The organism is uncultured Shewanella sp. (assembly GCF_947495455.1).
In the GTDB taxonomy this organism is placed as follows: Bacteria; Pseudomonadota; Gammaproteobacteria; order Enterobacterales; family Shewanellaceae; genus Shewanella.
In genome coordinates, this window is the sequence record NZ_CANLZC010000045.1 from 1 (window position 1) to 41,819 (window position 41,819).

Here is a 41,819-nt window from a genome sequence, read left to right on the forward strand (position 1 = left end):
CGTGAGGATTTGTCTAGCTTAAGGCAATAATGTCTCAATTCCATAGGTCAAAACCGAGTAAAAGGTAATACTTCTACTTCCGAAACACTCAAAGGTGAGAGAATTTGTCCCAATACCGTGAGGATTTGTCTAGCTTAAGGCAATAATGTCTCAATTCCATAGGTCAAAACCGAGTAAAAGGTAATACTTCTACTTCCGAAACACTCAAAGGTGAGAGAATTTGTCCCAATACCGTGAGGATTTGTCTAGCTTAAGGCAATAATGTCTCAATCCCATAGGTCAAAACCGAGTAAAAGGTAATACTTCTACTTCCAAAACATTCAAAGGTGAGAGAATTTGTCCCAATACCGTGAGGATTTGTCCCGATTTCGCTTTAAAGGGGGAGAAATTGCCCCAATGAAAAGGAATAAAATCAGATATAATTTTTTGATAAATTGTTGATTTGACAAACTCGTGAAACGAATTATAATTTTTTCACGAGTTTTTATAGGATAAGGGAAATTTATGGATAGTACTAATAGTCAGCCTATGATTAAGCAATCAAATATATTAACCTCGGCGGCATATAACTTATCACGGAATGCTAAACGTATAATTTATTTAGCTTTACATAATATTTCTGAAAATGGATCTCTGCCTTTTGATAGTGATGAAGGAGGGTATAAATTTGTATTAAAACATGCAGACTTTAAAAAATATTTTACCTCTTCTTCAAAAAAAGCCAGTCGTGATATTCATCAAGCTGCTAGAGAATTGACGAAAAAAGATATTATTTTTTATCAACCAGATGAAGACGGCGAAGATGGTGAAAAAGCGACAAAAGAAAGAAACTGGGCTGTAGGCTTAGATCATTATCCTAAAAGTAGTTATACAGTGATTTATTTTAGTAAAAGTATCATCAATACAATTCCGTATAAAAAAGGTGATCCATTTACCCAATATTTATTGTTGAATACTAAAAAATTATCCAATCCTTATGCAATGCGTTTGTACGAAAGTTTGTGTCAGTGGCGTAATACTCGAACTAGTTGTAAACATTCTGTTGAGTGGATGATTACTCGTTTTGGGATGCCAAAATCCTATACCAGAATGTCAGATTTTAGAAGTAAGTTTTTAAAAGTAGCATTACAAGAAATTAATAATAATACAGATATTTTTATAGAAGAAGTTGAAGAGATATGTGAAGGTAATCGTAAAAACAGGATCACCCATTTGAATTTTAAATGGAGAAAGAAAAGTGCTAAACAAAAAATAGTTAGTGAAAGTGCCTTTACTTTAGAAGATGCTGTTAAAACTTATTGTGAAATAGATAATAAAGCCTGTTTACCGACTAAAAGCGAGATTGAGAATTTAGAGAAGTTTATGTCCGAGTTAGCTATTGAAGGTTTTGATTTTAGTAGCGAGTTTATCATGAAGCTAAAAGAAGCTAAAAGAAGCTAAAAAAGCAGTAAATGAGTAATATTTTCATTTTTTTGTGAAGTACAAAGGGACTATATTAGCCTAGTAAGCCCTTTGTTCCCCATGACTTAACTTTTATTAGACTCTTTTATTATGCCAATTAAATCAGATTGTTAGGTTCACTTGTTTGTACTGGTAAGTTTAAAACAACCCCCGTTGTTCTCCATTGAATTAAAGTGGCTACGGTTAATTTTCTTCTAGTATTATTTTGTGTTTTGGAACAATAAAGTTTGTACACTGTTGAAAAAGTTTGTACATAAAGGGGATTTTGGAATAATAAAGTTTGTACATTGAGTGGAAGATTAATAACAGCAGGCACATACAAACCTTACTAACTCACAGAATTGTATGCCATTTAGCTTCTACACGCGACACTAAGCCAAATTAGTGTACAAATTACATTGTACCTGCTGCTTTAAGCCATTGATTTCCCGTGGTCGTAATGTAAGAATTTTATTGTGCCGTCACAAGTATTCTTTGAATTTCGTTTTCTATTTGATCGATAACATCAACACTTAATCTTGAAAACTCCATTTTTACAAGGCGTCCGTCTTTATTCTTGCTCACCCTGGCATATTTATTTTTATCCTCAAAGGTAGTAAAGTTTTTCGTGTTCCACTGAGGCTCTTTTTTACTATTTGTTTCTTTTTCTAATGTTAATTTTATAACTTTCATTACATTTTGTTGCTTGTTACTTATAGTATCAGATGAATTAAGTTCTATTAACTGGGTAACTAAATGGCAAAAGGCATGAACGTCGGTGTTTGATTTAATCAGTGTTTTTTCAATTTTGGCTAGTTTTGTGTAAAAAGTATTGGGTATTCCTTCATAATCAGGAAATAATTCAAGAATAGCTTTATTGATTTTTGCTGCTTGAATGCGTTTTCTAATTGTTTCTACGCTTGTTTTTAATTTCTTAGCTAATTCTTCATTTGTTGTAAAACCATTATCTTCCATTTGTCTTAAATAATCTAATCCTACTTCTCTATAAGAAAAACGTTTAGATGTTTGAGATGCTTGGATTAACTCTTTAATATCTTCGTATGTTAATACATCAGGTAAAACCCAAGCTGGTAAATCAGTTTTCGATTTAATACAACAAAATCGCCTTCTACTGCCTTCTATTATTGATAACTTTTCATTTTTATCACGTATAGCTATTATTTCTGTCGTAACGCCATTTTTTGCAATTGACTCTAATATATCTTGTAAGGTTGTATCATTTAAAGCATCTTGATTTCGCGGATTAAGAGGGTGAATATGGGTTTTATTCGTAATTAAATTAGCGGGTACTAGTTCATATATGGCCTCTACTGTAGTGCCACTTGCTAATTTAAATTTTCTTATTAGCGGGGTATTTTTTTTATCAAGATTAACTCTTGATTCTTTTTCTAGGCGTTCTTTTTTTAGACGTTCTTTTTTTTCTAAAAGTGATTCACTCATTATTATAGCTCCTTCTGGTAATCGATAATTGAGTCAATGACTTCAGTTACCCAAGCTGTTGCATGTGTATGTGCTCTGGTAAATGCAGCTTGTGAGCCATCATAAAGGGATTTTTGAATTGTAAATATTGTTCCTCCCATTTCAGTGCACCTTTCGTAAGCCTCTTCTAATCTAAGAGTGTTGTTTAATACATTATGTCGACCAAAGACATTTTTAAGATCGTCTTTTACTGAATTAACTACCATATTGTTATGTCGTCTTTTGGAGTTAATGTGGGTAGGGTCTTTGGTGATAAATGTATTTATAAATTTTAAATTGTTAAGGTCATACCCTTGATTCAGCATTTCTTTTATTGTTTCAGGTAGTTTTTCTATAAAACGCATTGTTGAGTCATAGTTGTAATATGTGGGAGGAACGGGAATGAAAATACCATTTGCTGCTGCAATTGCATTTTTCATAACTATATCCATGTGTGGCCCAGCATCTAGTAGTATTATATCGAAGTCATATTTTAATTTGTCAGTGATTCTATTTTTTAATAAAGCGAATGGTTTTGTTTGGTTGTAAATTTCAGGAGTGTTTAGTTCTTCTGTGATAAAACCATCAAATGTTCCACAAGGAATAACAGAAAGATTAGATATAGAAGTTTTTTTTACGCAATATTTTAGTAGATCTTGACGGCTTAAATCTTCATCCGCCATCGCCTGTATACTTGTTAAGTCTCCATCATTGATCACTATATTAGGTATATTGCTTTCCGTTGTTGTTGCTTGGGGATCTAAATCTACAATTAAAACTCGTAGCTGTTTAAGTAAATAATTATTTAGCATTATTGCTGCTGTAGCAACTTTGTTGGTAGCTAAACTTTTACCAACTCCACCCTTTAGGTTTTGCATGATTGCAACAAATGCTGGTAATTTTTTATTTCTATGTTTTTTTATATCTAAATTTTCAGCAATATCGTATAGGTTTTCAAGAGTTAGATCATATGGGCTTGTTTTGCCGTTAGATCTCCTATTAAACGTATAACCCTCCGTTTCCATTGCTTTCATAATTCCATCAAGTTTTGTTTCAGACATGACTTTGTTTGCATGTCCTAAAATTTCTAAAAATGAATTTCTGGAGAATTTTTTTAACTGGTTTTCATCTCTAAACTCTTGTTGTATTTCACTTCGTAACATTCTGGTTTCATTTGCGATTTTTCCTATTTTTTCAATATCAGAAATTAACATTGTTCATAACCTTTTATGTAAAATTAAGATTAGTATAAGTAAAGAAGTTTTTTCATGCAAATTAAAAAACTTCTTTATTTCTATTTTTTTCTTTAGAGGTTTGACGTAGTGCGGAAATTTAAGATAGGTCGCGATAAGTCTAAATTCTTTTTGTTTATGCCAGTTGTTTACATTTGTGTTACATGGTGATAGAAGTATTGTTATATTTCACCTTTGGAGTAAGACTTTATGGATTATCCTTACATAATTGATTTTATCGACAATATACGAGGTTCTGTGGTTGTAGAAACAATGTACGTACAAGAAGAGGAAAATCCCTCGCTTATTGATATTCTTGGTCTTGGTATGGGAAGAGATCCTAATCCTAGTTTTAAGGAGGGTAATTATTACCAGAATACTTCAATTACATTTAGGTTGGGGTAAATGTAATGATTGCTTTCATTTCTAGCTTTCAAGGTGCCGCTTTGTACACCGTTTTATGTGGTGCTTTGTTTTTTTTTAACTATAAGAAATCTTTTCATAAACATCTATCTGGCTTGATATTTTTTGAAGCTTTTATTTCATTAATTTTATCTGAGATATTGCTTTTTTCAATAGAAAAAGGGTTGCTTCATTCTTATCTTTGGTATTTAGTAAATTCAATATATATATTTTGTTTTATATTGATTTTATCAAAATTTATAACTCTTAATTTTATAAGGTTATCAAAAAGAATAAAGTTAATTTTAATATCTAATATCCTATTGTTATCAATACAATTGTTGAAATTAGTCGATACTTCCTTAGGTGAAAAAATATTATCAGAAGTATACTTATATATATCATTGTTTAATGTTTTCTTGAATTTATGTGTTTTATCATTACCACTTTTTGGTTTCTTAATGGTAAAAGTTATAAGTAACTTTGATATAATTAGAAATAATACACTTCTTAAGAAGATGTCTATTATTGCAATGTTTGATCATTTTTCGTACAGGTGGAGGTGTGGGTTATGAATTCAATAATGACCTTTCTTCTTGCAGTTATTCTAATTGGGATCTTGATCAAGTCTATTCAAATAGTGATAGTGTTGTTTATTAACTATAAGAAGAATAAGGATATGATACTTAAAAGTTCTGAACTACTAGATAAGTATATTGCTATCATTTCTAATGAATCAGAACCTAAAAGGAGGACTAAAAAAATAAAGAGTTGGCAGAAAGAAGTAAATGAATGGAAAGATAAAAATATTCCAACCTAATGCTAGTCTCCGCGAGCTTTGTTAAAATAACCAAGCAATCTCGATGTTAAGGTTTTCTTTATAGGTTGTTTGGTTTCTTGTTCACTTTCTATATTAACTTTTATGGCGTTTGGTAAATTTTCCGCAATCAGGAAAGCCATATTTATTTCGTGTTCCTTTATTACGTCAGCTTCACAGAGTAGTTCTATCGCATTGGTTATATGTTTATTTAAAGTCTCATTCGTCATTTTCGACAAGTCATATCTTCCTAGATTAGGATCAAGTAATTCACTTGGACTGAGATCAAAACAAGAAGCTAGAACATCGATTTTTGTTAATTTAGGGTCAGTGAGATTCCCCTTTGTTTTTAAGTAGGTACTTATAGTACTTCGGTTTATACGACCATATGGTAATGATAGATTTTCTACATCTATTTGATTTAAGCGCTTTTCCTTCATCAGGGAATCTAAATTCTTAGCCAAAATCAATCGAATATCTAATCTCATTTATAAAATCCAATAAATATGTTTCAAAAAAGTTGACACGTTAACATTTGTTGCTACACTAACAAATGTTAACGTTTTGTGCTTTAGATAGTTTAGCAAATTTAACAAATTATTTTTAGGTTTACTTTTAACATTCGTAACAAAGGAGGTGGTGGTTTAACAAAATTTAACCGTTTTGCGCTTGATTTATAAGCATGACACGAATGAAACCAGTACATCATTAGGGAGAATGTTTTTGAATAAGGTTAACCGTTCTACTCATGTGAATACCGTTGGCAAATCAGAGGATTCTGGACTTGTTTTAAATAAATCGTTACAGAGTCATTACCGTGGAAGATACTCCTAGAATATTGATAAAACCATATCACTTAGTTATACCTGAATTATAGATATATCAATTAGATATGGAACTAGGTTTATTTTATGAAAAGATTATGACTTTAAAGTATATAAAGGAGTTTGTAAAAGTGTCAGTTCTTTATATCGTTGTCATATCACAATATCTGGTTTAGAAGGATTTTTTATGAGTGTTGTTTATGGAGTACATTGTACAATCTTTATATCTAGAGAGTTGAATGACTTACTCGAAGAATCGATGAAATATTCAAATAGAAGTAAAATCGATGAACTTGAATTAAGGGTTAGTGATCATATTCGAAAATACTCATCAATTTCTGCATCGGGTGAAACAAAGGAAAGGGGGGGGGATGGGGGCTAGTGACAAAGGATACCAGTTTAATTTTTCGATAGAAGCTCCAACTAAAGGTGAATAAACCGGTTTTCGTATATACCTATATTCATTTCACCTTAATTTAGTGCATATATTAAATCTTGATTAGATTTAGATTTATAAATTAAACGAGGACTGATATGAGTGAAGACAAAGATGTTCATTGTACTGTGATTATATCGAATAGTGATAATGAGCTGATTAAGCGTTCAATGAAAGAGTCAAAAAGATCTAAAACGGCAGAAGCTGAGTTAAGGCTGGCTGATCACATTAATCGGTATTCAAGCATAGAGAAGGTGGGGAAAGCGACGAAAAGAAACGAATAGGGTTATCCAAGGAGTAACTTAATTGAAAAGCAGTTAATTTAAATATCAATTAATTATGTTGGAAATAATTATTGATAAGGAGGTGTTCAAATTAAAGATAAAAATAACGTTTAAATATTAAATATCAAATCTAACTTTATAGGGAATTAAAATGATTAATATCAGTAAATACAAAAGACCCGTTTCGGTCATATTTTCTTGTGTCGCAATCGTATTAGTTTCAATGTTTATCATGGGGCCTGGTTACGCTGAGGATATTTTTTTAAATCAAAAAGATGAAATAAAGGATACAGTGGGAGCGGAGTCAACGGTTCAATTTGCACTATTGGGCGCAAGTATTTTTATAGCGGCATTAATGGGGTACAGGACTAAAGATTGGGGGACAGCAATAGGAACGTTCGTTGTCGGTATGTTGTTCTTGAATATTACAATGAAAGTCGTTGGGCTGGCATAACTAGGACTATAACTCATGGATAACCCAACACTATTTTTCAGTATTCCAAAGCATCTAAATAATCAAAAAACATTGTTAGGCTTTCCTATTGATGAGCTTGCACCCGCATTATGTATTTTTTTTATTTTGTTTAGTGCGCAGTATGCGGCGACTGGTTTTTTTTTAGCGGCAGCATGGTTCTTATCTATGAGAAAACTAAAAAGCCAGTACGGACACAATGCATTACGTCTGGCTTTATTTTGGTATGCACCTAACGAGTTTAGTAAGAGTTTTTTTAAAGTGACGCCATCAGCATCTAAACGATACTGGTTAAATTAGGGACTTTATATGCTCAATGAAAATAAATATAACCAGCTAACATTATCTCGATCTCTTAATACATTATTGATTTTAGGTTTTCTTATTTCAATGCTGCTTAATGTTATTCAAGGGGTCGGCATTTATACGAGTATTCAATATATAAAAAAGAAGCAACGAATTTTTACTCCGCCTCAAATAAGTCGTGAGTTTTCTCTCTCTGACACTACTGTTGATGCGAGTTATTTGCAAATGATGGCCGAGTATTTTACAGATTTAAAATTAAATGTGACACCTGCTTCAGTAGACAGAAAATATAAATTATTAGCTGGATACATTAAACCTTCTAATTGGGGAGCGTTACAACCCTTGCTGTCTAAAGACGCTGACATGGTGAAAAAGAAAAACATTAGCAGTCATTGGACTGCAAATGAAGTACTGGTTTCACTGGATGAGAACAAAGTAAAGCTGTCTGGAGTCATTGAGAAATCTGTTGGAGACAGAAAGCTCGCTCCAGAAGCAGTGACATACATCATAGATATGGATTTTTTAGATGGGGAAATATCCCTGGCATCAATCAAAAAATTAAAAAGGGAGGGTTAAATGATTTTTCGATTAAAAAAAGTGTGTTGGAACTCATTGATATCAGTCTTTTGTTTGTTGCTGTTCTCTCATGGGACTCAGGCTAAAAACAAGCCTTCTCTGACTTATACCTTTAACGATAATGATACTGTCCCCGTGGTGTTATCCAGTGTCGATATCAATCGTTTAATTGTAAGAGGGGATAAAATTACCTCAATTGATTGTCCTGCGGGGTTCTGTGTTGTCACAGGAACAACGTCAGACTTATCGGGTGCAGCAAGATTAAGTTTAAATCTCAGTATGCCCTTTACTGCCTACGTTACTACCGCACATGGTCGAAATTTTGGTTTATTCATCACCCCCAAAGCGAGACCTGCGGTGACGAGTGAGTTCATTGGCATTAATAGTCTTAAAGAAAAACCTTCTGTGTTTGATAAAGACACGCCTTATGCTTCCATGCTAACTCAATTCACAGAGCAGATGATAACCTGGCTGCATACAGGAAAAATGATGGATGGTTTTTCCTTGCATCCAGTAGACCCCCTTTCAACACTGAAACTTAAAAACGATAAACCTTTATCCATTGTGCCAGCTACGGTATTTGTCGGAAAACATTTCAACGGAATTATCTACCGAGTGACCAATAATTCGGCTAACGATATTTCATTAACCAATGCCCAGTTTTATTCTCGAACAACGCGTTCGGCTTCTGTTTCCACAACGCACCTTTCTCCTAACTCAGTCGCACATGTTTTTGTTGTGTCGGGTGGGGAGTCTACTCTATGAAAAATATCCTTAATTACTTCAAAAAAGACCCAGAAGGCCACTTTGAACAGGGCGCATCACTAAACGATGAAACAAAGAAACGCAATTGGTTGTTTGTGGGTGTCATTGCGGTGTTATTAATGGTGTTGGGCTTGGGGTATGAGTTTTTTACAAAGAAAAGTAAAAAGCCGACTGCGGTCACTCAACCCATCGATTTTGGCGCAGTGATTGATAGTGATTTTACTGAAAAGGACAACCAGTCCGCATTATCAGCACAGCAAGCGATCTTAAATGAACAGCAAAAAAAAATCGATAGCTTAACGAAAACAATAGAAAGTTTGAGGTTAAATAACACTTCAATTAAACAGGATTTAAAGCGTGATAGCGATAAAATGTTGGCTAAGATGAATGCGCTTATTGCTACCTTTCAGCAAACCTCTATCGCTACCATTGATAACACGACAACGTCAGCTCAAGCTGATAATAGTACGTCCTCTGAAGAGTTTGGTGCACCTAAACTTCCTCCGAGAGCCAGTGTCAGTACCCGCTATCAGAGTGATGGTTATTCAAATGATGAGTTGAATGTATCAATACCGGCGAGCAATGCTGGGATTGATACATTTGAACTCACTTGGACATCGACACAAGACAGCGAACCTTATAAGCGTACCGTTGATAATTATGTACCGGCGGGGTCTTTCGTGACAGCAGTCGTCACAGGGGGCGCGGATGCGAATGCGGGAGTGAATGGTCAAAGTGATACCGCTCCTATTGTTTTTCAAACCCTTAACGATGGAACCTTACCTAATGGTGCCGCTTCCCGTCTTAAAAACTGTACGATTATCGGCGCTGTATACGGTGAGATATCCTCTAGTCGAGGCATAGTGAGAACACAAAGGCTCAGTTGTATTTTTGATGATGAAATTATTGATCTTTCAGTGGAAGGGACAGTGTTTAATTATGGCCGTAATGGTATTCGTGGTACGACGATTTTAAAAAATGGCAAAATTGTTCAAATGGCTGGCGTCGCCGGTATTTTGACGGGGCTGGGTGAAACAGGGAAAGCGTTATCACAAACCACTTCAACTTCGGCATTGGGTACTACTTCAACGATTAATAGTTCCGATGCGTTGATGAACTTAGCGGGTTCGGCAACAGCCAGTGTAGGCAGTAAATTAGCCGATTATTACATTAATCTTGCTGAGCAATATCACCCTATCATCGAATTAAACCCTGGTAATGTCGTAAACATTGTTTTCTTAAAGGGATTCCCACTTGATGCCGTGGGCATTGAAGAATATGAAACCTCACAGTCTCAAGTGGCACCGGATAATGCGGGTGTGGCTCAAATACTGAATACCGTCACTAATCCACTGCTTAATCAATTACCCAGCAATATTAAACCCACCCAAGAAGACTTTAACAATACCTCTCAATCAGCGCCCCAATTATCTGCTTTTGGTGTGGCTCACTAACAAGGACAGTACTCATGTTTACAGCATATTCAAGATTATCGTTTATCACGCTTTGTATACTGCTCCAAGGCTGCGCTGCCGGACTTGGTGGCGACTTTGCTTGCAATAAAGTCGGTGGGATATCGGGTTGTACCGATATGAATGACATTAGAACACTGGCTGATAGAGGGGCGTTTTCAAATCCAACGTCAGTGAATACGCTACTTAGTGACTCGATCCCCAAGACAGATTTTATGCCTATACCTCGTAGAGACAGGGAGGGGTTCCCGTTACGCACATCTGAAACGGTCAAAAAAATTACTATTTTTCCTTACATCAATACTGAAGGACATTACGTAGATACTTCAGATATTTATATGGTCATTAATGAGAGTCAATGGACTGGTCGCGCCATTAAATCTATTCAAAAAGATTAAGGAATCATGATGAAAAGCAAAGAGATAAAGCAAGACCTATCAGCATTATTTGAGTTCACTAAAAAGCCAAATAATCATTTACATCATGAATTACCGTACCGTTATTATGATGAGGAACATCAATATTTTGAAAACGTAAAAAGTAGAGGTTTTGGGTTAAATCTAACTGTGATAGGCGGGGCGAATGATGAGTTAATTAAATCTTTAAATGCCATTGTGTGTAGCTTGCCTGAAGGGAAAAAGTGGCATTATCAGTTTGTCATGGTGGGGAACAATCAAGTCGGTCACTTAATTGAGCAAAATAAAAACTTGTTAACGGGTCGGGGCGGAGTATGCGATCAATTTGCTAAGAATGAGGCGATTTATGCCAATTACAGTGCAACTAATGGATTTGATACTTCATTGAGTGAAGCATATCACTATGATTTAAAAAATTATAATGCTTATTTATTTGTCTCAACATTTGAAAATAAAGACAGACTATTTGATATTCGATTGACGCTAGAATCTGAGTTGTCTCAATGTAATATCATGCACTCGCCGATGAACGCATCAGCGTTAATTGAGCATGTTAGAGAGCATCTTAATTTCAATCCTGAACAAACCAAACCCATTAAAGCGGAATATAACGAGTTCGAAACCCTGAATGTGCAAATGCTGTCACCAGATAGCGAGTTCATTATTAATCGGGACAGATTAGAGACTCAGCATACTCCCGTTGGGTGCCAGAAAAAAATCCAAATGACTCAAGTTAATATGGGGTTGCAGCGTTTAGCGTTTGATTGGCGGTTATATTGTATGCCGGATTGTTTAGCCTCTTTACGCCGAACCTCTAACAGCCTTCAATGTCCTCATCGTATCACCCTTTGTTTTCAAATTAATAAGACTGGCGAACAGGTTGCCATTAATGATGGCAAGATACGATCGTTAACTAAAACAGTGAACAGTCCTATGCGGCTGCTTATTCCTACTGCAAAGGATGAATTGGAAGAAAGAGAGCAAATTCAAAAAGGGTTGTTGAGTAGTGAATTTAAAATAGCCACCATGTCATTTAATTTAACGCTCTATACCTCTGAAGATATGCTAAAAAATCATACTACGGTTGCAGCATCAACATTCAGAGAAGCAGGGTTAGATGTCATCAATAATACTATGCTGCAAGGTCAAAGCACTCTGTCCTCCCTTCCTTTTATGATGTCTGAAGGCTTTTTTGAAGACAGCATAAAAGCAGGGCGGACGCACATGTTAAAAACGTCAAATTTAGTCAACTTTTTCCCCATCGTCGCCGATGTTAAAAATTTCTCAGGCGGCTTAATGCTACCCACAATGCGTAATCAAATCAGCTATTTCGATATTTTTGATTGTGGTAGTGATAATTACAATATTGCGTGTACTGGGGGGTCGGGTGCTGGTAAGTCTTTCTTTATTCAAAAACTTGTTACTTCTGTCTATGGTCGAGGCGGAAAGGTGTGGATTTTAGACAAGGGGCAAAGTTATAAAAAACTCACTCAAACTCTGGGCGGAGTGTACTTAACTCATGAAAGTATCTTTCTCAATCCTTTTACCCATTTAGGTAAAGTGAAGGACTTACGTAATACCAAGACTTTTGGCGATATGATCGATAGTGAGGGCAATAAAGTCGATCCTATCGCGGAAGTATTGGGCAATATTACAGGGTTGATTGCAACGATGGCATCACCAGAAGAGCCGCTTCAGGGATTTCAACGCGCGATGGTGGGTGATGCTATTCTCATTGCTTGGAACAAAAATGGTAATGACACCCTCATTGATCACATTCAGCAAGCCCTGATTGAACTGTCAAAAAGTAAGGACAATGACAGACGAATTAGTGATATTGCTGCACAACTGAATAAATATTGCAGTAATGGTATTTATGGTGATGTATTTAACAAACCTTCTCAATTAGATCCCACAATTGAAATTACCACACTAGAGCTTGATGGTTTTAAAGATGAGTTAAAAAGGCCTGTTATTTTTGCGCTCATGGTGGCGATTAATCAGCAAATGTATTTAGCCGGGCAACGCTCTATTCCAAAACTTTGTGTGATTGAAGAAGCTTGGTCACTCATGGGAGGGGAAAATGCACATGGTCGTGAATTTATTAACGAGGGGTACCGTACTGTACGGAAGTTCGGTGGCAGTTTTTGTACCGTCACTCAAGGCGTAGGCGATTTCTTTGCCAATGCTGAAGCTAAAGCCGCCTTTAACTCTAGCGATATCCACATCACATTACGTCAAGGGGACGGTTTTAATAACTTTATCAAAGAGAATCCTAATCAGTTTACGCCTTTTGAGCAAAAAATGATTAAGTCATTTCCTAGGGCTTCGGATGCGGGGCATTCATGCCTCATGTTAAAAGCAGGGTCTACAACGACTTTTCATCGTATTTTTGCCGACCCTTGGTCGCGTTCGATGCTCTCAACAGAGCCTAAAGAATACGAGTATTGTGAAACCCTAATGAGACAAGGCATTCCCTTAATGGAAGCGATAGAGCAGACCGCGCAACACTTCTACCCGAAAGAAATGCTGAAGTTTTCTCAGTTAATAAAGAATGAAAAAAGTGAACAGTATCCCTCCTATATTAAGGTGGCCTAAAAATGAAAAAGCAGATCCAATTAATCCATCAACAAAAGGTATTGTGGGGTTGCCTTTTTTTACTGAGTATACTCTCTCTTTATTTGCTGCTTAATCAACCTAAGACCTTGGTACAGTTTGATTTAAAGGGGACGATTTCAACCTTTGAAAGTGACATTGCCAAGCGTCAATTAACGATTGAGCAGCAAAATGTCATTATTAAACGTTTTACACAGCAGTTAGATATTACGCTGGATAGTTATAGTGATGAACATAATCTCGTTATTTTGGTGAGTCCTGCGGTTATCACTGGATTGGATGATGTTACCGCGTCTATTCAAGAGGCGCTATTCATTGCCTTATCCAATAAGGATGCCTAGCAATGAAATTAATCATCATCAGCCAAATCGCGTTACTTGCTACTTTTTCATCCTTTGTGAATGCCAAAAACATTGGTGTGGTTGGGCATGTTTTCCCTATTGCTGAAATTGACATGTTGCAATGGATTGATAAACGTTTAGCCACTTATCAGGCCACAGGTAAATTGGATGAGCTAAAAGAAAATTTTCAAAATCAGGTTAAGGAAACCGTTAAAAGACCCGCGCCGTTAGGTCTTGAGACGACCGTCACCCCTAGAACCTTTACCGTTGACCCGACATTAATCCTGGCTAAAGATATCATTGACCATAAAGGCACCGTTATTTACCCCAAAGGGACTCGTATTAACCCTTTTGATTTAGCAACTTGGCCTAAACTGCAACAATCATCGATTTCTCATTTTTCATTCAGCAAAACCCTGATTTTCTTCAATGGTGATGATAAACAGCAAGTAGAGTGGGCTAAGCGTTACCAAGAACAATACCCAAATAAATCAATTAAATGGATTTTAACAGAAGGTGAGCCGGCTAATACACAAAAGCAATTGCAAGCCCGTATTTATTTTGATCAGCAAGGCAATATCACCCGCAAGCTAGCCATTCAATATGTGCCCAGTGTCGTTGAGCAAAAAGACACACTATGGCAAGTGCAAGAAATTGATGTATCAGATATTGAGATTCAGGAACAAACATCACTCGCACTGGCTTTAGAGGGGGATGCCCAATGAAAATCCACCTCCTTATTGTCTTTTTTGTTGTGGCTATCCCTTCATTAACCGCTAAAGCCGATGTCACGGGAGCGGCATGTACGGGTCATTTTGTTAATCCGATGACGGATATTTGTTGGAGCTGTATTTTTCCTATGACCATTGGCAGTGTGCCGATTATCTCAAGTTATTTACCCGATACGCCTAATCCTATTTCGCCTATTTCCTTTTGCCCTAAACCGCCACCCATTTTTATGCAAATAGGACTTAATATTGGTTATTGGGAACCCGATACACTCGTTGATGTGACTAGAGCGCCATATTGTATGGTCAACATGGGTATGAATTTGGATGATGGGCTTTCACCAAATATTGGCGGTCGAGTATCAAGTCGGGAAGGGGATGCGTCTGATGCGGCTTTTTATCATGCACATTGGTATAAATATCCTGTTATTTATTGGCTTCAAATTATGGAAAGCGCCGCTTGTATGGCAACTGATAATTTTGATGTCGCTTATATCACAGAAATTGACCCGCTTTGGGATGATGATGAATTAGCGTTTGTACTTAACCCTGAAGCGATCTTGTTTGGTAATCCCATCGCGCAAATGGCGTGTATATTGGAAGCCATGACCACGTCAGCGAACACAGCGCTTGCTTTTGACCCGCTTTTTTGGTGTTTAGGCTCACAAGGCTCTGCATATCCACTCACAGGTACCACCAATTATCGTCACACCCCTATTCAAGCCGGCACTTTGATAATGGAAAGGCTTAATTTCAAATTACATCGACAAGGGTTGGTTTGGGAGTCTCGCGGCGCTGATTTTGCCATTTGCTATCAATGGCCGGAGCCTATTTTACCTAAGTCTCGTTATCGCTATCAAATGACCAATGTTATTCCCGATGCATTGTGGGCGCACCCGTACACCACAACAACAGTCATCTGGGAGAGTGGGCATGATAATACGGTGACTGGGGATAATTTCGGATATATCAATTTTAAGAAACGCAATTGCGTCTTTTTATAGGAGATAAACATGACGTTAACTCATCGATTGAGCACGATAATGACGCCGTGGATTTCATTGTTCTTATTATGGTCGTTGTGTTCCATTGTCAGTGCTAATGGTTACAGTAAAGCGGAATTAAAAGCCCTACAACAAAAGGAAAAAGAAACACTAAGGCCGGATTATTTGGATATGTCGGCTCTGAGAGAAAAAGCCCTTCAGTTTGAACAAATAACAAAAAGTATTAATCAAGAAAAGGTGAATACGCTGCTAAATAACAATCCTGTGGATCCTAAACGTGCAGCAAGTGGCGTGATTATCTTTGCGTCTTTATCCATGCCGACAACGTCATTGCGCCAATTATTGAGGCAAAGTGCAGCGTTTCAAGTACCGATAGTGATTAGGGGGGTATTACCGCAAGGTTTTGCGCCTACTATTAAAAAAATGCAATCGTTGATTACTCACAAAGATAAGGTGATTGAAAGTGGTTTTGCAATTAACCCTTTATGGTTTAAGCAATTTAATATCAAACAGGTTCCCTCATTCGTTGCTGTTAAGCCTGGCAAATGTTTAGATCATAAAGCTTGTAACAGCACAGATTTCGACGTTGTCGCCGGTAATATCTCACTTCAAGATGCATTACGGATTTTATCCGATAAGGGAGAGGTACCTGTTGTTGCTTCCACAACCTTAGCAAGGGGGAGCTAATGCGGTTATTCCTTATCACCATGCCTTTGTTTTTATGTATATCGGTGTGCTATGCCGTGGATACACAGGAAACAACGTATTATGACAATGTGGATTGGGCAAAATCCACTATCAATAGTACCCAGAAAAAATCAGGGTATAAGACATTTGACCAAAATACATTATGCCAGGATAGGGCTTGTCGCGATGGGGTCGCTAACCCAAGTGAAACTGCTTATTACTATGATGAGTCTAAAATTGAAACGGCGAAAGCCAGTCGCTATGCGTCAGACGAACAGGCGCAGTCGGTTAATACTTCATTCAACAATGGACGCCCAGCCATTGACCCGAACGAACAGGCATACCAAGACGCAATAGGCTATCAAATGGATGCCTACAATATTAGCCACGGCATTTCATCCAAATACCATGACTGTGAAACCGGTTCGATTTGTGAAATTAATAATGAGACACGTTATTGCACTAGGCCGACGAATAACCCCGTTCATTGTTACATCACGCCTTATATCAAGAATAGAGATGAAGTGGAATATGAAAAGAAATTTGGGCGGGGTACGATTTCTTTTCCTTTAGTTTTCTCCCCTGATGAAGCTAGTACCACCTTAAAGCGCGTGAAGTTTAACTATCAAGCTTGCCTTGGAACTATTTTCGCGGGGTTACTTTATCGCATTTATATTAATGATGCGCATATCACACCGTTGAGTGTATCGACTGCTGATACCTGTGGCGGAGGGTTAATTTTAATCACTTTTTCTGCTGATGTGGTGGTCGATCTCACCGCGTCTGTTTTTACGACCAGGATTAGTGTTGAAGCTTTTGGCATTGAGGAGAATTTCTTAGATGGTGAGTCTTTGGTTAATACGGAAGTCACTTTTTTCTTAGAAAAGGAAACCCTGGATATTGGCTATAAAAATTCTTGTACTGCCATGCTGCCAGAATGCAAGCAAGTAAGCAGTAACTGTATAGAAGGAAGGGAAACGCGAAAGCTTGAAGGAATATCGGTTACGCTAGATTGTTGGAAGCAAGATGTCGTTTATCGTTGTGATTATCCTAATACTTGCTCATCCCTTGTTGATTGCAGTTTTATATCAGAAACCTGTGACAGTACTTTTGAAGGTGTATGCGTTAGAAACAAGCAAAAAAAGCAATGTGAAACTCGCCAATGTCGTGATACGGGGTTGATTTGTGGTGAAGACTCCTTTGCCCTAGATGGTGATTTTTACGAATCTTCCCCTACAACAAGCACCGATTTTGAACAAGCGGCCTCAGGGTTAGCTGCGGCCTCCGAAGCGGGAATGGATGTTAAAAACGAAACCAGTGTTACAGAAGACTCTAAAATCATTTTCACTGGTAAGGCAATGAAGTGCACAGATAAGCCTATTGGCATAAGCAATTGCTGCCAAGACGGCGGGTGGGGGGATGATGTGGGCATTACTTCTTGCAGTCAAGAAGAGAAAGAATTAGGGGCGGCGAAAGAAGATAAGTTATCTATCTATGTGGGTCGATATTGCGCTGAAAAAATACTCGGAGTCTGTATTCGAGATAAAAAATCCTATTGTGTGTTCAACAGTAAATTAGCACGTATTATCCAAGAAGAAGGTAAGCCACAGCTCGGATTAAATTTTGGTAGTGCTGAAACCCCCGATTGTGAAGCACTCAGTCCAAATCAACTGCAACAGATAGATATGAGCGCAATGGATTTCACCGATTTTTATCCTGATTTACAGGATGACTTAGCCATACCCGATGCAGACCAAATCAAACAACGAATAGACACAACGGTGGCAAAATGATGCATAAATCAGCTTTGTTTATCATCCTGCTCTTTTCATTTATTACCTCGGCTTATGCACAAAATGCTGCTGGATGGCGTTGGTATAATGAACCCCGAGTTATTAAAAAGAGTGTTAAGAAATCCCCCCCTCCTTCGCCCACCGTCACCATTAAACGGACTCGTACACTGACGGCCACGGAACAAATGAAATGGTTTAAAAATTATTATGAAAACAGCATTAATGACGCAGTGATTAACCCGAAAGATCAAAAGAAAGTTGAAAAATCAATGCTATTAAATCAATACATTTCTGAGCAATCCAGTTTATACGGGATGACGTTTAAGAAAGTATTGCTCGATAACCCCAGTTTGTCTTATACAAAAGATCATCCTACGGAACAGGCATCAAGAAGTACGTATTTATCGTTAACACGCCAAAAGAAAGTGCGTGCGGTACGAGAGTTGGCCGAACAAGGCTGGGGCATGTTCTTTGTGTATAAAGGTGATGAACCGATTGATAAAAAACTCGCTCCCAGTATCCAGGCTTTTGCGGAGCAACATGGTATTGAAGTACTGGGCGTCTCCCTTGACGGCAAGGTATTACCGGCAATCGCCAACAACCAAGTTAACCAGGGCAATATCAATGTGCCCTTTAGTCCTGCCATTGTGTTAGTCAACCCCACTTCTGGAGAAATGAAGCCGCTTGCTTATGGCTTTATTGCTCAAGAAGATCTACTTGGCCGTTTTTTGAATGTGGCAACTGATTTTGCACCCGATTTTTAAGGAAGAAAAAATGAAAATGTCACGTCTTGTTTTAGCTATCTTACTTATATTAACCAGTTTAACCGCAAATTGTGAAACGCCTTCACAACAGTGGATGCACCCTAATGACAATTATGCCTTAGTGATCTTTTTTCGCTCAGATTGTCCGTATTGCCATCAATTCGCGCCTAAATTTAAACAGTTATCACAAGACACGGGGCTATTTACCTACGCTTTTTCACTCGATAACAAAGGCATCAAAGGTTATGAGGTGCCTATTCCTATTACCCCTGAAATAGGACAAGCCTTTTTTGCTGACCCTCATAATATCACGGTACCGGCCACCTTTTTAATTAACGTCAATACGCGAAAAACGGTACGTATTTCAGTGGGAGATATTTCAAAGCAAAGCCTTTATCAAACTTATCAATCTATTCGCAGTGATGCAGACGTTATGAATAGTATGCTTTAAGGAACAAAGCGAATGAAACAACAATCCTTACTATTGCTCATGCTTATCACGGTTCATTCCCCTGTTTATAGTGCAGGGATTGATAGCTCACTGAGCGATTTTTTTAATGGTTTGAGTTATTCAGAAAACGTGACTAATCCATCAGCCTTTAAGGGACAAAGCGCCGATTTTTATACGGGGGGCAACCTGTTTGTGCGCACCCCAATCAGAGATGTGCAATTAATGAGTATGCAAGTGCCTAGTATTTCCGCTGGTTGTGGCGGCATTGATATGTTTATGGGCGGGTTCTCTCACATCAATTCCGATGAGTTGGTTCAACAAGGCAAAGCGATTATTGCCAATGCGGTGCCTTTTGCTGTGGATTTAGCCTTGCAAACTTGGGCACCTCAAATCAAGCAAATCAAAGAAAACCTGACGGCTATTTCGGATAAGTTTTTAAATCTATCCGTTAACTCTTGTGAGACCGCGCAAGCCGGTGTGTCGGCATTAGCCGGCTTTGCCGATGTGGGCAGTCAAAAATATATCTGTAATACGATGGGAACTCAAAACAATGCATTTGCTGATTGGGTATCGGGGCAACAAGAGTGTGGTGCAGGAGGGCAAGCCGATGCGCAATTAGCCAAGGCCAAAAACGATCCTGTTTTAAAAGATATGGTTAAAAATAGCCATAACATAGTGTGGGCGGCCATTAGAAAAAACAGCTTACTCTCTAGTAACACTAAGCTGGCTGAATTTGTCATGTCGATATCAGGCACTTATATTTATGATTCAGACGGTAAACCGACTCATTACAACTCCCTGTTAACCAATAACCACAACCTCATCAACTCATTATTGTTGGGTGGAAAAGCTAAGTCTTATGAATGTGACACCACGACTGAAACAGGTTGCTTATCTCCCTCAACAACCGATATCAGTATCAGTAGTACCGCAGGATTACAGTATCGAGTAGTGAAAATATTAGAAGGGATCACCAATAAACTCTTAAATGATCTTGTACTGACGAACCAAGAGGAAGATTTTTTAGAGTATACCGACATTCCTGTGATGATCTTTATTCGTACCGCGCTGGAAGCCAAACTGTCTCCTCCTTTAGAAAGTTATGCCAAAGTGGTGAGTATTGAGTTTTTAATTATCTACCTTAACGATCTTTTGTCGTTAGTGACTGAATCATTGTCTGGTACCAATAATGACCCCGATGACTTGAACACTATTGAGGAGGATATTTTAGCCGCCAATCGTTATTTAAGGACGCTCTTACCCAGCGCCTATAACGCTGTCACCATGGAAAATGAACTCATTAGGCATAACCAAGCCATTAAAAAACAAGTGGTAGGTCAACTATCAATGAGAGCGCGAAGCAATGCCGCTTTTGGAGAGCAATAATGAGCATAACATTGGAAGTGTTTACCTACAGTAACGGTGATATGGCAGAGGAAGTCTTTAATGCGATTGCGGCGTTTTTTTCGACAGATAGCTTTGGCAGCTTGCTGCAGATCTGTTCGTTCTTTGCTGTTATTGGCACTGCATTTACGTTTTTTATCAAAAGAGATACCAATTCTATCCCCAAATGGGCGGCGGTTTATTTCTTTGTACCGGCTTTTTTATGCAGCACCACAACCAGTGTCCATATTACTGATTTATCCGATCCCATGAGTAATTATCAGGTTGATAATGTTCCTGTGGTTATTTCTTATCCAGCTTATTTATCGAGTGCTTACATGCATGGAGTGACTCAATTAGTTGAAGACACATTTCATTCGTTACCGGCTAATGGTCTTTCTTCAGATGAATTATACGCCCGTACAGGCATGATGTTCGGCTCTAAACTCTATCGCTTAAGTCGTCAAAACACCATTGAAAACACAGAGCTTAAAGGATTTTTACAGCAGTATATAAGAAGCTGTATACGAGGCGATATACTCATCAATCAAAAATATACGTGGGAGCAATTAGCCAATGCGCCGGATATTTTCGCCTTTCTGGCGAATAATAATCCGTCTCCTTTACGCCGTATTCAGATGGCGCATGACGATTATCCAACGTGTAAAGAAGCATTACCACGATTAAAAACAATGTTTACCCTTGAAAGTGCTAAGGGACTGGATTTACTTGGAAGCTGGATTTATGGCGATGAGCGCGTTGTAAATGAAGCTTTCATGAAAGCTGCATTGCAAAATAGTTATAAACGTTATGGCAATATCAGTCGAGGTGCGACTGAAATTACTACTCAAAATATGATGATTAATGCCATACGCAATGGTTTATCCAATGATGCCGCCGATGTCGATAATACTGCAGCGGCGATTAACTACGCTTATACCCAAAATAAGATGCAAACCACCTCAATGTGGGCAGGAATGGCATTGCAAGCACAAGAGTTTTTACCCATGCTGCAATCGATCCTTTTCTTATTATTTAGCTCTATCGCGTTTTTAGTGGTCTGTGTGGCAATGTTGCCTTCGATGACATTTTCGGTATTGACTAACTATGTCAAAGGCTTTGTGTACCTCGGTACTTGGCCGATTTTTTTTGCGTTGATTAATTTTATTATGACCACTCGCCTTTCGGTCAACAGTATAGCTATTCCTAATCTTTATGGGGGAATAACACTGAGTAATGTTGATGCCCTCGCAGAAATGCACTCGCGGTATGCTGCCATGACTGGATTTTTGATGATGTCTGTGCCTTTTATTGTGGTCATTGTCATTAAAGGCGGTGCATCTGCGATGAGTAGCGTTTCTCAGCAATTTGCCGGAATGATGAACAGTGTCAATGCGAGAACGTCTGCGGCGGCTGCGAGTGGTGATATTAATTTAGGCAATGGTCAGATTGATAACTATTCATTCAACAATACCTCGGGTAATAAGCTCGATACTGCCGGTCTTGATAGACGTCATGGTATGACGGTGCAAGATGGTAATGGTTTTTCGACAACCCGTTTTGACAGCGGTAAGCAAGTCGTTAGTAGCCAAGGTGCATTATCCAATTATGGTTATGATATCAATGGTAGTCAGGCACTGGCCTCTTCAATGCGAACCTCGGCTTCAAATAATATACAGAGTTCATCGGGTCATCGCGCCTCGATGGACAGCAGTATTCAAAGCGGGTATGAGCAAGCGTCAAATTGGCAAACCAACACTGGTCACAATCAATTATATGGCACTAATAGCAGTAATAGAGAAACCGCTTCAGCCTCTAAAGCATTCAATGATATGTGGTCAATTGCTGAGACTTATGCGAAAAATAATAACATTTCTCAAGATGAAGCCTGGCGTGATTTATCGGCCAACTCTGTTTCAGGAAGTGCGACGGTGGGAACACCATTTAAAGGAATGACAGGAACTGGCGTGCAAACCTCGACTGGCTTTTCAGGTTCAACGGAAGAAACCGACAGTACCAATATTAGCCAATCTGAAAGCAGTGGCACGAATAAAAGTTTACAAGACCAATTTACCCACGCTAGAAACACAGTCAAAGCCTATGATTTAGGCGACCAAACCAGTGACACTCGAACCCAAGCTGCACAAGAGTTGGATAGCATTGCGCATACCTTTAGAAACACTGATAGCTACGCTAATCAGGCGAGTGCTGACCTAAGCGAAGCAAAAGCATTGAACCGTACTGCAGACCAACTTGAAAATGGCTCAATTACCGTAAATGAGAATTTCAATCAACCGTTCTTTGAATATGTTCAGTCAAGGGAGCCGGATAGAGCGATTGGAATTGTTCAAGGTAGTAATGAAAACTTAAGACAAGAACGCGAAGATTACTATCAAGAGTTCCTTAATTCACCTGAAGTTAAAGCCATTGCAAATCAGTATATTCATGATGATTTACCCAGTACTACCGCTGATTTGCGCAATGATTTTGCTAAGAATAGCGATAACCTGTCTTATACGAATGGGCAAGAGCAACGCATCACTAGCCAATATCAACAGGGTAAAGAACACTATATTGAGGAAACCAAAGATAAGCCTAGCCATTTCAATGAAGACGAATATCAACAAACAATAAATAACACCGCGAATGAAAGTCAAATCATTGGAGATGTAGTCAGTAATAATGAAAATGAAGTTGTATCACTTGAAAAAGTGGATGTGAAAAAAGAAGCACAGCAAGCCGAGCAAGAATATAGCTTAGTAAAAAAGTTAGATACAACACCTGAAACTCTCGATGAGCACGCCGTTGATTTACATACTCCAACCAGCAAATTTTAATATGAAAAAGGACACTAATATGAAAAATTACTTAACTTATATAGCGTTATTTCTAAGCATTCTCAGTGTTAATGCCATCGCAAACCCATCTATCGCTAACTTGAAAGTGGGTGAGACTACAGAAATCGAGATGAAAAAATTATACAAAGCTAAAAGGGCAAAGCTTTCACCTTATAGCAAAGGAAATGTGTACAGTATTCCTGCACAAGAACTCGGGATTCAAAAGTTAGATAAAGTTACTGCGATTTTTGATGAGCATGAAATTCTATCGGCGGTTCACCTCCATACCCATAAAAGAAACTTTGATTACTTCAATGATATTTTAGGTCAAAAATACAGAGTTGTATCAGAAAAAATCCCCTTTGTGGGCAGTAGTCATGTACTTTATGAACAAGATGATGCGGTTATTTTCCTTAACGCCCCGCATATGAATTTTGAAATGACCATCAGCTATATGACAGTCGATTTTTTTAAAAAGCGGGGGGAAATTCGTAATGCTGAGGCCGAAAGAAAAAAAGAAGCCGATGCGAACCTGCTTTAATAAAAAGCGTAACACCATCAAAGAATAACACTCAAACCCAATAACAAATACTGTGATTTGGCATTGCCTTTAAAGGCAATGCCCTCGCTACACGCACGTCAAATTTCTCATACCAAGGAATGCTAATGAGTAACAAACGCACAAAAAAAAGCAATTATACCCGTGGTGGTCAAATTCTATTTCATAACCTACGGATGTTTATTCAAATCAATGCCGCTATTTTTAAATGGATCATGTTGAGCATTTTGGCATTAACCGCATTCATGAGTTATCTCATGATTGATTATCCAACCTTAATGGGGACGGTGTATTTCTGGAAATATCAGTTTTTAAATGAAGTACAGCCTACTTCGACCGTTGTGAAGACCACATGGGAAGGGGTGAAATATACCAGCACATTAGGCGCTCAACTCCAAAATCAGATATTGATTGATTACAACCACACATTTCTTAGAACAATATTGATTAGCTTTTCTATTAGCTTAGTGCTTGGGATTGGAGCGCTGCTTTTTTCTATGCGTATGTTTAGGAAAAAAGGTGATGAACAAACCGAGGAATATTTTATTCGTGGTATTCAAAAAGCGACACCAAAACAATTAGCTAAGCAGCTCAAGAAAAAGAATAACCAATCAGATTTTAAGCTCGATGGAAAAGCGATTTTTAAGCGAAATTTTGAAGTTCAGCATATGTTATTTGATGGTACAACCGGTGCGGGTAAATCTGTTGCTTTAAGAAAATTTTTACGTTGGATTAGAGATAGAGGTGACAAAGCGGTTGTCTACGATAAAGGTTGTACCTTTGTCAGTAAATTTTACAACGAAAAAACCGACGTTATTTTAAATCCTTTTGATGAACGCTGCGCCTTTTGGGATGTTTGGTGTGATGCGAAAGAGGCCTCTGATTTTGAAAATATGGCGGCGGCACTTATTCCTATGCATGGAGATGGTGATCCATTTTGGGTACAAAGCGCACGGACTATTTTCTGCTCCACGGCTTTTAGAATGGTCAAAGAACCTAACCGTACCACTGAACGCTTACTGGAAATAATGCTCACCTCTGAGCTGGAATCCCTCAGCGAATACCTAAAAGGAACTGAGTCAGCGTCCTTGGTATCAGATAAAATTCAAAAAACAGCCATTTCAATTAAATCGGTATTGGCCGCGTATATCAAATCACTCCGGTTTTTAGCGGGACTTGATACTGAAGGGGAAAATGGGCAGTTAATCCGACGTCGATTTTCTATTCGAGATTGGGTAAAAGATGATAATGAAAACGGTTTTCTCTTTCTATCCAGTAATGCACAACAACATGCTTCACTCAGACCGTTAATCTCAATGTGGCTGTCTATTGCATCAACCGCCATTTTAGAGCAAAACGAAAATGTTGATCGCCGTATCTGGGTCATTATGGATGAAGCGCCCAGCTTACATAAGCTGCCTGAGTTAGCCGAAACCATAGCAGAAGTGAGGAAGTTTGGCGGCTGCTACGTCATTGGTATTCAATCATTTGCACAGCTTAAGAAAGTCTACGGTGATAATGCGGCCTTAGAAATGTTTGATTTGCTCAATACCCGTCTTTTTTTCCGCTCCCCCTCTAATGAAATGGCCAAAATTTCCTCTTTAGATTTAGGAGAGCAAGAGGTCGATGTCTCCAAAGAGCAATACAGTTATGGCGCAAATGAAATTAGAGATGGTGTGTCATTGGGGCACCAGACCATCACTCGCCCTGTCGTAACGGCCTCTGAAATTATGCAGCTTGAGGATTTACAGTTTTGGTTACGAACGCCAGGTGATTATCCTGTGACGCAGATAGATCTTGTGTTCGATAAGATGCCTTCATTATGCCCCCCATTCATTAAACGTAAGTATACCCCCTCAAACAGAATAAAAGCCCTTGAATTGAGCTTAAATTACCATCAATTTAGCGCCGTTGCTCATCTCGACAAAGAAGATAAAACCGCATTGCAAGCCATTCACGATGAAATGTATGCCGGCGATGAAAATAATGAAGAACGCGCCAACGAAGCAAAACGAATGAATAAGCTCGCTGATAAATCCAATGCCGTTGCACAAAGCTTAATTGATATGAGAAAGGACAAATCAGCTAAGCCCTCAATAGCCGAAGGCATTAAAAAACGCGCTGAACAATCCAAAAAGCAACAGCAAGAAAATAATCAGCAAGCGGAAGCGGCCTTGTTGCATGAAGAGCAACAAATTGCTTCCTCTGATAACGAAATGTCTTTCGATTAAAAGACGTTCACGCTTCCTCATTAAAATTAATCATATTTTATCAGTTGGTTACATAGTGGTAAAAATTAAAAAAGGTAACGCAATGGATACAGAAGAAAAAATATGTAGCTTAATGCTCACCGCAACAGCTCAACAAACACTTATCGCAGAGTTGATTACATTACAGAAAGAGGAAGTGAAGCAACTTAAAAAGGAGCGAGAATCACTAATATCTGCTCATCGTGACGCACTAAAAGGGCTGCGCTGGAACAGAGTTGCCCTGATGTTTTTTGTTTGCTTTTGTACGTTGAGTTTTCCCCTCCTTGGATTAGCGTATTTTGTCGTAAATCACAGCACTGAAAATGTCAGTCAGCACGAATATGGCATAAGTGAATATAGAAAAAATAATGAAGAAATTAAAGAGATCTTAAGCCCAACGGTATTAGAGAAACCTGTTAAATACGCTCCTTGTCGCCCATAGAGATACCCACGATTTTTCATTTCATTATAGGAAATTATTATGCTTTCAATCAGTCCAATAGCTTCAAGTGCCAGCGGTGCGGCCAGTTACTATCTTACCGAAGAAAAGAACCTTGATTTACCCGATACTTCACTCGAAAAAGAAGAGTCAAATAAGGAAAACGAAGGCCAGTATTATCTCAAGGAACAAAGTCAAGAACCTAATACTCAATGGTTCGGAAAACTCGCTAAACAAGAGGGGATGCTAGGTAAGCCGGTTGATGAGCAAAAGCTCACACAGGTATTAGCCGGTGAGCTAAATGGTAACATCATTTCTGGAAAAAGATCCAATCACCGGAATGGGTTTGATTTTACGTTTTCCGCACCTAAATCGGCCAGTTTACTTGCGTTGGTCGGTGGGGATAAGCGTTTAGTTAGTGCTCACGATGATGCGGTTAAGTTTGCTCTGTCCCATATCGAACAAGATGCTGCCCAAGCAAAACAAACCGATCCTAATACGGGAAAGCTATCTTTTGAAAACACCGGTAACTTGCTCTTTGCTATGGTGCGTCATAAAACCAGTCGAGAAGAAGATCCCCAATTACATACCCACTCTCTTACATCCAACATGACACGAGATAGTAATGACAGATTACGCGCCTTAGCAAGTAGCTTAAAACAACAAGGAGGAGTCATTAATGGCACAGGGGAACGCGTTTATAACCACCAAAAATACTATACCTCATTATATCAAAGTGCTTATGCCAGGGCGGTTGAGGAAATGGGGTATCAGACTCGTTCAATTGGCAATAATTTATTTGAAATTGAAGGCGTACCTCAAAATCTACTTGATGAATTTTCAACTCGTAGCCAACAAATTAAAGAGCAAACAAATGCAATGGGATTAGATTCTCAAGCCGCAAAAGATGTCGCGGCCAAAGATACCCGCAAAACAAAAGAGTACACGGCGGAAGCGACTTTATTTGAGCAATGGCAAAAGAAGGTCTCTGACAATGGTTTCAACTTAACTGAATTTATCAAAAACAGTATGGAAAAAGGGGGGAAACCGTTAGGTACTGCCCTTAAACCCGAGGCCATTAATGCGGTTAAACGAGCGGTAGCACATGCCAGTAATACTCAAAATAGTCTCAACTATGCAAAATTAGTCGAATCGGCCACGCTAGAGTTTACCCAAGGTCAAAAGCTGGATGCATTAGATATCAAATTAGCCTTGGATAAGCAGATTGAGCAAGGTGTCCTCATTCCCTTAGATAAAGAAGGAGCAACCTTTACAACGCAAGCTCAAATAAAAGCAGAAACTAACTTGCTTGATAGTATCAAAGGCAGAGCGACGAATATGCGTAATATTGTCGATAAACAGTCATTACAAGGTAAAGGTTTAAACCAGGATAACCAAAAAAAAATCACTGAACTCTTTGCTAGCACTAAACAAATAAACCTCGTCAATGTGTTTGGTAGCAGTGAGCAATTAGCCACAGCACTATTGAATGTAGGGGAAGACAGTAAAAAACGTATCCAGATTATTACCCCCGATGCAAAAAGCCAACAACAAAGCAAAGACAAAGTCTTTCGTGATGGCTCAACGGTAATGAAATGGATTAAGAACTATTTTAAACCAGAGCATACTCATACACTGAGTCATTTTCTCAAAGAAGGTGAGCAAGGCAGTATCAGCAACCGCGACATAATCGTAGTTGAAGAAGCGAATAAATTAGGTATGAATGAGTTAAATGGCCTTATTAATAAAGCTCAGCAAGGCAATAGTAAGGTAATACTGCTTAATCATGCTAATGCTAAACAAGGCATGAAAGCCGGTAATGCGATTGAAGTGTTAAAAAAAGGTAATGTGAATATAAGTAATTGGGTTGCAACCAAGCAATCAAACACTTCCATGCAAATTCATGAACATGCAGACGGTGAACGTATAACTGCCATTGCCAGAGCTTATACTAATAACAAAAATAAAGAGTCGGTTCAGGTTATCGCCTCAACCCATAAAGATGTGAAACAACTAAACAATGCTATTCGAAATCAACTGAAAACCACCGGAGAACTATCACGTTTAGGTGTTAACATTTCCACTCTTAATCCGGTATTTATGTCAAATGAACAACGTGAAGTTGTCGGTCAATACACTAAAGGTATGGTACTAACAAAATGGACGAAACATAAAGGGCGTAACCAAAAACATACTTTTACGATTAACCAGGTCAATCGTCAAGATAATACCCTCTCCGTAACCGATGAAGAGGGTAAAAAATCGATATTATCACCAAACTCCCGTCCATTTAAAGCGGCAAATTTTGCCATATCAAAACCAGGTACATTGCATATAGCAAAGGGTGATAGCTTACGTATGGCGACTAATCATCATGAGAGTGGTTTGCAAAAACAATTTTTTACCGTAACAGCATTAAGCAGGGAAAATACAACACTTCAAGATGAAACAGGGAAATACCATACCGTTAAAACACAAAAACTTAATCACTCTCCACTTGATCATGCTTATGCGACTACACCTAGAAATGCCAATCCGAAAGCAACGCATCATATGATGAATATCAAAGCTTACAGTGCATCAAAAGAGTGGCTACATGACACGCTTAATCAAGGAGCAAAAAAGATAGATGTGTTTACTGACAAAGCGCAGCAGTTTGACGAAAAACTTGAAAAAAGCGACATTAAACCGTCCAGTATTAATCGAGTAATGCAAGCAACTGGAACACCTGAAAAATTCGTAAACAGTCAAACCTATCAGCTCCTTATCAAAGATGTTAATGCGGCGCTGAATACTATTAGCGCACAACATAGTGATAAAGGGTTGATCCATGACGCAGTTAATTTTGCCATTAATCATATTAGTGAAAAAGAAGCCGGTTTCTCTCAAAAAGAGCTAGTGACCAATGCTATTCAATATGCATTTGAAGAAAGAAATAGCAGCATAACCAAAGAGGAAATAGAAACCAAACTGAAGGAAATGTCACTCAATAACCCAAAGAATCATTCTGATACACAACTACTCTCCGCGGAGTACCAGGATGGTACGCGTTGGACGACGCAAGCAGCTATAGACACAGAAACGAGAATATTGGATAGATTTACAGCGGGTAAAGAGCAACTAAAACCACTTATAAGCATTGAACAAGCAAATCATTCACTTAATCAAAATGCTCGACTAACAGAAGGACAAAAAGAAGCAATTCAACTTATTACAACAACTTCAGATCGTTTCGTTGCCATTCAAGGACTAGCTGGTACTGGTAAGTCAACCATGCTTGAAACAGGCATTGAACTGGTTAAACAAAGCGAAATACTGTTGAAAGGTTCCCCACAAAACAAACAAACTCAATTTATCGGATTGGCCCCCACTCATGCCGCAGTCAATGAACTTAAAGACAAAAATGTACACAGCCAAACCGTGCAATCATTATTAACTCATTTCATCAGCCAAGGCACAAAGTCAGATCAATATAACAATACCGTATTTTTGCTTGATGAAAACTCCATGACCGGTAACGCTCAAATGGATAAATTTACCCACTTAATTGAAACGACTGGTGCCCGCGCTGTATTTTTAGGTGATACTCATCAGCTCACCTCACAAGAAGCAGGTAAACCGTTTGAGCTGGCCATGAGTAAAGGTGTAATAGATAGTGTTGTAATGAAAGACATTAAACGACAACAAAATGACACGCTCTTAGGGGCAGTACATAATATTGTTGATCGTCAGGGTGCAAGCGCCGTTGATAAAATCCAACAACAATTACCTTTTACAAAATACACCCCAGAGACACAACACAAAGATGAGCAAACACCAAAACAAGAGAAGCATCTAAACCATAACAAAACACAAAACATCATCTCAACTTATCAACCTATTACCGATAACAGTAAAAAAAATCAAGAGCTTGCTACTGAAGCGCTGCCAACCACAGTGGCATTGGAATATCTATCCCGAACACCAAAAGCACGAGAAAACACCCTGATTATTGCTTACACCAATAAAGAGCGTGATGATATCACCCACGAAATACGACAAGGCTTACAATCACAAAAAACACTCAGTAAAGATGAAGTCACCGTCCCTCGACTTCGTAGTGTTCATGCGAGTAAACAAGAGTTAGCGACAATGATGCCCTATCAACAAGGACTTATCCTGACAACAAATAAAGATAGTTATTTTGAGATAATGAATGTAGATAGACGTCATAACATGCTGACGCTTTCCGATATGCAAACAGGGGAAGAAAAACACTTCTTTCCCAAAAACCACGGTCATAAATTCACGAATCTATGGGTGAAAACCAACGAACCGCTCGCTCAAGGGGACAATATCATGCTGAGAAAAAGCGATATATCTCGAGAAATGGAAGGTAACAAAGTTTATCGTGTGAGCGCTATTGATGATAAGAAGATGACCCTAACCGCCAGTGATAACCATACTCTGACGCTCTCCACCCAAAAAATGAAGGACGCTCATTGGGATTATGCTTACACTCGTACCGCTGATATGGCACAAGGTGCAACTTATGATAACGTTATTACATCTATAAGAAGCACAGCTAAACTCACTAATATACGTCGTGCTTACATTGATATCACTCGCGCCAGCAAACACGTTAAAATCATTACCGATAACCCTAAAAAAATGATGCTCGCTTGGATGAATAACGATGTTAACAAAGTATCAGCGATAGAAACGAAGAATAAAGATTACCCAAACCACGCGCCCATGTTTAACAATAAGCCATTGCCACAGGACAACCCTAAATACCAGGACATTAACGGTGATCTCGATCTTAAATTACTTGCCTCTGATTTAAATACTCGCCTTCCTGCTTATAGTGAATCCCTTGCGACCCATTTACTCGGTGAACCCGACCTAGATAAATCAAATAAAGACACACTTGCTTTTAATGATGGTAATTTAAAATTGACCACAACTGGACAATATAGAGGTTATTTTAAAGACTGGAAGAGCGGTGATAAAGGCAGTTTAATAAACCTTATTATGGTAACAGAAAAATGTAATTTTAAAGCTGCACTGCTAAAAGCAGATAAAATGTTAGCTTCACCAGAACAATATAACCTTAAAGAAAATCCTGAACATGATAAGTTAAAAAATACACTTCCGATAAAACAAGCTAAATTTGAATCAAAAGCAAAACAGTATTTTGATGAAGCAAAACCCATCACTAATACATTAGCTCAGGATTATTTAAAAAAACAAGGAATAGATATTAACACACACGACAACCTACGGTATCACCCATCTATTTATTCATCCGAAACAAGAAAAACTTACCCAGCTTTGATTGCCAACGTCACCGATAATAAAGATGAAACGAAAGCAATAGAGATAACATATTTAGATCAAAGTAGTGGTGACAAAACAAACTTAAACAAAAAAATACTTGGCTCTAAGTCTGGAAACGGCTCTAAATCAGGTAACAACATTGTAATAAACAAAGGTAATAATACTTCTTATAGTATCATTACTATAGGGGTAGAGACTGCACTTAAGATAAATAGTAACAATAAACATAACGCCGATATTTTCGCATTAAATAGTAATAACGATATAAAAAACATAAGAGATAATGAATTACGAGAAAATATTATTCTAGTTTTAGATAAACCCTACCCACAACAATCAATAAGCTCTGTCATAAACAAGCTTGAAGAAAAAAACAAGAATGCATTATTTATTGAAACAAGCAATATTGACTCCTCTCTAGATAAAGATAAAATAACACAGCAGTTAGTAAATGAAGCCGTATACGGTTTCAAAAACAAAGATAGTTCCACACCGAAGTCCATTCAACATTTAAGTAGTGATATTATGAAATCAAAAGATATTAATGTAGGGGAGTTAGATAATATAGTAAAAATAAAAAACAAATATCATGAAATCCACCAAACTATTTCAATAGACAGTAAAAAACTTCAAAATAGTCACTCCGACATTGAACTGCACAACCTTAATATCGGAGAGAAACAAATATAATAAAAATGGAGGTGCATTTAAACCTCCTTTCCCCCACCACTTAATATAAGCTCGATTTTTTCATTTGATTTATCCATAGCAATTTTATGCTTTTCTTTTGCTTTCTCAAAATTATCTTTATTATCATCTTCATTGAAAACTTGATAATGAACAAGGCTAGAAACATATTGAGCTTTTACCGAATAGGATAAAATAGTTTCCAGTAACTCTCGCGTAGATATACCCTCATCATCATCTGAGTGTTCAATTATGCGTAGAGCAAATAATATTAAATCACGTGCTGCTGCTGCATCCTTACCCAACCCTTTTTCATCTCTATATGCTTTTATTTTTTTATACAAGCCGTCATCACATGGGACTTGAACAACCTTATTTCTAGTCATAACTATCTCCTTTTAGTGTATTAAAAGTGTATTAACTTGCTTTTTAAGCGTATTAAAAGTGTATTAACTTGCTTTTTAAGTGTATTAAAATATTAATACACTACCCTTTATAGCGCAAGGTTTAAATCCTTTTATTTTATGACGTTAATAACGAATTAATACTTTAATTATTAAAAGTGTATTAATTTTGTTGTAGCCCAGTATTAATGGGCTTTTAATACGATTGTATTAAAAAATTAATACACTTTTAATACATTTTCTATGAAATTTCAAACGAATTTCAAAAAAATTATTCTAGCTTTTCACTGTAAACAATTTATTGTTAATCAATGACTTATAGTGATTATAAGTTAATATTATTGACATATCAATATAACGTGGGGTGTGGGACTTATTTAAGCTCAATCTACTCGTCGTTACTTTTATGGTATTTGTTTCATTTCCAGGTGGGTATTCTTTTTCTTATTTACCAGGCCTCGCCGTCTGAGATGTACTATTTTGTATCTGGGATATATATTTTTACATATTAGACAAATAAAGGTTATTTATGAGAGGTTTATTATAGATAATAACAGTTCGATGCATTATAATTAATAGGTTATTTAATTATATGGAGGACGTTAGATATATCTATCTCCAGTTGTCTCAATATTTAAGGAAAGAATATGCGCAACTACCATCGTAATTTATTCGTTATTATATTTTTCTCTGTTTTCATTTCTGGATGCTCTGCTTTAACAACGGCAATTAAGAAAAGTGATTTAGATGTTAAAACTGAAATGTCAGACACAATATGGTTAGACCCCGTTAAACCATCAGATAGAACTATATTCGTTCAAACCAAAAACACAACCAGTGAAGATATAAACATAAATCAAGCTTTAAAAACAAGGTTATTATCCAAAGGCTACAAAGTTATTGACGATCCAGAAATAGCACATTATTGGATTCAGGTTAATATATTAAAAATAGATAAAATGGATTTGAGAGAATCGAGAGGTTTTCTTGCTCAAGGTTATGGTTCAGGTTTAATGGGGGCGGCAGCATTAGGAGGTATTGCAGCTTATAATACTCATTCAACTGGCACAGCATTAGGAGCCGGACTTGTTGGTTCATTAGTTGGTATGGCCGCTGATGCAATGGTTGAGGATATTAATTATGCTTTAATTACTGATATTCAGATTGTAGAAAAATCAAATATCCAGCAAAAAACAATAAATTCATCAAATATAAAACAGGGTAATTCAGGTTATATTACAACAAAAAGTGAAGAGGTTAGTAATTTAAAGAGATTCCAAACAAGAATCGTCAGTAATGCTAACCAAGTTAATTTAGAACTACAGGAAGCAAAACCTAAATTAATAGAGGGCTTAACAGCTTCCATATCAGGTATATTTTAAATAAAAAATAAAACAAAAAGGAGTGACAGATGAAAAGGTTTATTCTTGCTTTAACTTTAATATTACAATTTAATTATACATACGCGTCAAATGAAAATACTCATAAATACAAATCTTGCGAGAATAATTTTACACATAAGAAAACCTCTACTGGAGAAATATTCAGAACAAGTGATGTGGTTTATCATACTAATAAATTAGAAGCATTTAAAAAAGTATCAAAGTATATTGCAATGGATGGCTGGAATATTAATAATTCTGATATCAATATAGGAATGATAAATGCTAGCCAAGATGTACCTTTTTCTAATGGAAAAGTCGCACCGCTTAATATTTTCATAAACAATATAGAAGATGCCATTGAAATCTCAATTTCATATTCAACATCATCAGGTGTTTATTCACCAAAAGATGCCGTCATGAATAACTTTTGCAAAATTATAACTTCAGCTACATAACTGAATATTCAATACCTAAAAGCTATTAGCCCAAATAGCTTGGATAAATAACATAACCACAAATTATGTTACCAAGTTAATTGGGCATATCTATATCTCAAACCACACAATACTTTTACAAGTGAAGCAAAGTCAAAATAGGTATCCCCTATTTGACTCTCGATCTTAAGGTAGCTATTATAAATTATACCAATTTAAAATAGCTACCTTTAAATTAACTACTTTAATTGGCTATATGTTTAGAAAGGTTGTCGGCCTAAGTGCAATTAGGCCGACGGCAACAAAATGATGACATTTCAAAAGGAAATCATAATGTTACAAACAAAATATACCAGTAAATCTGATTTAATTCAAGAAAATGCAAATATTCCCCTACTTGCAATCATGGCTTTTGTTATTGGGGTGTGTATATCAATAACGCAACTACTATTATCGATAAATACAATAAATACATTGACAGCTAACTCAGATGGCTACGTTAACAAATCAATGATCACATTAGTAATTTTACTTGTTTTATGTCAGCCATTACTGATCGCTTTTCTCAAAGATACCAAGAATAATATTCACGCATTTATTGCAGGGGCATTATTAATAATTATATCACTCGGTAGCATTTACACAGTTCATTATACGATCAGTGATATGGCATCAACATTATCAACAACTGATCAGGAAAAATTAGATCTTGCGAAGGAAGACAAACAAGCATTTCGAGGTGCCATTTCAAAAGGTGTGGTAACACCTACAAAAAAAGAGCGAACTGAACTTGATGAAAAAATAAATGGTATCTTAGATCAAAAACCGCAAGCTAAGGATGAGGTTTGGTCTTTTGTTATGAGTATTCTTAGTGAAATAATGGTTATTTTTTGCTTTTTTATGTCATTTTCTTTTAACTCACAAAAGGAAAAAAAAGATAGTGATGATCAAGGAGGAGGAAACATAAGGAAACAAGAGTGTGAAAATTATCACGCTAATTATAATGGAAATTCACAGTTTAATGTGAAAGCGTATAGTGCCGAATCACATAATAAGTTAAATAATCACATGTTTGATTTAGAGTGTGATTATAGTGAATCACAGAAAATCTTCAATGATGAGATTGAGAGGAATATATTTAACGCCTCTGTTCAACTTAAAAGCAACGGTATGAGAGTGTCTAAAGCTGCAATAGCTAAGATCATTAATGTTCCTCGTGAATATTTATCTAAGCAATATTCCAATGAATACAATCAAGCTATTTCAAAGTTTGATCGCTTAACTCACTCGCACTAAAAACCTAAAAGGTGGCCTGTGGCCACCTTTTAGCCTCAACGGATCAACATATGAAAGCTAGAATTTATTTAATAACCAGCCATGACAGTAAAAACTTAGAATGTCATCAACAGTTAGTTGATGATACAAAATCCATAGGCTATTCGGTAGAAATCTATACAGAAGACTCTTTAGGCGCACAAGAAGACAGACCAGCACTTCTTGGAATGCTTAATGACTTGCAAAAAGGCGATATTATTATCATAGATAAAATCGGTAATATAAGCAGCTTACCTTTGGCTCATGCTAAGAGCCTTCTCGCCAAAATTAAAGAAAAAAAAGCCAGATTGTCGATCCCCAATATCATAAACATCTCAAGCGTTGATTCACCTAATAATACTCACGCCCAGCCCCTACTTTTAAAGGTGTTATTGCAATTATCTATAGATAACTATGACAAACTTGAAAAAAACAAAACACAGGGAAGATTGATCGCAAAAGATACGAGTAAATATAAAGGTCGGCAAGCAAATACTCATGTGCACAAACGTATTATTGAACTAAGGCCGCACTATTCTATTCGTGAAACTGCAAAATTAGCTCGTTGTAGTGAAGCCCAAGTAAAGAAAATTTGGAAGTTACATAAAAAAAATAAACTTTAAACATGTGGATAAGCTGATAAATATGTAATATGGTCGGTATATCCGACTTTTTTATTTAGGTGTACTTATGTATCAAAAAGGGAATTTAAATCGAATTTGGCTCGTTCTAGGTGCGTTAGATGCACTTGAACACCCAACATTACTAAACATTAGTAATGCAATTGGAATGCCCAAACCCTCAGTTAATGATATCTTGAAAAAATTACTAGATGGTCAAGTCGCTGGCGTTATTGTAAAAAAAATAGGAACTGAATACAAAATCATAGAATGGAATGATTTCAGGCAAGAAATAAATAAAATTTATACAAACAACACTTGACAGTCGGTTAAACCGACCACATAATAAGCTTAACCTTCATGATTTAGCTGTGCATGAATTCATTAAAAATAAAGGAATTTTTATGAAAAATGTAAATAAGCTTATAGCTAAACAAACAGAAAACGATGAATTCAAAAGTTGCTCAATTGATGACTCTTTACCTTCTTTACAAGGCACATTTTTTATAGTTTCATGCCTGATTGCTGGAATAACCATTGCAGGCGTTCTTATTGCTGGCAATGAAATAATTCATCAAGAATCTGCTGGAAAAGTGATTAGTATTATCTCGATAGATAAAGGAGCCAGAGTCGAGACAACTGAAGGAGTTTACTTTACAAAAGAATTATTTAATCTTTCTATTGATACAGAAATGCTTCTTGTTAGAAAAAATATAACTCCACCCTCTTTATGCAATAAGTCACAAACGCAGTGCAGCAGGTTAATAGGTAATAAATAAGCCAAATATTCCCCCCACCAAAAAGTGTAAGGCTCAAAGAATATTTATACGCTAATTCATTAAAAAAAAGGGATTTCTATGAATAATGTAATTAACCTACCCACTCAACCGACTAAAAGTAAAACAGAAAAAGCTATAGAATTAATAAAAGATATTTTTATTCCAGATAGCTCAGATGACCCATTTGAGCACTATCAACACCTATTTTTGTTAATTTTCGGTCTAATTTCGATCCCCGCAGCTATATGGTTTTGTATAAATACATTACTTACAAGCAGCGAAGCAATTATTAGCTACCAACCTGCTGGAAAGATTCTTAACATGACTCAAACAAAAGAATCCGTAAGGGTTGAAACCACCAAAGGAATTTACTTTACAAAAGAAGTGTTTAACCTATCGTTTGATACTGAAATGATAATTATTGAACGAAATAAACTCCCTATTGGTTTATGCGATAAATCAAAAATACAGTGCAACTCTTTACTCTAAAAAATCAGATATAAATCTTACAGTTTTATGTGATATTTACAACTTTAAGATAAAAATAGAAGGAACTAAAAAAATGGAATTACTAAATGACTTAATTAAAGAACCTCATTGGTTAATTTCCACCATTGTATTGATTTTAATAGGTTTGTATTTTATCGCAAAACAGCTTAAATCCATGAAACATGCTGAACATATAGTTAAAAGAGGACAATTTGAACCTTTGAGACAAGATGTCCTAAACGAAGCCATTAATGATGCTCAAGAAAAAGGTAACAAAGACCAATTTTTACAACTCCTAACTCAAATAAGACAAACTTATGGCCATGATGGAGTTAAGCTTGGGCATCTATATTGGATTTGGCGGATGATTGAAGAGGATGAGTTAAACCCTAAGCATATTCCTGATTTTAATTTTGAATTTTTACCACTAAAAAAGTCAGTATTAAACGAAGCTGTTAAAGATGCAGAAAGTCAAGGCAATAAAGAACAGTTTTTGAAATTATTGGAACAAATTATAAGCACACATGGCAACAATAATTTAAAAATGGGACACCTCAAATGGATCTGGGACATGATTGAAATTAACGATCTTGAGCCAATGAATATCCCAGCTTTCAGCTCTAAAAAAACTATAAGGCCAAAAACAATCAATCATAAACTACCTGAACTAACAACGGGTTTTAAAGGAGTTAAAAAGCACTATCTATATGGCTTTGTATTTTTAGTTATATTCTCATTAATATTCAATTGGAGTTTCAATGAGTTATTAGTAGGTTTTCTCATTTATACAATTATTGATTTTTTATTCGCAAATAAACAAGAGAAGTAAATCCGCCAAGCACCACATACTAATTAAGGGGGGGCTGCTCCCTAACTAAATATCGTTATCATTTTGATTTTAAAATAATTTCCCCCTCTTTTTCTTCAACCAAGTAAAGGCCAGTCTCTTTTATAATATCGATTATAGAGGCGCTTTTTTTGGGGTTAACTATCATTGCGAGGGGCTTTATTTGATTGCCATCACTATCAAAACCTTTCTCTATATCACTCTGATACATATAAATAAAGTTTGATTTTCTGTACTCATTCTCATTTATGAAACGACTATCGATTTTCAACTTAATTTTAATATTTTCAAGCAAATCAAATAGATTACGAGCGTCATTTGTCTCTTTATCAAGGTTTTCATGGATCTTCTTAATCTCAATCAATCTCTGTTCGAGATCACCTTTCTGCTTGCGGCCAATCGCAATAAACCGTTTAAGTTCATTTTTTACCCCTTTATATTCTGGAGATTTTATTTTTGGCTTTAGATGTCGGACTAAAATTTCATTTCGCCTTTGAGTAGGGATGTATCGGCTACTTTCCGAACAATGCAAGTAAAGATGAAGCAGAGAATGCTCAACTAATCCGTTTAGTCGACTTTTGTATGTTTCGTTCAACCCTGAATACCTCAACTGCTCAAAAGAGGGATATTTTATCATTATGAAGCTTGGAGTGCTATTTTTGCACCAATATGAATAGTGGTGAAATTCACCACTTTTTAGCATTCGCTTTTTGAGCCTTTTTTGCTAAGATAAGTGTTCATTTCGAGGCGTTTCAGCCTCAAATCCCCCGAACACCAAAATCGCGCTACGCACAATCCCTATTATGTTCAATAGGGGCGGAAAGGGGGAAGTTATCTGCTTGTTGAACAATCGGGATAAGGTCGCGGCTGCACGCGGCCTATCCTTATCTGTTATGTGTTCCTACGCAGAAACTTTTAATAAAGGCATGTTAATACCAAAGTGCTGAGCAGTGAAATAGACGAGCATTACACCAAAGCCAATAAATATAGTGGTTAAAAACCTAAATAAAAGTGCTCTAAAATGCGCCTTACGCTCTATCCTGTTTATAGCTTTTTCTTCGTCGAGTAATTCTTGCGCCAAATTATGTATGCGCTTATAGCTTTGTCTTACTTCACCTAAGTTTGCAACCCAACCATTATTATTTTGATTGTCTTTTTGATCTTTAATATCTTTAATATCTCCTTTGTGATAATCAAGATGAGTGTGTATGTTGTTTAACATAGTTTTAGTTAAACTATTAAATTCATCTGGCTCTTTAGGCTTCGATAATGTTCGTATAGTTTGTACTTTAGATATATATCGGTCAGATAAGTTTTGAAATGGGCGATTTTTCAAGCTCCCTCCTTTAAAAACACATGACGCCGCGCTCTGCGGCAAATTTGTCCGGCAGCAGCGCCTTGTTATGGCTTCTCACACTCAGCACCTTTCATTGAAAAGCTGGTTATAACCACGCCTTTGGAATCAACGTATTTCCAGTTTACGACTGTTTCGCTTGCTAAATCACGAAACATTTTCGTACTGGGGTCTGTGCAAAATTTGTTTCGAGAAAACTCGGCTATTTTCTTAGCGAACAGCTCATTGTCTATATCTTTTGCGTCGAGAGAATGAAACTGATAAAGAAAGTTAGCACTTTCATTTATATAAGTGACCGAGGCCAAATTTGTATGACTATCAATAACAATGGGCGCTTGCCTAGAAATTTTCTCTACCTCTTCTTTAACTATTTTTTCAATTATTTCTTTTGAAGGGGTTCTCTCTAAAGTATTTTCTTCATTTGTTTGCTGGATGACACGATTTGCATTCCAGCCCCCCCACAAAAAAACAAGCGCTATTATCCATCCGATTAAGAGTGCTGAATTTATAAAGGGGAAGATTGGCTTTTTGCGATTTGCTTTGGGGACTCGAGCAACAAGGAGACTAATGATTAGAGGAATACCTGAGTAGCCAAGGAAAAGCACTGAGTATATTGCAAAGCTTCGGGCAGCAGTCATTGCAATAGTGAATTGTTCTCCGTAATTTACGTCCAATACATTGTGACTAATTAAAGCATAGATTGAGCAGCTTAATAGAATTTTACCAATGGTCTTTAACAATGCCCTCTCCTTAGTGCTGAGCACTTGCTCTGTAGCCATAACAGCTAATTGAACAGCAGCAGGATGATCTTCCAGACCGCTTAATTTGATGAAACGAGAGTACACTTATGACCCATTGTTGTAAAATCGTTAACTGCTAAAGTAAGCGGTTGATAAGCATAAAAGTACAAGAGAAAACAGGTGGGTTTATGAAGGGAACCTCTACCAGTGATAACTGGCCTTATCACGGGTGTAGTCTAGCCGGGTTATGGGTGTATTCAAATTGGGATAAGCCGTGTAACCAAATTGAGCTTTGTGTACTGCTCACCCCAAATTGGACACTTTTCAGTGAAATGTGCGTAAATCCCCTAAATAAAATCATCTTCTCTGTATCCAAACATTGTTTTCTTGGCAAGATAGATTGAATCAAGTAGTGAATCTTCAGCTATTTTCTGAAGAGCAATACCAACATACAAAGAGTGAGATGCTAAAAGGGATGGATCATTAAACTCAATATCTAATATTTTTTTGCTTGGTATGTCTCCATGACTTCTTATTGCTAAGGAAAATATATGGCACAGTGCTTTTAAGAAATCGTGGGTTGTCTCTTTTCTAAGTTGGGGTATTGCGCCCATTTCAGCGAAAAGTCCAAACCTTGGTTGTAGACCTTGAAATACAAGGCCTACAAAGGAGTGG

Annotated in this window: 41 protein-coding genes; 33 read left to right on the forward strand and 8 right to left on the reverse strand. The window is 37.1% G+C overall.

Annotation, left to right across the window (positions count from 1 at the left end; all coding sequences use genetic code 11):
* The first annotated feature begins 504 nt into the window (after nucleotides 1-504).
* Nucleotides 505-1,440, forward strand: coding sequence for a RepB family plasmid replication initiator protein (locus Q0791_RS12795; protein ID WP_299006872.1), 936 nt, complete (start codon nucleotides 505-507; stop codon nucleotides 1,438-1,440).
* A gap of 471 nt (nucleotides 1,441-1,911) precedes the next feature.
* Here Q0791_RS12795 and Q0791_RS12800 read toward each other — a convergent pair whose 3' ends face one another.
* On the reverse strand, nucleotides 1,912-2,901 hold the full coding sequence (locus Q0791_RS12800) for a ParB family protein (RefSeq protein ID WP_299006874.1): 990 nt from the start codon (nucleotides 2,899-2,901) through the stop codon (nucleotides 1,912-1,914).
* Nucleotides 2,902-2,903: 2 nt separating this feature from the next.
* Nucleotides 2,904-4,133, reverse strand: coding sequence for an AAA family ATPase (locus Q0791_RS12805; RefSeq protein ID WP_299006877.1), 1,230 nt, complete (start codon nucleotides 4,131-4,133; stop codon nucleotides 2,904-2,906).
* A 228-nt stretch (nucleotides 4,134-4,361) separates the two neighbouring features.
* On the opposite strand from Q0791_RS12805, the gene Q0791_RS12810 reads away from it, so the two are divergent.
* Both Q0791_RS12810 and Q0791_RS12815 read left to right on the forward strand, forming a co-directional pair.
* Entirely contained in the window at nucleotides 4,362-4,556 is a 195-nt protein-coding gene (locus Q0791_RS12810) for a hypothetical protein (protein WP_299006880.1), read from the forward strand.
* 568 nt (nucleotides 4,557-5,124) lie between these two features.
* A complete protein-coding gene (locus Q0791_RS12815) occupies nucleotides 5,125-5,373 on the forward strand; it encodes a hypothetical protein (RefSeq protein ID WP_299006883.1) in 249 nt (82 codons plus the stop codon).
* A gap of 2 nt (nucleotides 5,374-5,375) precedes the next feature.
* On the opposite strand, the gene Q0791_RS12820 is transcribed toward Q0791_RS12815, so the two are convergent.
* Nucleotides 5,376-5,858, reverse strand: coding sequence for a helix-turn-helix domain-containing protein (locus tag Q0791_RS12820; RefSeq protein ID WP_299006886.1), 483 nt, complete (start codon nucleotides 5,856-5,858; stop codon nucleotides 5,376-5,378).
* Between the two features lie 523 nt (nucleotides 5,859-6,381).
* Between Q0791_RS12820 and Q0791_RS12825 the strand changes: the two genes are divergently transcribed.
* The 22 genes from Q0791_RS12825 (at nucleotide 6,382) to traI (ending at nucleotide 32,781) form a co-directional block, all read left to right on the forward strand.
* Nucleotides 6,382-6,576 carry a TraY domain-containing protein gene (locus Q0791_RS12825; protein WP_299006887.1) on the forward strand — a complete coding sequence of 65 codons (195 nt, stop codon included), beginning with the start codon at nucleotides 6,382-6,384 and terminating at the stop codon, nucleotides 6,574-6,576.
* Nucleotides 6,577-6,728: 152 nt separating this feature from the next.
* Nucleotides 6,729-6,914: a TraY domain-containing protein gene (locus Q0791_RS12830; protein ID WP_299006890.1), complete on the forward strand. Its 186-nt coding sequence runs from the start codon at nucleotides 6,729-6,731 to the stop codon at nucleotides 6,912-6,914.
* 151 nt (nucleotides 6,915-7,065) lie between these two features.
* The gene (locus Q0791_RS12835; RefSeq protein WP_299006892.1) at nucleotides 7,066-7,368 is read left to right on the forward strand and encodes a hypothetical protein; all 303 of its coding nucleotides are present in this window, start codon (nucleotides 7,066-7,068) and stop codon (nucleotides 7,366-7,368) included.
* Nucleotides 7,369-7,383: 15 nt separating this feature from the next.
* A complete protein-coding gene (gene traL, locus Q0791_RS12840; protein ID WP_299006894.1) occupies nucleotides 7,384-7,686 on the forward strand; it encodes a type IV conjugative transfer system protein TraL in 303 nt (100 codons plus the stop codon).
* Between the two features lie 9 nt (nucleotides 7,687-7,695).
* The gene (gene traE, locus Q0791_RS12845; RefSeq protein ID WP_299006896.1) at nucleotides 7,696-8,268 is read left to right on the forward strand and encodes a type IV conjugative transfer system protein TraE; all 573 of its coding nucleotides are present in this window, start codon (nucleotides 7,696-7,698) and stop codon (nucleotides 8,266-8,268) included.
* Nucleotides 8,269-9,033, forward strand: coding sequence for a type-F conjugative transfer system secretin TraK (traK, locus tag Q0791_RS12850; protein ID WP_299006897.1), 765 nt, complete (start codon nucleotides 8,269-8,271; stop codon nucleotides 9,031-9,033).
* Entirely contained in the window at nucleotides 9,030-10,487 is a 1,458-nt protein-coding gene (locus Q0791_RS12855) for a TrbI/VirB10 family protein (protein WP_299006899.1), read from the forward strand. Before traK ends, Q0791_RS12855 begins: the two co-directional genes overlap by 4 nt.
* Before the next feature lie 14 nt (nucleotides 10,488-10,501).
* A complete protein-coding gene (traV, locus tag Q0791_RS12860) occupies nucleotides 10,502-10,903 on the forward strand; it encodes a type IV conjugative transfer system lipoprotein TraV (RefSeq protein WP_299006902.1) in 402 nt (133 codons plus the stop codon).
* 6 nt (nucleotides 10,904-10,909) lie between these two features.
* Nucleotides 10,910-13,519, forward strand: coding sequence for a type IV secretion system protein TraC (gene traC, locus Q0791_RS12865; protein ID WP_299006904.1), 2,610 nt, complete (start codon nucleotides 10,910-10,912; stop codon nucleotides 13,517-13,519).
* Between the two features lie 2 nt (nucleotides 13,520-13,521).
* Nucleotides 13,522-13,878, forward strand: coding sequence for a TrbI F-type domain-containing protein (locus tag Q0791_RS12870; protein WP_299006906.1), 357 nt, complete (start codon nucleotides 13,522-13,524; stop codon nucleotides 13,876-13,878).
* A gap of 2 nt (nucleotides 13,879-13,880) precedes the next feature.
* Nucleotides 13,881-14,603 carry a type-F conjugative transfer system protein TraW gene (gene traW / locus Q0791_RS12875; protein ID WP_299006909.1) on the forward strand — a complete coding sequence of 241 codons (723 nt, stop codon included), beginning with the start codon at nucleotides 13,881-13,883 and terminating at the stop codon, nucleotides 14,601-14,603.
* Nucleotides 14,600-15,610, forward strand: a complete 1,011-nt coding sequence (traU, locus tag Q0791_RS12880; RefSeq protein WP_299006911.1) for a conjugal transfer pilus assembly protein TraU — start codon at nucleotides 14,600-14,602, stop codon at nucleotides 15,608-15,610. Before traW ends, traU begins: the two co-directional genes overlap by 4 nt.
* A 9-nt stretch (nucleotides 15,611-15,619) precedes the next feature.
* The gene (gene trbC, locus Q0791_RS12885) at nucleotides 15,620-16,297 is read left to right on the forward strand and encodes a type-F conjugative transfer system pilin assembly protein TrbC (RefSeq protein ID WP_299006913.1); all 678 of its coding nucleotides are present in this window, start codon (nucleotides 15,620-15,622) and stop codon (nucleotides 16,295-16,297) included.
* Entirely contained in the window at nucleotides 16,297-18,090 is a 1,794-nt protein-coding gene (gene traN / locus Q0791_RS12890) for a type-F conjugative transfer system mating-pair stabilization protein TraN (protein WP_299006916.1), read from the forward strand. The genes trbC and traN overlap by 1 nt, the downstream gene beginning before the upstream one ends.
* Nucleotides 18,087-18,854, forward strand: coding sequence for a type-F conjugative transfer system pilin assembly protein TraF (gene traF, locus Q0791_RS12895; RefSeq protein ID WP_299006917.1), 768 nt, complete (start codon nucleotides 18,087-18,089; stop codon nucleotides 18,852-18,854). The genes traN and traF overlap by 4 nt, the downstream gene beginning before the upstream one ends.
* A 10-nt stretch (nucleotides 18,855-18,864) precedes the next feature.
* Entirely contained in the window at nucleotides 18,865-19,305 is a 441-nt protein-coding gene (gene trbB / locus Q0791_RS12900) for a type-F conjugative transfer system pilin assembly thiol-disulfide isomerase TrbB (protein WP_299006920.1), read from the forward strand.
* A gap of 12 nt (nucleotides 19,306-19,317) precedes the next feature.
* On the forward strand, nucleotides 19,318-20,691 hold the full coding sequence (locus tag Q0791_RS12905; RefSeq protein WP_299006923.1) for a conjugal transfer protein TraH: 1,374 nt from the start codon (nucleotides 19,318-19,320) through the stop codon (nucleotides 20,689-20,691).
* Nucleotides 20,691-23,525 carry a conjugal transfer mating-pair stabilization protein TraG gene (gene traG / locus Q0791_RS12910; protein WP_299006926.1) on the forward strand — a complete coding sequence of 945 codons (2,835 nt, stop codon included), beginning with the start codon at nucleotides 20,691-20,693 and terminating at the stop codon, nucleotides 23,523-23,525. Before Q0791_RS12905 ends, traG begins: the two co-directional genes overlap by 1 nt.
* Before the next feature lie 19 nt (nucleotides 23,526-23,544).
* The gene (locus Q0791_RS12915; protein WP_299006932.1) at nucleotides 23,545-24,066 is read left to right on the forward strand and encodes a hypothetical protein; all 522 of its coding nucleotides are present in this window, start codon (nucleotides 23,545-23,547) and stop codon (nucleotides 24,064-24,066) included.
* Nucleotides 24,067-24,191: 125 nt separating this feature from the next.
* A complete protein-coding gene (gene traD / locus Q0791_RS12920; RefSeq protein ID WP_299006934.1) occupies nucleotides 24,192-26,315 on the forward strand; it encodes a type IV conjugative transfer system coupling protein TraD in 2,124 nt (707 codons plus the stop codon).
* An 82-nt stretch (nucleotides 26,316-26,397) separates the two neighbouring features.
* The gene (locus Q0791_RS12925) at nucleotides 26,398-26,775 is read left to right on the forward strand and encodes a hypothetical protein (protein ID WP_299006937.1); all 378 of its coding nucleotides are present in this window, start codon (nucleotides 26,398-26,400) and stop codon (nucleotides 26,773-26,775) included.
* Nucleotides 26,776-26,814: 39 nt separating this feature from the next.
* A complete protein-coding gene (traI, locus tag Q0791_RS12930; RefSeq protein WP_299006940.1) occupies nucleotides 26,815-32,781 on the forward strand; it encodes a conjugative transfer relaxase/helicase TraI in 5,967 nt (1,988 codons plus the stop codon).
* 17 nt (nucleotides 32,782-32,798) lie between these two features.
* Here traI and Q0791_RS12935 read toward each other — a convergent pair whose 3' ends face one another.
* On the reverse strand, nucleotides 32,799-33,164 hold the full coding sequence (locus tag Q0791_RS12935) for a hypothetical protein (protein ID WP_299006942.1): 366 nt from the start codon (nucleotides 33,162-33,164) through the stop codon (nucleotides 32,799-32,801).
* Between the two features lie 665 nt (nucleotides 33,165-33,829).
* Here Q0791_RS12935 and Q0791_RS12940 point away from each other — a divergent pair.
* The 8 genes from Q0791_RS12940 (at nucleotide 33,830) to Q0791_RS12975 (ending at nucleotide 39,032) form a co-directional block, all read left to right on the forward strand.
* Nucleotides 33,830-34,564, forward strand: a complete 735-nt coding sequence (locus Q0791_RS12940) for a complement resistance protein TraT (RefSeq protein ID WP_299006943.1) — start codon at nucleotides 33,830-33,832, stop codon at nucleotides 34,562-34,564.
* 29 nt (nucleotides 34,565-34,593) lie between these two features.
* Nucleotides 34,594-35,022, forward strand: coding sequence for a hypothetical protein (locus Q0791_RS12945; protein WP_299006944.1), 429 nt, complete (start codon nucleotides 34,594-34,596; stop codon nucleotides 35,020-35,022).
* A 312-nt stretch (nucleotides 35,023-35,334) separates the two neighbouring features.
* Nucleotides 35,335-36,297, forward strand: a complete 963-nt coding sequence (locus Q0791_RS12950) for a hypothetical protein (RefSeq protein ID WP_299006945.1) — start codon at nucleotides 35,335-35,337, stop codon at nucleotides 36,295-36,297.
* A 50-nt stretch (nucleotides 36,298-36,347) separates the two neighbouring features.
* Nucleotides 36,348-36,938, forward strand: coding sequence for a recombinase family protein (locus Q0791_RS12955; RefSeq protein WP_299006947.1), 591 nt, complete (start codon nucleotides 36,348-36,350; stop codon nucleotides 36,936-36,938).
* 67 nt (nucleotides 36,939-37,005) lie between these two features.
* Nucleotides 37,006-37,257 (forward strand): hypothetical protein, encoded by a 252-nt coding sequence (locus tag Q0791_RS12960; RefSeq protein ID WP_299006949.1) that lies wholly within the window; start codon nucleotides 37,006-37,008, stop codon nucleotides 37,255-37,257.
* 82 nt (nucleotides 37,258-37,339) lie between these two features.
* Nucleotides 37,340-37,714, forward strand: a complete 375-nt coding sequence (locus tag Q0791_RS12965) for a hypothetical protein (protein ID WP_299006950.1) — start codon at nucleotides 37,340-37,342, stop codon at nucleotides 37,712-37,714.
* 78 nt (nucleotides 37,715-37,792) lie between these two features.
* Entirely contained in the window at nucleotides 37,793-38,203 is a 411-nt protein-coding gene (locus tag Q0791_RS12970) for a hypothetical protein (protein ID WP_299006952.1), read from the forward strand.
* A 73-nt stretch (nucleotides 38,204-38,276) separates the two neighbouring features.
* Nucleotides 38,277-39,032 carry a hypothetical protein gene (locus tag Q0791_RS12975; RefSeq protein ID WP_299006953.1) on the forward strand — a complete coding sequence of 252 codons (756 nt, stop codon included), beginning with the start codon at nucleotides 38,277-38,279 and terminating at the stop codon, nucleotides 39,030-39,032.
* A gap of 58 nt (nucleotides 39,033-39,090) precedes the next feature.
* Here Q0791_RS12975 and Q0791_RS12980 read toward each other — a convergent pair whose 3' ends face one another.
* The 4 genes from Q0791_RS12980 to Q0791_RS12995 all read right to left on the reverse strand — a co-directional run.
* Nucleotides 39,091-39,753 carry a DUF2913 family protein gene (locus Q0791_RS12980; protein ID WP_299006954.1) on the reverse strand — a complete coding sequence of 221 codons (663 nt, stop codon included), beginning with the start codon at nucleotides 39,751-39,753 and terminating at the stop codon, nucleotides 39,091-39,093.
* Nucleotides 39,754-39,951: 198 nt separating this feature from the next.
* Entirely contained in the window at nucleotides 39,952-40,386 is a 435-nt protein-coding gene (locus Q0791_RS12985) for a hypothetical protein (protein ID WP_299006955.1), read from the reverse strand.
* A 65-nt stretch (nucleotides 40,387-40,451) separates the two neighbouring features.
* Nucleotides 40,452-41,249, reverse strand: coding sequence for a hypothetical protein (locus tag Q0791_RS12990; RefSeq protein WP_299006957.1), 798 nt, complete (start codon nucleotides 41,247-41,249; stop codon nucleotides 40,452-40,454).
* A gap of 242 nt (nucleotides 41,250-41,491) precedes the next feature.
* Nucleotides 41,492-41,819 (reverse strand): hypothetical protein (locus Q0791_RS12995; RefSeq protein ID WP_299006959.1); only part of this gene is annotated, 328 nt, incomplete at its 5' end.

Coding starts and splice junctions, on each gene's coding strand:
- traL (WP_299006894.1), top strand. CDS start 7,384: ATGGATAACCCAACACTATTTTTCAGTATTCCAAAGCATCTAAATAAT.
- Q0791_RS12970 (WP_299006952.1), top strand. CDS start 37,793: ATGAATAATGTAATTAACCTACCCACTCAACCGACTAAAAGTAAAACA.
- traK (WP_299006897.1), top strand. CDS start 8,269: ATGATTTTTCGATTAAAAAAAGTGTGTTGGAACTCATTGATATCAGTC.
- traU (WP_299006911.1), top strand. CDS start 14,600: ATGAAAATCCACCTCCTTATTGTCTTTTTTGTTGTGGCTATCCCTTCA.
- Q0791_RS12800 (WP_299006874.1), bottom strand. CDS start 2,901: ATGAGTGAATCACTTTTAGAAAAAAAAGAACGTCTAAAAAAAGAACGC.
- traN (WP_299006916.1), top strand. CDS start 16,297: ATGCGGTTATTCCTTATCACCATGCCTTTGTTTTTATGTATATCGGTG.
- Q0791_RS12980 (WP_299006954.1), bottom strand. CDS start 39,753: ATGCTAAAAAGTGGTGAATTTCACCACTATTCATATTGGTGCAAAAAT.
- Q0791_RS12820 (WP_299006886.1), bottom strand. CDS start 5,858: ATGAGATTAGATATTCGATTGATTTTGGCTAAGAATTTAGATTCCCTG.
- Q0791_RS12940 (WP_299006943.1), top strand. CDS start 33,830: ATGCGCAACTACCATCGTAATTTATTCGTTATTATATTTTTCTCTGTT.
- Q0791_RS12815 (WP_299006883.1), top strand. CDS start 5,125: ATGAATTCAATAATGACCTTTCTTCTTGCAGTTATTCTAATTGGGATC.
- Q0791_RS12805 (WP_299006877.1), bottom strand. CDS start 4,133: ATGTTAATTTCTGATATTGAAAAAATAGGAAAAATCGCAAATGAAACC.
- Q0791_RS12810 (WP_299006880.1), top strand. CDS start 4,362: ATGGATTATCCTTACATAATTGATTTTATCGACAATATACGAGGTTCT.
- Q0791_RS12925 (WP_299006937.1), top strand. CDS start 26,398: ATGGATACAGAAGAAAAAATATGTAGCTTAATGCTCACCGCAACAGCT.
- traE (WP_299006896.1), top strand. CDS start 7,696: ATGCTCAATGAAAATAAATATAACCAGCTAACATTATCTCGATCTCTT.
- traG (WP_299006926.1), top strand. CDS start 20,691: ATGAGCATAACATTGGAAGTGTTTACCTACAGTAACGGTGATATGGCA.
- traF (WP_299006917.1), top strand. CDS start 18,087: ATGATGCATAAATCAGCTTTGTTTATCATCCTGCTCTTTTCATTTATT.
- Q0791_RS12825 (WP_299006887.1), top strand. CDS start 6,382: ATGAGTGTTGTTTATGGAGTACATTGTACAATCTTTATATCTAGAGAG.
- Q0791_RS12950 (WP_299006945.1), top strand. CDS start 35,335: ATGTTACAAACAAAATATACCAGTAAATCTGATTTAATTCAAGAAAAT.
- Q0791_RS12795 (WP_299006872.1), top strand. CDS start 505: ATGGATAGTACTAATAGTCAGCCTATGATTAAGCAATCAAATATATTA.
- traW (WP_299006909.1), top strand. CDS start 13,881: ATGAAATTAATCATCATCAGCCAAATCGCGTTACTTGCTACTTTTTCA.
- traV (WP_299006902.1), top strand. CDS start 10,502: ATGTTTACAGCATATTCAAGATTATCGTTTATCACGCTTTGTATACTG.
- Q0791_RS12955 (WP_299006947.1), top strand. CDS start 36,348: ATGAAAGCTAGAATTTATTTAATAACCAGCCATGACAGTAAAAACTTA.
- Q0791_RS12965 (WP_299006950.1), top strand. CDS start 37,340: ATGAAAAATGTAAATAAGCTTATAGCTAAACAAACAGAAAACGATGAA.
- Q0791_RS12935 (WP_299006942.1), bottom strand. CDS start 33,164: ATGACTAGAAATAAGGTTGTTCAAGTCCCATGTGATGACGGCTTGTAT.
- Q0791_RS12870 (WP_299006906.1), top strand. CDS start 13,522: ATGAAAAAGCAGATCCAATTAATCCATCAACAAAAGGTATTGTGGGGT.
- Q0791_RS12915 (WP_299006932.1), top strand. CDS start 23,545: ATGAAAAATTACTTAACTTATATAGCGTTATTTCTAAGCATTCTCAGT.
- Q0791_RS12835 (WP_299006892.1), top strand. CDS start 7,066: ATGATTAATATCAGTAAATACAAAAGACCCGTTTCGGTCATATTTTCT.
- Q0791_RS12830 (WP_299006890.1), top strand. CDS start 6,729: ATGAGTGAAGACAAAGATGTTCATTGTACTGTGATTATATCGAATAGT.
- Q0791_RS12945 (WP_299006944.1), top strand. CDS start 34,594: ATGAAAAGGTTTATTCTTGCTTTAACTTTAATATTACAATTTAATTAT.
- Q0791_RS12855 (WP_299006899.1), top strand. CDS start 9,030: ATGAAAAATATCCTTAATTACTTCAAAAAAGACCCAGAAGGCCACTTT.
- trbB (WP_299006920.1), top strand. CDS start 18,865: ATGAAAATGTCACGTCTTGTTTTAGCTATCTTACTTATATTAACCAGT.
- Q0791_RS12905 (WP_299006923.1), top strand. CDS start 19,318: ATGAAACAACAATCCTTACTATTGCTCATGCTTATCACGGTTCATTCC.
- traC (WP_299006904.1), top strand. CDS start 10,910: ATGATGAAAAGCAAAGAGATAAAGCAAGACCTATCAGCATTATTTGAG.
- trbC (WP_299006913.1), top strand. CDS start 15,620: ATGACGTTAACTCATCGATTGAGCACGATAATGACGCCGTGGATTTCA.
- traD (WP_299006934.1), top strand. CDS start 24,192: ATGAGTAACAAACGCACAAAAAAAAGCAATTATACCCGTGGTGGTCAA.
- traI (WP_299006940.1), top strand. CDS start 26,815: ATGCTTTCAATCAGTCCAATAGCTTCAAGTGCCAGCGGTGCGGCCAGT.
- Q0791_RS12960 (WP_299006949.1), top strand. CDS start 37,006: ATGTATCAAAAAGGGAATTTAAATCGAATTTGGCTCGTTCTAGGTGCG.
- Q0791_RS12975 (WP_299006953.1), top strand. CDS start 38,277: ATGGAATTACTAAATGACTTAATTAAAGAACCTCATTGGTTAATTTCC.